The sequence below is a fragment of the Vibrio sp. SCP2 genome (genome assembly GCF_059295395.1).
The window spans coordinates 1-57,671 of record NZ_JCAFVV010000012.1 but is presented as its reverse complement, the minus strand read 5'-3'; the positions used below and the strand labels follow the sequence as shown (position 1 = coordinate 57,671).

56 protein-coding genes and 4 tRNA genes (1 of these 60 running past the window's edge) are annotated in these 57,671 nt (G+C 45.4%); 39 read left to right on the top strand and 21 right to left on the bottom strand.

Going from position 1 to position 57,671, the window contains the following annotated elements; all coding sequences use genetic code 11:
* The 4 genes in view from AC5O63_RS20620 to AC5O63_RS20605 are tightly spaced (at most 47 nt apart) and all read right to left on the bottom strand, a layout consistent with a single transcriptional unit that may run on beyond the window.
* A protein-coding gene (locus AC5O63_RS20620) for a YjbH domain-containing protein (protein WP_494506111.1) crosses the window boundary here: on the bottom strand, positions 1-1,519 show its 5' portion. Its footprint begins 671 nt before the window's first position; 1,519 of the gene's 2,190 nt are visible here — the first part of the coding sequence; the start codon lies at positions 1,517-1,519; the stop codon falls past the left edge of the window.
* A complete protein-coding gene (locus AC5O63_RS20615; protein ID WP_494506110.1) occupies positions 1,519-2,253 on the bottom strand; it encodes a capsule biosynthesis GfcC family protein in 735 nt (244 codons plus the stop codon). Before AC5O63_RS20615 ends, AC5O63_RS20620 begins: the two co-directional genes overlap by 1 nt.
* Positions 2,254-2,258: 5 nt before the next feature.
* Positions 2,259-2,954, bottom strand: coding sequence for a YjbF family lipoprotein (locus AC5O63_RS20610; protein WP_494506109.1), 696 nt, complete (start codon positions 2,952-2,954; stop codon positions 2,259-2,261).
* A 47-nt stretch (positions 2,955-3,001) separates the two neighbouring features.
* Positions 3,002-3,256 (bottom strand): hypothetical protein, encoded by a 255-nt coding sequence (locus AC5O63_RS20605; protein ID WP_494506108.1) that lies wholly within the window; start codon positions 3,254-3,256, stop codon positions 3,002-3,004.
* Positions 3,257-3,593: 337 nt separating this feature from the next.
* Between AC5O63_RS20605 and AC5O63_RS20600 the strand changes: the two genes are divergently transcribed.
* From AC5O63_RS20600 to AC5O63_RS20565, 8 genes are all read left to right on the top strand, one after another.
* Complete coding sequence (locus tag AC5O63_RS20600) at positions 3,594-4,757, top strand: capsule assembly Wzi family protein (protein ID WP_494506107.1); 1,164 nt, start codon at positions 3,594-3,596, stop codon at positions 4,755-4,757.
* Between the two features lie 39 nt (positions 4,758-4,796).
* Complete coding sequence (locus AC5O63_RS20595; RefSeq protein ID WP_494506106.1) at positions 4,797-7,448, top strand: SLBB domain-containing protein; 2,652 nt, start codon at positions 4,797-4,799, stop codon at positions 7,446-7,448.
* Between the two features lie 46 nt (positions 7,449-7,494).
* Complete coding sequence (locus AC5O63_RS20590) at positions 7,495-8,460, top strand: Wzz/FepE/Etk N-terminal domain-containing protein (protein WP_494506105.1); 966 nt, start codon at positions 7,495-7,497, stop codon at positions 8,458-8,460.
* 275 nt (positions 8,461-8,735) lie between these two features.
* Positions 8,736-9,170 (top strand): rhodanese-like domain-containing protein, encoded by a 435-nt coding sequence (locus tag AC5O63_RS20585; RefSeq protein ID WP_004743279.1) that lies wholly within the window; start codon positions 8,736-8,738, stop codon positions 9,168-9,170.
* Positions 9,171-9,328: 158 nt separating this feature from the next.
* Positions 9,329-9,796, top strand: a complete 468-nt coding sequence (secB, locus tag AC5O63_RS20580) for a protein-export chaperone SecB (protein WP_004743280.1) — start codon at positions 9,329-9,331, stop codon at positions 9,794-9,796.
* Positions 9,797-9,968: 172 nt separating this feature from the next.
* Positions 9,969-11,000: an NAD(P)H-dependent glycerol-3-phosphate dehydrogenase gene (gene gpsA / locus AC5O63_RS20575; protein WP_494506104.1), complete on the top strand. Its 1,032-nt coding sequence runs from the start codon at positions 9,969-9,971 to the stop codon at positions 10,998-11,000.
* Positions 11,001-11,061: 61 nt separating this feature from the next.
* Positions 11,062-11,883, top strand: a complete 822-nt coding sequence (cysE, locus tag AC5O63_RS20570) for a serine O-acetyltransferase (protein ID WP_004743282.1) — start codon at positions 11,062-11,064, stop codon at positions 11,881-11,883.
* 146 nt (positions 11,884-12,029) lie between these two features.
* A complete protein-coding gene (locus tag AC5O63_RS20565) occupies positions 12,030-12,173 on the top strand; it encodes a hypothetical protein (RefSeq protein WP_494506103.1) in 144 nt (47 codons plus the stop codon).
* Here AC5O63_RS20565 and AC5O63_RS20560 read toward each other — a convergent pair.
* The 3 genes from AC5O63_RS20560 to argE form a co-directional block, all read right to left on the bottom strand.
* Complete coding sequence (locus AC5O63_RS20560) at positions 12,170-12,709, bottom strand: PadR family transcriptional regulator (protein ID WP_004743283.1); 540 nt, start codon at positions 12,707-12,709, stop codon at positions 12,170-12,172. The two genes, AC5O63_RS20565 and AC5O63_RS20560, sit on opposite strands and share 4 nt — an antisense overlap.
* A gap of 423 nt (positions 12,710-13,132) precedes the next feature.
* On the bottom strand, positions 13,133-15,766 hold the full coding sequence (ppc, locus tag AC5O63_RS20555) for a phosphoenolpyruvate carboxylase (protein WP_494506102.1): 2,634 nt from the start codon (positions 15,764-15,766) through the stop codon (positions 13,133-13,135).
* Positions 15,767-16,242: 476 nt separating this feature from the next.
* Positions 16,243-17,379 carry an acetylornithine deacetylase gene (gene argE / locus AC5O63_RS20550; RefSeq protein ID WP_494506101.1) on the bottom strand — a complete coding sequence of 379 codons (1,137 nt, stop codon included), beginning with the start codon at positions 17,377-17,379 and terminating at the stop codon, positions 16,243-16,245.
* Between the two features lie 153 nt (positions 17,380-17,532).
* Here argE and argC point away from each other — a divergent pair, with 153 nt between their 5' ends.
* From argC to argH, 4 genes are all read left to right on the top strand, one after another.
* On the top strand, positions 17,533-18,537 hold the full coding sequence (argC, locus tag AC5O63_RS20545) for an N-acetyl-gamma-glutamyl-phosphate reductase (RefSeq protein ID WP_494506100.1): 1,005 nt from the start codon (positions 17,533-17,535) through the stop codon (positions 18,535-18,537).
* Between the two features lie 21 nt (positions 18,538-18,558).
* A complete protein-coding gene (argB, locus tag AC5O63_RS20540) occupies positions 18,559-19,350 on the top strand; it encodes an acetylglutamate kinase (RefSeq protein WP_069667319.1) in 792 nt (263 codons plus the stop codon).
* Positions 19,351-19,468: 118 nt separating this feature from the next.
* Positions 19,469-20,683: an argininosuccinate synthase gene (locus tag AC5O63_RS20535; RefSeq protein ID WP_171325614.1), complete on the top strand. Its 1,215-nt coding sequence runs from the start codon at positions 19,469-19,471 to the stop codon at positions 20,681-20,683.
* Positions 20,684-20,928: 245 nt separating this feature from the next.
* Entirely contained in the window at positions 20,929-22,803 is a 1,875-nt protein-coding gene (gene argH, locus AC5O63_RS20530; protein ID WP_004743289.1) for an argininosuccinate lyase, read from the top strand.
* Positions 22,804-23,092: 289 nt separating this feature from the next.
* Here argH and AC5O63_RS20525 read toward each other — a convergent pair whose 3' ends face one another.
* The gene (locus AC5O63_RS20525; protein ID WP_239827332.1) at positions 23,093-23,353 is read right to left on the bottom strand and encodes a DUF3624 domain-containing protein; all 261 of its coding nucleotides are present in this window, start codon (positions 23,351-23,353) and stop codon (positions 23,093-23,095) included.
* 65 nt (positions 23,354-23,418) lie between these two features.
* On the opposite strand from AC5O63_RS20525, the gene AC5O63_RS20520 reads away from it, so the two are divergent.
* On the top strand, positions 23,419-23,766 hold the full coding sequence (locus tag AC5O63_RS20520; protein ID WP_004743292.1) for a RidA family protein: 348 nt from the start codon (positions 23,419-23,421) through the stop codon (positions 23,764-23,766).
* Positions 23,767-23,833: 67 nt separating this feature from the next.
* Here the strand turns inward: AC5O63_RS20520 and AC5O63_RS20515 are convergent, their stop codons facing one another.
* Positions 23,834-24,565, bottom strand: a complete 732-nt coding sequence (locus tag AC5O63_RS20515; RefSeq protein ID WP_239827314.1) for a glutathione peroxidase — start codon at positions 24,563-24,565, stop codon at positions 23,834-23,836.
* A 172-nt stretch (positions 24,566-24,737) separates the two neighbouring features.
* On the opposite strand from AC5O63_RS20515, the gene oxyR reads away from it, so the two are divergent.
* Positions 24,738-25,628 (top strand): DNA-binding transcriptional regulator OxyR, encoded by an 891-nt coding sequence (gene oxyR / locus AC5O63_RS20510; RefSeq protein WP_494506099.1) that lies wholly within the window; start codon positions 24,738-24,740, stop codon positions 25,626-25,628.
* Between the two features lie 68 nt (positions 25,629-25,696).
* Here the strand turns inward: oxyR and AC5O63_RS20505 are convergent, their stop codons facing one another.
* Positions 25,697-28,216, bottom strand: coding sequence for a penicillin-binding protein 1A (locus AC5O63_RS20505; protein WP_494506098.1), 2,520 nt, complete (start codon positions 28,214-28,216; stop codon positions 25,697-25,699).
* Positions 28,217-28,356: 140 nt separating this feature from the next.
* Here AC5O63_RS20505 and pilM point away from each other — a divergent pair, with 140 nt between their 5' ends.
* The 12 genes from pilM (at position 28,357) to trpS (ending at position 39,640) form a co-directional block, all read left to right on the top strand.
* The gene (gene pilM / locus AC5O63_RS20500) at positions 28,357-29,352 is read left to right on the top strand and encodes a type IV pilus assembly protein PilM (RefSeq protein WP_494506097.1); all 996 of its coding nucleotides are present in this window, start codon (positions 28,357-28,359) and stop codon (positions 29,350-29,352) included.
* The gene (locus AC5O63_RS20495) at positions 29,342-29,911 is read left to right on the top strand and encodes a PilN domain-containing protein (protein WP_494506096.1); all 570 of its coding nucleotides are present in this window, start codon (positions 29,342-29,344) and stop codon (positions 29,909-29,911) included. Before pilM ends, AC5O63_RS20495 begins: the two co-directional genes overlap by 11 nt.
* Positions 29,892-30,479, top strand: coding sequence for a type IV pilus inner membrane component PilO (locus AC5O63_RS20490; RefSeq protein WP_494506095.1), 588 nt, complete (start codon positions 29,892-29,894; stop codon positions 30,477-30,479). Before AC5O63_RS20495 ends, AC5O63_RS20490 begins: the two co-directional genes overlap by 20 nt.
* Complete coding sequence (locus AC5O63_RS20485) at positions 30,469-30,972, top strand: pilus assembly protein PilP (RefSeq protein ID WP_494506094.1); 504 nt, start codon at positions 30,469-30,471, stop codon at positions 30,970-30,972. Before AC5O63_RS20490 ends, AC5O63_RS20485 begins: the two co-directional genes overlap by 11 nt.
* 13 nt (positions 30,973-30,985) lie before the next feature.
* A complete protein-coding gene (locus AC5O63_RS20480; protein WP_494506093.1) occupies positions 30,986-32,677 on the top strand; it encodes a type IV pilus secretin PilQ in 1,692 nt (563 codons plus the stop codon).
* Positions 32,678-32,853: 176 nt separating this feature from the next.
* Positions 32,854-33,372, top strand: coding sequence for a shikimate kinase AroK (gene aroK, locus AC5O63_RS20475; RefSeq protein WP_004743301.1), 519 nt, complete (start codon positions 32,854-32,856; stop codon positions 33,370-33,372).
* A gap of 28 nt (positions 33,373-33,400) precedes the next feature.
* A complete protein-coding gene (gene aroB, locus AC5O63_RS20470) occupies positions 33,401-34,489 on the top strand; it encodes a 3-dehydroquinate synthase (RefSeq protein WP_494506092.1) in 1,089 nt (362 codons plus the stop codon).
* A 92-nt stretch (positions 34,490-34,581) separates the two neighbouring features.
* Positions 34,582-36,102, top strand: a complete 1,521-nt coding sequence (locus AC5O63_RS20465) for an SPOR domain-containing protein (RefSeq protein ID WP_494506091.1) — start codon at positions 34,582-34,584, stop codon at positions 36,100-36,102.
* A 93-nt stretch (positions 36,103-36,195) separates the two neighbouring features.
* Positions 36,196-37,023 (top strand): Dam family site-specific DNA-(adenine-N6)-methyltransferase, encoded by an 828-nt coding sequence (locus AC5O63_RS20460; RefSeq protein WP_171325638.1) that lies wholly within the window; start codon positions 36,196-36,198, stop codon positions 37,021-37,023.
* A gap of 106 nt (positions 37,024-37,129) precedes the next feature.
* Complete coding sequence (gene rpe, locus AC5O63_RS20455; RefSeq protein WP_171325640.1) at positions 37,130-37,801, top strand: ribulose-phosphate 3-epimerase; 672 nt, start codon at positions 37,130-37,132, stop codon at positions 37,799-37,801.
* Positions 37,802-37,805: 4 nt separating this feature from the next.
* Positions 37,806-38,486 carry a phosphoglycolate phosphatase gene (locus AC5O63_RS20450; protein ID WP_494506090.1) on the top strand — a complete coding sequence of 227 codons (681 nt, stop codon included), beginning with the start codon at positions 37,806-37,808 and terminating at the stop codon, positions 38,484-38,486.
* Between the two features lie 116 nt (positions 38,487-38,602).
* Entirely contained in the window at positions 38,603-39,640 is a 1,038-nt protein-coding gene (gene trpS / locus AC5O63_RS20445) for a tryptophan--tRNA ligase (RefSeq protein WP_008077776.1), read from the top strand.
* 346 nt (positions 39,641-39,986) lie between these two features.
* On the opposite strand, the gene trmL is transcribed toward trpS, so the two are convergent.
* The 4 genes from trmL to AC5O63_RS20425 form a co-directional block, all read right to left on the bottom strand.
* On the bottom strand, positions 39,987-40,463 hold the full coding sequence (gene trmL, locus AC5O63_RS20440; protein WP_171383622.1) for a tRNA (uridine(34)/cytosine(34)/5-carboxymethylaminomethyluridine(34)-2'-O)-methyltransferase TrmL: 477 nt from the start codon (positions 40,461-40,463) through the stop codon (positions 39,987-39,989).
* Positions 40,464-40,554: 91 nt separating this feature from the next.
* Positions 40,555-41,163: a superoxide dismutase gene (locus tag AC5O63_RS20435; RefSeq protein ID WP_004743309.1), complete on the bottom strand. Its 609-nt coding sequence runs from the start codon at positions 41,161-41,163 to the stop codon at positions 40,555-40,557.
* 74 nt (positions 41,164-41,237) lie between these two features.
* Positions 41,238-42,623: an envelope stress sensor histidine kinase CpxA gene (gene cpxA, locus AC5O63_RS20430; protein ID WP_494506089.1), complete on the bottom strand. Its 1,386-nt coding sequence runs from the start codon at positions 42,621-42,623 to the stop codon at positions 41,238-41,240.
* Positions 42,623-43,318: a response regulator gene (locus AC5O63_RS20425; protein ID WP_171325648.1), complete on the bottom strand. Its 696-nt coding sequence runs from the start codon at positions 43,316-43,318 to the stop codon at positions 42,623-42,625. Before AC5O63_RS20425 ends, cpxA begins: the two co-directional genes overlap by 1 nt.
* Positions 43,319-43,502: 184 nt before the next feature.
* On the opposite strand from AC5O63_RS20425, the gene AC5O63_RS20420 reads away from it, so the two are divergent.
* From AC5O63_RS20420 to pfkA, 3 genes are all read left to right on the top strand, one after another.
* On the top strand, positions 43,503-44,006 hold the full coding sequence (locus AC5O63_RS20420) for a CpxP family protein (RefSeq protein ID WP_486787187.1): 504 nt from the start codon (positions 43,503-43,505) through the stop codon (positions 44,004-44,006).
* Between the two features lie 108 nt (positions 44,007-44,114).
* Complete coding sequence (gene fieF / locus AC5O63_RS20415; protein ID WP_272785837.1) at positions 44,115-45,023, top strand: CDF family cation-efflux transporter FieF; 909 nt, start codon at positions 44,115-44,117, stop codon at positions 45,021-45,023.
* A 258-nt stretch (positions 45,024-45,281) separates the two neighbouring features.
* On the top strand, positions 45,282-46,244 hold the full coding sequence (pfkA, locus tag AC5O63_RS20410; RefSeq protein ID WP_004743314.1) for a 6-phosphofructokinase: 963 nt from the start codon (positions 45,282-45,284) through the stop codon (positions 46,242-46,244).
* Positions 46,245-46,311: 67 nt separating this feature from the next.
* On the opposite strand, the gene AC5O63_RS20405 is transcribed toward pfkA, so the two are convergent.
* From AC5O63_RS20405 to epmB, 4 genes are all read right to left on the bottom strand, one after another.
* On the bottom strand, positions 46,312-47,637 hold the full coding sequence (locus AC5O63_RS20405; protein WP_494506088.1) for an anaerobic C4-dicarboxylate transporter: 1,326 nt from the start codon (positions 47,635-47,637) through the stop codon (positions 46,312-46,314).
* A 171-nt stretch (positions 47,638-47,808) separates the two neighbouring features.
* Positions 47,809-48,300, bottom strand: a complete 492-nt coding sequence (locus tag AC5O63_RS20400) for an MgtC/SapB family protein (protein ID WP_494506121.1) — start codon at positions 48,298-48,300, stop codon at positions 47,809-47,811.
* 89 nt (positions 48,301-48,389) lie between these two features.
* Positions 48,390-48,884, bottom strand: coding sequence for a type II secretion system protein (locus AC5O63_RS20395; protein ID WP_494506087.1), 495 nt, complete (start codon positions 48,882-48,884; stop codon positions 48,390-48,392).
* Positions 48,884-49,906, bottom strand: coding sequence for an EF-P beta-lysylation protein EpmB (gene epmB / locus AC5O63_RS20390; RefSeq protein WP_494506086.1), 1,023 nt, complete (start codon positions 49,904-49,906; stop codon positions 48,884-48,886). Before epmB ends, AC5O63_RS20395 begins: the two co-directional genes overlap by 1 nt.
* Before the next feature lie 32 nt (positions 49,907-49,938).
* Between epmB and efp the strand changes: the two genes are divergently transcribed.
* The 3 genes from efp (at position 49,939) to rraA (ending at position 52,141) form a co-directional block, all read left to right on the top strand.
* Positions 49,939-50,505 carry an elongation factor P gene (gene efp / locus AC5O63_RS20385; RefSeq protein WP_004743319.1) on the top strand — a complete coding sequence of 189 codons (567 nt, stop codon included), beginning with the start codon at positions 49,939-49,941 and terminating at the stop codon, positions 50,503-50,505.
* Between the two features lie 117 nt (positions 50,506-50,622).
* Positions 50,623-51,540 carry a 1,4-dihydroxy-2-naphthoate polyprenyltransferase gene (locus AC5O63_RS20380; protein ID WP_004743320.1) on the top strand — a complete coding sequence of 306 codons (918 nt, stop codon included), beginning with the start codon at positions 50,623-50,625 and terminating at the stop codon, positions 51,538-51,540.
* 76 nt (positions 51,541-51,616) lie between these two features.
* Positions 51,617-52,141, top strand: coding sequence for a ribonuclease E activity regulator RraA (gene rraA / locus AC5O63_RS20375; protein ID WP_004743321.1), 525 nt, complete (start codon positions 51,617-51,619; stop codon positions 52,139-52,141).
* A 51-nt stretch (positions 52,142-52,192) separates the two neighbouring features.
* Here the strand turns inward: rraA and AC5O63_RS20370 are convergent, their stop codons facing one another.
* Both AC5O63_RS20370 and tpiA read right to left on the bottom strand, forming a co-directional pair.
* Positions 52,193-53,536 (bottom strand): MATE family efflux transporter, encoded by a 1,344-nt coding sequence (locus AC5O63_RS20370; protein ID WP_494506085.1) that lies wholly within the window; start codon positions 53,534-53,536, stop codon positions 52,193-52,195.
* A gap of 114 nt (positions 53,537-53,650) precedes the next feature.
* Positions 53,651-54,421 carry a triose-phosphate isomerase gene (gene tpiA / locus AC5O63_RS20365; protein WP_494506084.1) on the bottom strand — a complete coding sequence of 257 codons (771 nt, stop codon included), beginning with the start codon at positions 54,419-54,421 and terminating at the stop codon, positions 53,651-53,653.
* 271 nt (positions 54,422-54,692) lie between these two features.
* Between tpiA and AC5O63_RS20360 the strand changes: the two genes are divergently transcribed.
* Together AC5O63_RS20360 and AC5O63_RS20355 are read left to right on the top strand one after the other, a co-directional pair.
* A complete protein-coding gene (locus AC5O63_RS20360) occupies positions 54,693-55,040 on the top strand; it encodes a 5-carboxymethyl-2-hydroxymuconate Delta-isomerase (protein WP_239827293.1) in 348 nt (115 codons plus the stop codon).
* Between the two features lie 49 nt (positions 55,041-55,089).
* Entirely contained in the window at positions 55,090-55,515 is a 426-nt protein-coding gene (locus AC5O63_RS20355; protein WP_239827292.1) for a DUF805 domain-containing protein, read from the top strand.
* Between the two features lie 260 nt (positions 55,516-55,775).
* Here the strand turns inward: AC5O63_RS20355 and coaA are convergent, their stop codons facing one another.
* A complete protein-coding gene (gene coaA / locus AC5O63_RS20350; protein ID WP_004743326.1) occupies positions 55,776-56,699 on the bottom strand; it encodes a type I pantothenate kinase in 924 nt (307 codons plus the stop codon).
* 206 nt (positions 56,700-56,905) lie between these two features.
* On the opposite strand from coaA, the gene AC5O63_RS20345 reads away from it, so the two are divergent.
* The 5 genes from AC5O63_RS20345 to AC5O63_RS20325 all read left to right on the top strand — a co-directional run.
* Positions 56,906-56,981, top strand: a tRNA-Thr gene (locus AC5O63_RS20345).
* A 50-nt stretch (positions 56,982-57,031) separates the two neighbouring features.
* Positions 57,032-57,116: transfer RNA gene (locus tag AC5O63_RS20340), tRNA-Tyr, on the top strand.
* A gap of 35 nt (positions 57,117-57,151) precedes the next feature.
* Positions 57,152-57,226, top strand: a tRNA-Gly gene (locus tag AC5O63_RS20335).
* 13 nt (positions 57,227-57,239) lie between these two features.
* A tRNA-Thr gene (locus AC5O63_RS20330) sits at positions 57,240-57,315 on the top strand.
* 134 nt (positions 57,316-57,449) lie between these two features.
* Positions 57,450-57,671: GTP-binding protein (locus AC5O63_RS20325; protein ID WP_232950780.1), on the top strand; the 222-nt coding region annotated here is incomplete at its 3' end.

The following is a 57,671-nucleotide window of genomic DNA, read 5'->3' as shown; positions in this document are numbered from 1 at the left end:
GAACTGGGTTATCGTGTACGTAGGCACGGAACATGGTACGAACACGAGGGGTCGAGTAGTTGCGTACGTGAGGAGAGTTTTCTACGTAGTTAAATTTGTCATAGTTATCAACTAAGTTGAAGAAAACTGAGCCACCAAGCTCAATATTATCTGTTAGCCAGTAATTAGACTTAGCGTTGAGTCCTAGGCTATATAGATAGAATGCTTCAGGAGCTCCAATACTCTGTTTAAGAACAGGATCTATACCATAGTCCCACTGCTTTTTATTGCTCGTTACCGCTGATTTGGAGGTTTCTCCTGGCTCGCTATGAGTATAGCTGTCAGTTATTTTAATATCGGTAGATTCAAAATTAGCAGCCGCTAAGTACTTCTCTTTGTCGATGGTAGTCTGAGTTAAATCCATCCCATCTTGTTGCTCAATGACTTTATATACTCGAATAGTATCGCTAGTGTTGTTTGACAGGATCGCCGCAGCTCGATCTAACGCTTCGTCCCTGTCGCGATATTTAGTTTGTTGACCTTTAACGATAACGGTGTCATCTTCCAACGAAATCTTGTTGTTATCGTAACCGGCATTATTAGCGAGCTGCTTGGAAACTTGTACCCAATCAGTATTTTCATGCTTGACTGGAGCAATTACTTGTTTAGGTTCATCACGCCAAGTCGCACTTAGGTCATTAAAATTGGTGTAGATATTGAGTCCGATGGTGAAGGTGTCACCGCGCTGATAACTAAATTTAGCGTCGCCCCAATCCCCTAATCGGTAGTTAATTCCAACATTCCATGGTGTATGCTGAGGCATTGGTTTGTTAGAATTTACAACGGGGTAATCTTGGCTATAGTCATTGCCATCGTACTCAAGCTTTAAGCGTAGTGGTTTATGAGGTGTTTGGTATTCTAGTCCGCCAAAGATGGCTGTAGGCCCTTTAAACCAACGTTCATAATCTATATCTCCCCCAGTACCTTTATAATCTACTTCTCGTGAACAATATTTTTCGCTGACTTTACATAGTGGGTTAGTTATATTTCCACTTTGCCCTAAGTACCCCCAACCTAAGCCAAGAGTGACATCTAGATTGCCAAAGCGCTTGGTTGCTGCAATAAACTCGCCATCAAACATTCCTGTACCGCCAAAATCACGCACCCCTACAGAGGTTTCTGGTAGCCAATAACCCTCTTGCCAAAGTCTGAGCTTGAAATCAATGCCTTTATCGGTATACAGGTTATCACCACTGTAACTAGGGTCATCACTAAACAGTAAATCAGGTACTCGGGTATAGCGTACCGTTGTTTCTAGCCAACTCATCAGCTGTATTGACGCGTTATATTGGTGATAATCTTCGTTAAAGCTTACCCCTATATTAAACTCTCCTTCGTCAGCCATTCGCCCACTAGGCATTTGCATTAAGCCGGTACCACCGAAATCGGTTTGAGAAACTTTAAATTCTTCGTTAGCAGAGATTGAACTTGAAATGAGACCTAGAGAAATAAAGAGTGAAGTAGTAGTGTTCAGTTTCATTATTTGTTTCTTCTCCAAGCAAGAAGGGAAACAATATTCTCTTCCAATTGTTTGAGTTGATCTGACGGGTTGTTAAAGCCAAGAAATAGAGTGCTGCCTGATGGGAGTGGGGTCTGCTCGTCGTTCCAATAGGCATAGCCCACTTGCTGATAATGGCCGTCCGGATAAATGATCCAAACATAGCTATCGCTTGCACTCGAAAGTCGTGGAATGTTTTTCAAGTAGCTTCGCACCGTTTTATTAGGAGTAAGTTTTGCCTCTCTTGGCGAGAAGAACAACCCTTGTATAACTATCGTGTTAGATTTATTCGAGTATGTGAAAACATACTGCCCTTCTAGCAGGGGGTTAGCAGAAGGTTCAAGTCTTACCACATCGAGATCTAAGATAAGGTTTTCACGATAGTTAACCTGCCATGTTTTTATTTGATCGTGTAGAATCTCTAAGCTTTGGCGTAATTGAGGCTCGCTACTTTTTAGGTTATGAATCTGGTTAAGAACTGCTTGTCTCTTATTATTGGCAATTCTCTGTTTATCTAAGTTATATAGCGCACTGCTTAAGCTGTAAGCGTTTGGTGATGATTTAACGCTGTGTTTATTCGCATCCGATAGCATCTGCTCTAGACGTACAGGCTTTGCATACTCAAGAGTGATATTTTCACTGTTGAGTTCTATAGAGGTATTGGCTGACAATGAAGAAAAGCTTAAAAGTGCTGTGAGAAAGATATATTTACTCATTCTGTTCATCCCTTATATGGCTTAAGCACTTCCTGCTCTACGAGTAATTTGTTTGGAATCAGCCATTGTGAAGACTTTAATATTTGTCCATTTTTATCGGTCCAGTAGAGACTCTGTAGATCAACGCTGTGTTCATTAAAAGCAAGCTCTTCTGTCCACTTAGTGAGTGTTTTGTTCCATAAAAGAGAAGAGAGTTGTTCTTCTCCTGCTCGCTTAGTCATGATTTTGACTTGGTAATTAAATTGATAATTTGGCTGCCAACTATATATTGCCGACCATTGATAGGAGTTTTGGCCAAACTGTCCCTGTGAATTATTTTGCTGAATTTCGACTAAGTTCACATTGGGAAGGTTGAGTGTTTTAACGACGCGACCATTTTCAGTCACAATCATCGCTTTATCGCTTGAAAGCCATTTTAGTTGGGTTTGCTTGTTAATTGGATTTTGTTCAACAAAAGCTAATACCATAAAAATTTGTGGCCCGCCGTTGATTCGGAAATAACTGCTAGCATAAGGGAGCTTTTCTACCTCGTCTTTTGATAAGTGCACATCATCAAAACCCAAAAAAGCTTCGACAAGGGTATCACTAACATCCGTAGTCTTTTGCGCGCACCCTGAAAGTAAAATTAAAGTGAGAGTCGAAATTACAATCCGTGTTATTGGCGTCATAATGTTAAGAGGATTCCCAAAAGTATATTGCAAAAAAAACACCCCTAGCCTAGCTAAGGGTGTTTGATATAGAGCAGAAGCTATTGACTAGTTCCGTCCGTACCAGTAGTACCGTCGTTATCTGACGCCGCTACCGCCACTGCTGCTACCGCTACTGCTGCACCAACAGCAATCGCTGTTGTTGTCGCCGCACCTGCTGCTGCTGTAGTTGCTGCTGCTGTTGAACCAGCTGCTGAACCACCAGAAGCAGTTGCTGCCGTAGTTTCTTCTCCAGCAGCAAAAGCGTTGGTAGAAGCACCAAGTGCAACTAACATAGCTAGAGCAATATTTTTCATGAATAGTTCCTTGTAAATTTACAATTAAACATCGATGTTAAGGTTTGAAAATACTAACCTCATTTAACATTGTATTGGAGATATAATTATCTGTAAAAGGTTATTCTTTGCTTGCCAAGACGAGATGGGGAAGGATATTGCTAAATTAACCCTAACCATTATAATCAGGTTTCTATCACTGCACTCCATTTCAAGTAACTTAAGGTTAATTTATAAAGTGTTCAATACAGGATGTAATAGAATAAAACCATTATGCTTGCCTTTTGTTGCTTTATATTCGTTATCTCATGCTAATATTGGCCAAGCTTCTCCTTGGTTAGAAGCTGATGACCCGTTTATGCGTTCAAGCGTCGTCGCTTTATCTGACGCAGGTATACTCTCTGGTCCAACCAATATATATCCGTTACGTTGGTCGTTGATCAACGATAGGACGGTAACTCCAGATTCACCTTTAGTGGTTGAACTTTCCCAGTTTCGTTATGGTCAACAAAATGCCCAGCTCAATCGCGGCAATAGACGATTTGCACTTTCAGGTGGCAACGAACAAACGAGCAATATCTGGTATTCAAATGTAGAACGAGACAAGTGGGCGGTCGAGGCAAGCTACGAACACTTGTCTAACAGCTACGCCTTTCGTCTCAATACTGTCTATTCAAATAGGGACGGGAATAATGAGTTCTCTTTCCGTGATAGCTATTTTGCTTTTAACGCTGGTGAATTGATGTTGGATGTGGGTTCTACACCCAGGTGGTGGGGGCAAGGCTGGAATCACAACTTAATTTTAGCGACGGATGGTCATGATTTAGACGCCAATGTCAGCTTGATAGGAGAAACCTCAAACTTCGGTGTTTGGAGTGCTAACCTTTTGTTTTCAAAGTTAGATAACAAAGACTATGATTACCGAGCTTCAGCAAGGTTAATCAATAAACTCAATTCATGGTTTGAAATAGGTCTTGCTCAGCACTATTGGTTTGAAGTAAAACAGCCCCGAACGGAAACGAATCCTAACCAACTGGGCTTAGACTTTAAGTTGTCTTTGCCTGATTTTGCAGATGTGTACCATTCAGTCTATGCCGAGTTTGCAACGAGTCAAAAGGCTGAGAGTGATTTCGTCGGTGCAAGTCTATTTGGGTGGAGTGGGCTTAAAGTCATTGGTCGAAATTCTGTACGGTTTTCAATAGAACACCAAGCGTTGTCCGATCAAGAAAAACGAGCGTTCCAAATGAGCTCGCAGCCACACAACTACTTACAAACAAGCTACCTTATGGACAGCAGTTGGTCTGTGAGCAGCTATATTCAGTTGTCAAATGACCACAAACTGTCACTAGTATATAGCTATCAAAACTTAATCGACAATGATTTAACAGAGCAGAGTAAGTTCCAATTTTCATATCAACTACCCGCTTTAAGTGGGTTGTTAAAATTTACCGCAGACGCAGTGTCTCCTGAAGAGCAAAAAACGGACTGGAGTATTTGGTCTAGTTATGAGTTCAGGTTTTAACCATGAGTTATAGCCTTCAATAAAAAAGCAAATAGACAGATGAGTAAATCAATAAAATCAATCGGTAAACTAACAGTGCTTGGGCTTATATCGCTCTCTAGTACACTAGTTTCTGCAGCGACACCAACGGCGGCGCAAATCGCTCAATTTCAGTCATTGCCTAAGGCTCAGCAAGAGCAGCTAGCGAGACAAATGGGAGTGGATGTTTCATCATTTACTTCGTCGCAAACAGCGGCCTCAGATGAAAAGCTAAATGAACCTAAGGCGCCCGAACGTGTAACCACAGAGCAGCAGCCTAAACCATTGCCAACTCAATCTACGAAACCAGAAGATTCACTGCCACATTTTGGTTACAACTTTTTTTCAGGTGAAGCGTTAGACTTTACTCCGGTCGATAATCTGCCAGTTCCTCTCAACTATAAAATTGCACCTGGTGATGTTATTCGGCTACAACTGTTTGGTAAATCGTATAATGATTACAAGCTAAAAGTGGACCGCGAAGGAAAAATTACGATTCCAGAATTTGGCCCTGAATATGTTGCAGGCCAATCATTTGAAGAGCTTAGGAATTATGTCAATTCGTTAACCAAGCGCAAAGCGATCGGGGTGGATGCAGTCGTTTCTCTAAGTGAAATGCGGGCGATTCAGGTATTTGTTACTGGTGATGTGAAACAACCAGGAGCATACAATGTTAATGGCCTAACAACCTTGTCTCAGGTGCTAGTTGCAGCTGGAGGGATAAACCTGTCAGGTAGCTTACGAGATATCCAAGTTAAACACCCTGGTAAGAAGACAATACACTTTGATGCCTATGATTTGATTGTTAGGGGAGACTCAAGCAATGACATACGTCTCCAGTCTGGGGATACAATTCTTATCCCGACTAAGAAATCAAGTGTTTCTATTAGTGGAGAAGTGTTACGCCCAGCTTATTATGAGCTTAAGTCTGACGAAACTTTGCAAGATTTAGTCGAAATTGCAGGTGGTGCACTTCCGACGGCTTACCTGTCAAAAGTGACGATTAAGCGACAAACTGAGACTGGTGTTCAACCTTTCACATTCGATCTTTCTCAGTCAAAAGGCAAAGCCATTAAAATTAAATCTGGCGATGACATTGTTCTATTACCAACCGGTAAGAATATAAAGAATGCAATTGCACTCCGTGGTGAATTGTTTCGCCAAGGGGCTTATCAATATCAACCTGGGTTAAAGATCAGTGATGTCATTAGCCGTGATGACCTAAAGGAAAATGCCGATCTCTCATACTCGCTACTCGTGAGAGAAGTCTCCAATTCAAGTAATATTGAAGTGTGGCAGTTCCAGTTGCAGAACTTAATTGATAACCCGACAGCGCCAGACAATTTTGAATTGCAAAAAGGTGATCAGATTTTTGTCTTCGACAACGGTATAGATGTTAATTATTGGTATCGGGAAGATAAGTCAAATAGCCGCAAAAGAGCTGAATCTCCAAATCGCTTTAAGGACTCTGAGAACTCATCAAAAAGAGTATCTAAGGTAGATGCTCAAACTGGTGCTCTGGTCGAAAAAGAGGTGGCGCAAGAGTTAGCTATTTCCGATATTGATGAGTTTGCGGTGGCTGATGAGTTCAAACTCTCTAGCCGAGAGTCGCTGCTTAAACCGATTATTGAGCGATTAAAGTCTCAAGCGAGCCTAAATGAACAAGCGAAAATTTTCGAAATTTCTGGTGCCGTTAAGTATCCAGGAGTATACCCTTTAGCAGAAAACTCCAGCTTTGATAGGATTATTGCTGCTACTGGAGGCTTTGCTGAGCAAGCATTTCTATACAGTGCAGAATTGAGTCGTTCTGAAAAGAAGAAAGATGACTATGTGGTCAGCCATATAGAATTTTCGCCACAAGAAGTGATCGATGGTCAACGTGAGTTAGAGGTTAAACCTCAAGACCGTATAATCGTGAAGACTCAGCCAAATTGGCAACGAGGTAATAGCATAGAGTTGCAAGGGGAAGTAGTCTTTCCAGGAACTTATACTTTCCAGAGAGGCGAGACGATCCAAGATGTGATTGAGCGTGCAGGCGGCTTGACTCAATATGCATACCTGCCAGGAGCTGTTTTTAGTCGAGAGAGTTTACGTCGCCAAGAAGAGGAGCGATTGAAATTGCTCAATCTGCAGCTAAAGCAAGAGATTGCCAACCTGTCTTTACGTCGTCAGAATTCGAGCGCTACTTATACAACCAGTCCGACTGAAGCTATGAAGATAGCTGATGAACTATCATCTGTAGAAGCAATTGGTCGGCTAGTGATTAACTTACCTGAAGCTTTAGCAGGAAACCTCAATGCTGATTTAATGCTTGAGAAAGGAGACAAACTCTATATTCCGGCTAAGCAGCCGATAGTCAGTGTGATGGGAGAGGTGCAATTTTCTTCCAATCATACATTTACTCCAAATATGACAATTGAAGATTACATTTCCTCTGCTGGTGGAACTAAGAAGCAAGCAGATACTGATCGGATCTATGTTGTTCGTGCTGATGGTTCGGTTATGCTGCCAAATAACTCATTCTGGTTTAGCCGTAAATCTCAACCCTTGGAGCCAGGAGATACCATTATAGTCCCTCTGGATACCGATTATCTTGACGGCTTAAGTACATTAACTTCGGCTACGCAAATACTGTATCAAATCGGTGTAGCTTGGAGCGCAGTTAAAAACTAATGGAGGTGCTCTCTGATACTGGAGAGCACAGACTGACGAAATATTTATGAACAAACCGATTCTACACGATGGTCATTTTGCTCAGGTGCAAGACTACCCTGTCGCTTCAGATGAAATAGACCTTAGAGAAATACTTAGTGCGCTTTGGCAAGGAAAATGGACAGTTATTACCACTACTGTGTTGTTTTCTATCGCAGGTGTATTGTTTGCCTTGTCGAAGCCCAATACTTATCAGGCAACAGCGACACTAGTTGCGGCTAACGATGAAAAATCAGGTGGTTTGGCCGCAATGGCGAGCCAATTTGGTGGCCTAGCGTCTTTAGCTGGAATCAATGTAGGTGGTGGTAATACAGATGAAAAGTCGCTCTCTTTAGCGACACTTGAATCACGAAAATTTATCAACTCTTTTATCGAAAAGTATGCGATTTTGCCGATTCTTATGGCATCAGAGTCATGGGACAAGGCCACTAACAAACTTGTTTTGGACTCTGAGTTATATGACGGAGTTAATTGGTTAAATGATCCTGATAAACCAGAAAACTCACTAAAGCCTTCAGATTGGGAAGCGTATAAAGCGTTTAAGCAAATACTAACGGTATCTGAAGCAAAAGATACAGGTATTGTAACGGTTGGTATGACTCATTTATCTCCATATGTCGCCCAGCAATGGACACAGTGGTTAGTACAAGAGCTCAACTTGTGGATGAAGCAGGAGTCTTTGTCAGAAACTAATCGTAATATTGAGTATTTGGAACAGCAGCTTGAACGTACTAAAATCGTAGATATGCAGGCGATTTTTTATCAGCTAATCGAGGAGCAAACAAAAACCTTGATGCTGGCTGAAGTAAAAGAAGAGTTTGCGTTTAAAACCATTGACCCTGCGGTTGTTCCAGAGGAAAAGGTTGGGCCAAAGCGCGCTCTGATATGTGTACTGGCGGCGCTGGTAGGTGGAATGCTTGGAGTTGCGATAGTTCTAGTTCGATTCACTTTCCGCAACAGAGAAAGCGAATAATATGTACAATTATCGTAAGGCGTATCTCGCCTTACGATAGTATCCTCGCTATACTTCCAATCTGAATTTTTAGTCTAGAGCTGCTATTCCCTTCATTTTTGAAGTCGCAGCGTTGTTGACAGCGTCAATTCACCGGGTCGCCGGCCGCCCTAATTACATAGGACTACTATGCTCATAGGGCTGAACTGGCTTGTCGCCTAGCTGCAACTCCAACTATATTGGGAATACATCCTTCATTGTTGAAGTGGCAGCTCTATCATCAAAGAGCACAGGACATGCAAGAGTACATCGCATTTTTTCAAGAGAACATGATTCTTTCTCTGGTATGGGTTGGTTTACTAGTCGCCCTTATCATGAATATCTTTAAATCAACGACAGCTGCATATAAAGAAATTACTGCAGCACAAACCACCCAGCTAATGAACCGTGAAAGTGGTGTTGTTGTTGATATCCGTAGTAAAGATGAGTTCCGTAAAGGTCACATTACCGATGCACTTCACATTTTGCCGTCTGATATCAAAGCAGGTAACTTCGGAAGCCTTGAAAACCACAAATCAGACCCAATCATTGTAGTGTGTAAGACAGGTCAAACCGCTCAAGAGAGCGCTAACCTTCTTGCTAAAGCGGGCTTTGAAAATGTAAGTCTGCTTAAAAATGGTTTGATTGCTTGGAGTGAAGCAAACATGCCTTTAGTGAAAGGTAAGAAGTAATTCAAACACCGAATGCCTTAAACGCTGATTGAAAAATCGGCGTTTGTTTTAGAGAGATGTGAAGAGTTCCACGAAATTCATTGGAACCCTAGTCATAGCAAGCTCTCTCAGTTAGTCTCCAATCAGACTATTTATCGCAGGATTAAAGGATTTTTAAAATGGCTGAAGCAGCACCACAACAAGAAGCACAAAACTTCGCAATTCAACGTATCTTCCTTAAAGACGTATCTTTCGAAGCGCCAAACTCACCAGATATGTTCCAAAAAGAGTGGAATCCAGATGTTAAGCTAGATCTAGACACTCAAAGCCGTGAACTAGGTGAAGGCGTATACGAAGTTGTTCTACGTCTGACAGTAACGGTTAAGAACGCTGAAGAGACTGCGTTCCTATGTGAAGTGCAACAAGGTGGTATCTTTACCGCAGATAAGATGGAAGCTGGTCAACTAGCTCATTGTCTAGGTGCATTCTGCCCGAACATCCTATTCCCTTACGCTCGCGAAACTATCTCAAGCCTAGTGGTTAAAGGTACGTTCCCACAACTAAACCTTGCACCTGTTAACTTTGATGCTCTGTTTATGAACTACCTACAGCAGCAAGCTCAGCAAGAAGGTGAAGCTGAAGCGTAATGACTGATTCCTCTGTGTAACAGAGGTGCGGTATAAAATGCACAGAGCGTCTCTATTTGATGCGATGTGCATTTTTTGTTTATAGGATTGGATTCTTGCCACTGATACTTAGTAGCAATACTAATAGTTAGCGGCAAGATTCTAGTCACCTTAATGACAATCAGGCGGAATAATGAAAGATAAGACCAACAATGCCTACGGGAAAGAAATTGCAATAACTGTACTTGGTGCCGGTTCCTACGGTACTTCGCTTGCCATCTCTTTAGCACGCAATGGTGCCAACGTAGTAATTTGGGGCCATGAACCTGAGCATATGGCTCGTCTGGAAGCAGATCGTGCCAACCACGAGTTTCTACCTGGAATTGAGTTTCCTCAATCATTGATTGTGGAGTCTGATCTTGAGAAGGCAGTGCAAGCAAGTCGTGATCTGCTTGTAGTCGTGCCAAGTCATGTGTTTGGCATTGTGCTAAACAATGTTAAACCGCACTTGAGAGACGATTCTCGCATTTGTTGGGCGACTAAAGGGCTAGAGCCTGAAACAGGCCGCCTACTGAAAGAAGTCGCCAATGAAGCGCTAGGTGAAGGTTACTCTCTGGCGGTTTTATCTGGACCTACGTTTGCGAAAGAGCTTGCAATGGGAATGCCGACAGCGATTTCTGTCGCGTCATCAGACAATGACTTTGTGGCGGATTTACAAGAAAAAATCCATTGCAGCAAAACCTTCCGTGTTTATGCAAACAGTGACTTCATCGGTATGCAGTTAGGCGGTGCGGTGAAGAACGTGATTGCGATTGGTGCAGGTATGTCCGATGGTATTGGTTTTGGTGCCAATGCGCGTACGGCTTTGATCACTCGTGGTTTAGCTGAAATGACCCGCTTGGGTGCTGCGCTAGGTGCTCAGCCAGAAACCTTTATGGGTATGGCAGGATTGGGTGATTTGGTATTAACCTGTACCGACAACCAATCTCGTAACCGTCGCTTTGGCTTAGCACTAGGTCAAGGTAAAGATGTCGATACTGCGCAAGATGAAATTGGTCAAGTTGTTGAAGGTTATCGCAACACCAAAGAGGTTTACCTATTAGCCGAGCGTATGGGTGTTGAGATGCCAATTGTTGACCAAATATATCAAGTATTGTATCAAGGGAAGGATGCAAACTTAGCGGCGAAAGATTTACTCGCTCGTGATAAGAAAGCGGAAGCATAAAGAACAACAGTAAAACTGGACTTTGTATCTAGATACTAGGGATTCAGTACTAGGAAAATTCATGAAACATTGTGAGAAACAGAAGGTTTGGCAAACCATTGTTAAGGAAGCAAGAGAGCTTTCTGAGCAAGAGCCAATGTTAGCAAGCTTCTATCATGCCACGATTATTAAGCATGATAGTTTGAGCGCGGCGCTAAGCTATATTTTAGCGAATAAGCTCAATACTGCATCAATGCCAGCGATGGCGGTTAGGGAAGTGGTTGAAGAAGCCCTAAACTCTGACCCTAGCATCAGCGCTGCTGCCGCTTGTGACATATGTGCCACGGTAAACCGAGATCCTGCTGTTGCAATGTATTCAATGCCACTATTGTACTTGAAAGGTTATCACGCCTTACAAGGCTATCGAGTAGCAAACTGGCTGTGGAAGCAGGGGCGTATTGCGCTCGCTACTTACCTACAAAACCAAATCTCAGTCGCGTGTCAGGTGGATATTCACCCGGCGGCTAAGATTGGTCGCGGTATCATGTTAGACCATGCGACAGGTATTGTGATTGGTGAAACGGCCATTGTAGAGAATGATGTATCTATTCTGCAGGACGTGACATTAGGCGGTACCGGTAAAGAGTGCGGCGATCGTCATCCGAAAATCCGCGAAGGTGTGATGATAGGTGCTGGGGCGAAAATTCTCGGTAATATTGAAGTCGGAGAAGGGGCTAAGATTGGCTCCTGCTCGGTGGTGCTTCAGGCTGTTCCCGCTCATACCACAGTGGCTGGAGTTCCAGCCAAGATTGTTGGTAGACCTAAGACTGATAAGCCATCTTTGGATATGGACCAACAATTTAATGGTCGTTCACAAAGCTTTATTGGCGGGGATGGGATTTAAGAGCTAGAACGGACTTCGTCCTTAAGGAACGCTGCGCTCCGAGATCGGGCTTCGCCCTGCGAGAGGTCCATATGGTCAGTAACTTGAAAGTTGCATGTAGTGATACTTCTCTCAAGAGTTAGTTATCTTGATATAAAAGGAAAGGGTTGACACATAGTGCCAACCCTTTAATTTTTCTCGCTTCTCGCTTCTCGCTTCTCGCTTCTCGCTTCTCGCTTCTCGCTTCTCGCTTCTCGCTTCTCGCTTCTCGCTTCTCGCTTCTCGCTTCTCGCTTCTCGCTTCTCGCTTAACCTAGTGCATCAAGCTCAGTTAGAACTTCTTCAGCCCATTCAATCCACGCTTGGCGGATAAGCAGGTTTCTACGTAGCGTTAGGCGCTCTAAACGTTGCTGCTTATCTAGCGTCGCAGTTGTTGAGTAGTAGGCGTTTTCGATTTCTTGGTAGTGAGCAACCAGTTTTCGAGACTCTTCAACTAGCTCGGCCAATTGAGCGCGGTACGGCGCAGATGGCTGTACGGCACAAGCCATAAGCTTGGCTGAAAACTCGTCACGGACGGTTGGGTGAGAGGTTGGTTGGTCAAACCATTCACCTAGTGCAGTGCGACCAGAATCAGTAATAGAGTAAACTTTACGATCTGGTTTACCTTCTTGAGGCTCTAGTACACAGGTTACTAGGTTGTTTTGAGCCATCTTGTTTAACTCGCGATAAACTTGCTGGTGGCTCGCTTTCCAGAAATAGCCGATAGTGGCTGAAAATTCTTTAGTGATATCGTATCCAGTCGCATCGCGTGTGCTTAGTACGGTTAAGATAACGTGTGGTAATGACATGTCTTCAATCCAAATGGTCAATAAACTACTAAATACAACCACTTAATTTCTGTCGTGCTTCTTAATGGCACTGATCATCAGTAGAAAAAGTGGCACCAACAATGTTGGTCATGTCACCTAAAAAAGCCGTTTATCACCTAGGATCGATAGTTAAGGTATCGACGAGCTGTAGCATGTAGATTTTATATAAGTCGCCACAGCGGTGAAGTAGTATATCTAAATAATAAGCATAAAGTAGAATAGAAGGACAAAATATCCCAAAAAACTGACAAAAATCTCAATAGTGCGTCTCATTTAGATAATTATTTTGCAGATCGAGTATAAATGTCTCACCTCTGGTTCTACTTTCTATAAGAAATGCCCCGAAAGATATAAAAAAAGGTTGGTGAGTTCACACCAACCTTCTTTACATTCAGCGGAGAATTAGCCCGTATTACGCATACCTGCCGCAATGCCCGCAATAGTAACCATTAAGGCTTCTTCCAATTCTGGCGCTGCCTGTTCATCTTGGCGAGTACGATAGAGCAGTTCAGCTTGAAGCATGTTCAATGGCTCAACATAGATGTTACGCAGACGAATAGACTCTTGGCCCCATGGGTCGCTTTGCATCAAGTTTTCGTTGTTTTCTACGTTAAGTACTGACTTGATATCTTTTTGCAACTGATCGCGCAGGCGGTCACCAAGAGGCAGTAAGTTGCTGTCGACCAAGCGCTCATCGTAGTAACGAGAAATCTCTAGATTACACTTGGTGTAAACCATTTCTAGCATACCTAGGCGAGTTGAGAAGAATGGCCACTCACGACACATCTCTTCTAACAGCGCTTGATGTCCTCTATCAACCGAATACTGAATGGCTTCACCGGCACCAAGCCAAGCTGGAAGTACCAATCGGTTTTGGCTCCATGAGAAGATCCAAGGGATTGCACGTAAGCTTTCTACGCCGCCTTTCGGGTTACGTTTTGCAGGTCTTGAACCCAGCGGTAGTTTGCCAAGTTCTAGCTCTGGTGTCGTTTGACGGAAATAAGGAACAAAGTCTGCTTCACCACGGACCACATTGCGATAAGCTTCACAACTGACTTCAGACAGCACGTTCATCAAGTCACGCCACTCTTGCTTTGGCTCTGGTGGTGGTAGCAGGTTCGCTTCGAGGATCGCACTTGCGTATAAGCTAAAGCTGTTGACCGCTACTTCAGGAAGGCCAAGTTTAAAGCGGATCATCTCACCTTGTTCAGTAACACGTAGACCACCTTTCAAGCTTTTCGGTGGCTGAGATAGCAGTGCCGCGTGTGCAGGAGCACCACCACGACCGATAGTACCGCCACGGCCGTGGAACAGAGTCAGTTCAACGCCTTCTTCTTCGGCCACTTTAACTAGTGATTCCATTGCGTGGTACTGAGCCCAACCTGCCGACATAACGCCCGCATCTTTGGCTGAATCAGAGTAGCCGATCATGACCATTTGATGGTTTTGGATAAAGCCACGGTATAGGTCGATGCCCATCAGCTGCTTGATAACCGACTCAGCATTGTTCAAGTCATCGAGTGTTTCGAACAGCGGACACACGTCCATGCGGTAAGGGCAACCTGATTCTTGCAATAGCAGGTGAACAGCAAGGACATCAGAAGCTGTACGGGCCATTGAGATAACATAAGCACCAAACGCTTCACGTGGCTGAGCAGCAACGATTTTACAAGTATCGAGCACTTCTTTAACCGCTTCTGACGGTTGCCAGTCTCTAGGTAGTAGCGGGCGCTTCGAAGCCAGTTCATTAGTTAAGAAAGCAACTTTATCTTGCTCACTCCACTGATCGTAATCGCCAATGCCTAGGTAGCGAGTTAGCTCAGATAGGACATCTGAATGGCGAGTACTTTCTTGGCGAACATCGAGACGAACTAGGTGGACACCGAACGCTTTAATACGGCGCAATGTATCCAGAAGTGAGCCATCAGCAATGATCCCCATGCCACACTCGTGCAGTGATTGGTAACATGCGTATAGCGGTTCCCAAAGTTGCTCGACGCGTTGCAGTGGCGCTTTTACTGCTAGTTTTTGACCGTGGATCTTCGCATCAAGGATCTCTTTGGTTTCATTGAGCAGAGCGCGAAGTTCTTTCAGGACAGCGCGGTAAGGTTCATGTTCATCTTCACCTGCCAGAGCACGCACAGCAGCATTACACTGAGTCATCGACAGTTCGCTAACCAGCTCATTGATGTCATTTAGGTAAAGGTCAGCCGCCTTCCAGCGTGAAAGAAGCAGAACTTCTCGAGTAATGGTATGCGTTACGAAAGGGTTGCCATCGCGGTCGCCGCCCATCCAAGATGAGAAGTGCACTGGTCGCGCATCAATTGGCAGACCTTCGCCAAGGTAACCTTCAAGGCGCTGATCAAGTTCGCGCAAAAAGTCAGGTACCGCTTCCCAAAGTGAGTTCTCGACGACAGCAAAGCCCCATTTCGCTTCATCAAGCGGCGTTGGTCGTTGCTTACGAATGGTGTCTGAGTGCCAGCTTTGGGCAATCAATTGCTCTAGGCGGCGTTCTGTTTTCTGACGCTCTTTCGCTGAAAGGTCACCAAGCTCTAACTTAGATAAGCACTTATTGATCTTCACGAGCTTGTGGATCATGGTTCGACGAGTAATTTCGGTCGGGTGCGCTGTCAGTACTAGTTCAATATTAAGATCGCGCACTGCTTGCGCTGTATCTAACTTGCTAATGTCATTTTGAGCAAGTTTAGAGAATAGGGAGTTAATTGCGTCTGGTTCACAAACATGAGCATCACAGTGGCGAGAGATGGTATGGTACTGCTCTGCCATGTTAGTCAGGTTGAGAAATTGGTTGAATGCGTGAGCAACAGGGGTTAATTGCTCATTTGGCAGGCTTTTAATCTCATCAATCAAGCTATCTCTGTCTTGTTGATTGCCTGCGAGGGCGGACTTTGAAAGTTTACGAATGGTTTCTACTTTCTCTAGAAGTACGTCACCATGTGCATCCTTAATGGTGTTACCGAGCAAGTGTCCTAGCATGCTCACATTGCTTCTGAGCGCAGAGTATTTCTCGTTCATTGTCATCCTGCCTTGTAAAAAAATTACATCCAATGTTCCTTGTTAGGTAGACAATCTAGCGAAAAATATCGCTTCGAGTCAAATACTGTAGGCTAAGTTTGCAAATATTATGCAAATGAATGTAACGCTTTGCGAGCTATCCGATTGACTAATTATGTTGAAACTTTCTTACAGAATGAGAGAGGCTTCGCCTATAGGAACGGACTTCGTCCTGTGGAAAACGAGAACGGGCTGCGCCCTATAGAACGCTGCGCTACTGGATAACTGGAGCGGGCTTCGCCCTTGTGGAAAGCTAGACTTGACTCTTAACCATAGTGGAGCAACTTTAGCTCTCCAGCTCTCCAGCTCTCCAGCTCTCCAGCTCTCCAGCTCTCCAGCTCTCCAGCTCTCCAGCTCTCCAGCTCTCCAGCTCTCCAGTTCTCCATAGGGCGTAGCCCGTTCCCTTGATCCCGCAGCAAAGCGTTCGCGCTCTGTATTTAAAAACAATACTTATGCATCGCTTTCGACAATACATCTATGGTTGGATCGATAAATTCAAACGCGAGGAACTCGTCTGGCTGGTGGGCTTGGTCAATGGAGCCAGGGCCTAGAACCAGTGTTGGGCATAGCTGCTGCAAGAATGGGGCTTCAGTACAGTAGTTTACTGTTTCAGAGCTGGTGCCACAGATCTCTTCAACGCCACCGATAAATGGATGGTCATGCTGACATTCGTAGCCGGGGATAGGCTCGTGAAGCGGCGTGATCGAGATTCTACCCGGCCACTTGGCTTCGATTTCTTTGAGTGCGCCGCGCAGCATGTTATCTAGTCCATCTAGGCTGATGCCCGGCAAAGGACGAACATCGTAATGCAGTTCACAGCAGCCGCAGATACGGTTAGCACTGTCACCACCATGAATGTGGCCTAGATTTAACGTCGGGCTAGGAATGGCAAATCCTGGATGGTGATACTCTTTAATCAGCTTGTCACGTAGCTGCATTAAGGCAAATAAAACCTCATGCATGATTTCGATAGCATTAACCCCTAAAGCAGGATCAGATGAGTGGCCCGATTTACCGGTCACTCGCACCGCATTGGCAACATGACCTTTATGACCTCGAATAGGTACTAGGCTAGTTGGTTCGCCGATGATGCAGTAATCCGGTTTAAATGGGGCGGTTTTAGTGAAGTGGCGTGCGCCGAGCATAGTTGTCTCTTCATCACATGTTGCGAGCACATAGAGAGGTTTGGTCTGTTTGCTCCAATCAACTTTTTTAACCGCTTCTATAATAAAGGCAAAAAAGCCTTTCATATCCGCTGTACCCAAGCCATAAAATCGGTTGTTCGCTTCCGTCAACGCGTGTGGCTCGAAATTCCAACGCCCTTCATCGAACGGCACGGTATCACTGTGCCCTGCCAAAAGCAGTCCGCCTTCACCAGAGCCTTTTTTGGCGATTAGGTTAAATTTGCCCGCTTCTACTTCAGTTAAGTTGACTTCAAAGCCTACGTCTTTCAGCCAAGTCGCTAACTTTTCAATCACTTTTGCGTTGCCTTCATCCCAACTGGAGTCCGTTGAGCTAATAGAAGAGGTAGAAATCAGGCCGCTGTAGACCTCAATAAAACTTGGTAATTGCATATTTAGTTTACATTCCCTGTTGACAGAGTTCGGCTAAGAAGGTAAAACACATATTAAATCACTTTTATTGAATAAAAAACCAATAAAAGCTTAATAATTTAAATTTATAGTCATTATCGAAATGGCGTTTTTTACTCAAAATGGATGTCTGAGATGCTCAAAACCACAATCATAGGCGCAAGCGGTTATACCGGAGCAGAGCTTGCTTTGATGGTACATAAACACCCTGAACTTACGCTATCAGGTTTATATGTTTCCGCCAATAGCCTTGATGCAGGTAAAGACATCGCACAGCTTCACGGCAAGCTGGCTGGAATTATTAGTCAACCTGTACTTCCTCTCAAAGATGTTGAAGCTGTGGCTAATCAAACGGATGTGGTTTTTCTTGCCACTGCACATGAAGTGAGCCATGACCTAGCGCCGCTGTTTTTGGCGCAAGGTTGCCAGGTCTTTGATTTGTCTGGCGCCTTCCGCGTTAAGAAAGAAGGCTTCTACAGCGAGTTTTATGGTTTTGAACACCAGCATGATGCTTGGTTAGACAACTCAGCCTACGGATTGGCTGAATGGAATGCACAAGCGATTAAACAGAGTCAGCTTATAGCGGTGCCAGGCTGCTACCCAACAGCTTCACAGTTAGCGGTTAAGCCTTTACTCGAAGCGGGTTTGGTGGATACGGCTCAATGGCCTGTGATCAATGCCACTAGCGGTGTTTCCGGTGCAGGCAGAAAAGCATCGATGACCAATAGCTTTTGTGAGGTCAGCTTACAGCCATACGGTGTCTTTAATCATCGTCATCAGCCCGAAATCGCCAGCCACTTAGGCACAGATGTGATTTTTACCCCGCATCTTGGCAATTTTAAGCGTGGCATTCTCGCCACTATTACGCTCAAGCTGGTGGCTGGCACATCTGAACAACAGGTTAACGCTGCGTTTAGCGCGGCTTATGAAAACAAATCGGCAGTGCGTCTTATCGAGTCAGCGTTGCCGAACATTCAAAATGTAGAAAATACACCTTTCTGCGATTTAGGTTGGAAGGTTCAAGGCGAGCACGTCATCGTTGTTTCAGCGATAGACAACTTGCTCAAAGGTGCATCAAGTCAAGCGATGCAATGTTTAAACATCCACTACGGATTTCCAGAGCTGACTGCTCTTGTTTAATTGAGCAGGGAAGGAAAAGTAATGACAGATAACAAACTTACTCCATTAGTGATCAAATTAGGCGGTGCTGCACTGTCGTGTACTGAGACATTAAGCCAGGTATTTGGTGCGATAGCCCAATACCAAAAGCAAGCTCAGCGACGAATTGTGATCGTTCACGGTGGAGGTTATCTGGTGGACGATCTAATGGCGAAACTGCAACTTGAGACAATCAAGAAAGAAGGTCTGCGCGTAACCCCTTATGAGCAAATCCCTGTGATTGCAGGCGCGCTAGCCGGAACAGCCAACAAGATGCTGCAAGGCCAAGCAATTAAAGATGGACTTAATGCAGTCGGTTTGAGTTTAGCGGATGGTGGCTTATGTCATGTCAAAGAGCTAGACCCAGAATTAGGCGCAGTAGGTAAGGCGACACCGGGAGACTCAACCGTGCTGCAAGCGATTTTGCAAACGGGCGCGCTACCTATCATCAGTTCTATTGGCCTAACAGAGCAAGGCCAGATGATGAATGTCAATGCAGACCAAGCGGCGGTAGCTGTGGCTGGAGCCTTAGATGCTGAACTGGTTCTACTGTCGGATGTCAGCGGTGTGCTAGATGGCAAAGGTCATCTAATCAAAAGCCTTGATGAGAAAGAAGCGCAGAACCTCATTAATGGTCATGTGATTACTGACGGCATGATTGTCAAAGTGAACGCAGCACTTGAAGCGGCTAATGACTTAGGTCGACCAATTGAAGTTGCAACATGGCGTTATCCAGAAAAGCTCGCCGAGCTATTTGCCGGACAGAGCATTGGAACCCAGTTTTTACCACAATAGTTGGTAATAAAGAATTAGAGCTAAATGCATAGCGCGTTGAGTGATAAAAACAGATTAAACAGGAAGTAACCCGCAGCACTGACCGCCACGCGCAGCGCCGGGATTTGGAGAAAGAAAAATGAGCAAAGTTCAAGTAAATAAAGTAGTTGTCGCATATTCTGGCGGTCTGGATACATCAGTGATCATTCCATGGCTAAAAGAGAATTACGATTGTGAAGTAGTTGCTTTCGTCGCTGATGTCGGTCAAGGCGCAGAAGAGCTAGAAGGCATTGAAGAAAAAGCCAAAGCGTCTGGTGCATCGGAGTGCTACATTGCTGACCTTAAAGAAGAGATGGTGGCAGACTACATCTACCCAACTCTAAAAACAGGTGCTTACTACGAAGGTAAGTACTTACTAGGTACTTCAATGGCTCGTCCAATCATTGCTAAAGCGCAAGTGGAAGTGGCACGTAAAGTTGGTGCTGATGCGCTTTGTCATGGCTGTACCGGTAAAGGTAATGACCAAGTTCGTTTTGAAGGTGCATTTGCGGCACTTGCACCGGACCTACATGTGATTGCCCCTTGGCGTGAGTGGGATCTTGTCAGTCGTGAAGAGTGTCTTGATTACCTAGCTGAGCGTAATATCCCTTGTACTGCCTCGCTAACGAAAATTTATTCACGTGATGCGAACGCTTGGCATATCTCGACAGAGGGTGGTGTGTTAGAAGACACTTGGAATGCACCAAACGACGATTGCTGGGCTTGGACAGTCGATCCAGAGCAAGCACCTAATGAAGCGGAATACGTAACGCTAAAAGTTGAAAAAGGTGAAGTGGTAGGTGTTGATGGTGAAAACATGACACCGTACAACGCACTTGTGTACCTAAATGACAAAGGTGTTAAGCATGGTGTTGGACGTATCGATATCGTTGAAAACCGCCTAGTAGGAATGAAGTCTCGTGGTTGTTACGAAACTCCTGGAGGCACTATCATGATGGAAGCGCTTCGCGCAGTAGAGCAACTTGTGCTAGATAAAACTGCATTTGAGTTCCGTGAAGAGCTTGGTGTAAAAGCCTCTCACCTAGTTTATGACGGTCGTTGGTTTACTCCGCTATGTAAGTCAATTCTGGCGGCATCAGAAGAGCTTGCTCAAGACGTGAATGGTGAAGTCGTGGTTAAGCTATACAAAGGTCAGGCGACAGTGACACAGAAGCGTTCAGACAACAGCCTTTACTGTGAAGAGTTTGCGACCTTTGGTGAAGATGAAGTTTATGACCAAAGCCACGCTGAAGGCTTTATCCGCCTTTACTCGCTATCAAGCCGTATCCGTGCTCTGAATAGTCAGAAGAAATAACCACTGACGGTTAGAAATCTAGAGCCCACTTGGTTAGCCAAGTGGGCTTTTTGCTTTTTGAGTGGTGTTAGGCTAACAAATAATGATTTGAATAAATATGTTAAAAAAGTGAATTAATACTTTATTTTTGTTCTCATTTGCCGTAACTTTGAACCATCAAACAATACTGAATCTAATTCAGAGTTAACGAAAGCAATTTTACTAACCAGCACGACTAGTGAGCACAGGTAATCAGGAGAAACGCGATGGCATTATGGGGCGGAAGATTTACCCAAGCAGCAGATACGAGATTCAAAGATTTTAACGACTCATTGCGCTTCGATTACCGATTAGCTGAACAAGATATCGTGGGTTCAATCGCTTGGTCAAAGGCTTTACTCTCTGTTGATGTTTTAACGGAACAAGAACAGCAGAAACTAGAGCTTGCTCTAAATGAGCTTAAGCTTGAAGTGATGGAAGACCCGCACCAAATCCTGCGTTCAGATGCAGAAGATATCCATTCTTGGGTCGAGCAGCAGTTAATTGGCAAAGTGGGCGATCTTGGTAAAAAGCTTCACACTGGGCGTTCACGTAATGATCAGGTGGCAACCGACCTAAAACTCTGGTGTCGTCAACAAGGTCAGCAGTTATTGATGGCGCTTGATCGTCTTCAAGCACAAATGGTCTCTGTAGCGAAAGTGCATCAAGACACGGTTTTACCGGGCTATACCCACTTGCAGCGTGCTCAGCCGGTTACATTTGCCCATTGGTGTCTCGCCTATGTAGAAATGTTTGAGCGTGACTACTCACGTTTAGAAGATGCCATTACTCGTCTTGATACGTGTCCTTTAGGTTCTGGAGCCTTGGCGGGTACTGCGTATCCAATCGACCGTGAAAAAGTAGCCCATAACCTTGGCTTCCGTCGTGCGACTCGTAACTCGCTGGATTCAGTGTCAGATCGTGATCATGTGATGGAGCTGATGTCAGTGGCGTCAATCTCGATGTTGCATTTATCTCGTCTTGCTGAAGATATGATCTTCTACAATTCGGGTGAATCCAACTTTATTGAGCTAGCCGATACAGTAACATCGGGCTCTTCACTGATGCCACAGAAGAAAAACCCAGATGCTCTTGAGCTTATCCGTGGTAAAACAGGACGCGTTTATGGCTCACTCGCTGGCATGATGATGACAGTGAAGGCTTTGCCGCTTGCATACAACAAGGATATGCAAGAAGACAAAGAAGGCCTGTTTGATGCCCTAGATACTTGGAACGACTGTATGGAAATGGCAGCGTTATGTTTCGATGGTATCAAGGTCAACGGCGAGCGTACTCTAGAAGCGGCTAAGCAAGGCTATGCTAATGCTACTGAACTTGCAGATTACCTAGTCGCGAAAAAGATTCCGTTCCGCGAAGCGCACCATATTGTAGGTGTAGCGGTTGTTGGTGCGATAGCTAAAGGTTGTGCACTAGAAGAACTTTCAATTGCTGAGCTAAAAGAGTTCTCGCCAGTGATTGAAGAGGATGTCTACGACATATTAACCATTGAGTCTTGCCTAGAGAAACGTAGTGCGCTTGGTGGCGTATCGCCAAAACAGGTTGCTTACGCAGTAGAACAGGCCGAAGGCCGACTGATTAAGCGCGACGCTTCAGCAGTGAATGTACGTCCGGCTCGTTTAACCGATATCGAATCATTAGAAGGTATGGTCGCTTATTGGGCGAACATGGGTGAAAACCTACCACGTTCACGTAGTGAGTTGGTGCGTGATATCGGATCTTTTGCCGTGGCAGAACACAACGGAGAAATTACTGGTTGCGCCTCTTTGTATGTCTATGATTCAGGGTTAGCAGAAGTTCGCTCGCTAGGTGTTGAAGCAGGCTGGCAAGGGCAAGGACAGGGTAGCGCAATTGTTCAGTATCTGGTTGAGAAAGCGCGTCAGATGGCGATTAAGAAAGTATTTGTTCTGACTCGTACTCCTGAGTTCTTTATGAAGCAATCCTTCTTGCCAACATCGAAGTCTTTGCTACCTGAGAAAGTGCTTAAAGATTGCGACCAGTGCCCAAGACAGCACGCATGTGATGAGGTGGCATTAGAAGTGAACCTCGCTGAGCAAGCAATAGCACGGGTTAACGTTGCCTAAGTAACTGATTCAGAAAGATCCAAATAAAAGATCAAAAAAGATCGAAGTTTTTGGGAACTATTAAGAAAAAGCCCGGTCTATTAAAGTACCACTGCTTTTTCTTAGAAGAATCTAAGAAGGCCCCAAACCAGATATTGGTTTTGGGGCTTTTTTCTTTCTTGCTCTTCATAATCGATGCCATAGCTTCGTTGTCAAAAAAACTCACCTAATCGAATAGGCAAGCTATGCTCATAGGATTCGTTTTTTTATCCTCCTTGCCCTGACACCGATTATTTTGAGCAAGTCCGTTTTAACTATTGTTTCTTTTTTTGCGCTTTCGCCATGGCAAGATGACAAATCGCATCCAGAGATGAAGGAACAGCAAACCGTTGAAAGCAAAGCCTGCCATAATGAGCGCGATAGATTCGATGCTCTGAGGGTTGTCACGAAAAGCGAACCACCAGACGATCCAACATAACACGGATAACACAGTGAGCTGATCCATGCAGCGTTGGCATCGGCCTATTTTCTTCCAGAACCAGTCACTATTTTTGCAGTATTTACATGTCATGATTGCGGTTAATTCGGTAACATACGAGGTCTTAGCATATCTCAAATAACCTCAAAGTGATAAACATGATCGAACGTCAACAAACCAAACAACGAATGAGCCGTATTGTAAAGCACAATGGAACTATCTACCTTTGTGGTCAAGTTTGCGCAGATGCAACGAAAGGCATTACTGAACAGACTCAAACAATGCTAGATAAGGTAGAAGAGCTACTGCTAGAAGCGGGCAGTGATAAAGAGCATATGCTTTCAGCGACTATCTACATCAAGGATATGAAAGATTTCCAAGAAATGAATGCTGTTTGGGATGCTTGGGTTCCGGAAGGTCATGCACCTGCTCGCGCATGTGTAACCGCAGATATGGCACGTGAAGCTCTATTGGTTGAAATCTCAGTGATTGCTGCAGAAAAGTAACCCAAGAACGACGAAAAAAAACGAGCTACTCAGCTCGTTTTTTTCTTGAATATTTATCGTTCAGTTACTACTGAGCCAAGTAAGCATCTAGCTCTTCACTGCCACCAATGTGCTTACCACCGATAAATACTTGCGGCACTGTTGTGCGGCCAGAAATAGCGCGCAAACTTACTGTTGTCGCGTCTTTACCTAGAATGATCTCTTCATATTGAAGGTCGTTGTCAATCAGTGCTTGTTTAGCTTTGACGCAGAACGGACAGCCCGGCTTACTAAATACGGTAATCGATTCTTGAGTTTTGAATTCTGGTGCTACGTGTTTAAGCATTGTATCCGCATCAGACACTTTGAACGGGTCGCCCGGCTCGTTTGGTTCAATGAACATCTTCTCTACCACACCATTTTTAACTAGCATGCTGTAACGCCATGATCGTTTGCCAAAGCCTAGGTCATTCTTGTCAACCAACATACCCATGCCGTCAGTGAACTCGCCATTACCATCCGGAATAAAAGTGATGTTTTCTGCTTCTTGGTCTGACTTCCAAGCATTCATTACGAAAGTATCGTTAACAGACATACAGATGATTTCATCAACGCCGTGGTCTTTAAAAACTGAGAACAACTCGTTGTAACGTGGCAGATGGCTAGATGAACAAGTCGGAGTGAAAGCGCCCGGTAAGCTAAACACAATCACGGTTTTATCTTTAAATAGCTCGTCACTGGTGACGTTAACCCATGCGTCACCTTGACGAATAGGGAATGTAACTTGTGGTACGTTTTGACCTTCTTTAGATGCAAACATATTGGTTTCCTTAATAGCGGATTATTGTAATTTTATTATGGAGTCTTATCAGTGTAGTGACTGTGCTCTGTCTCGATGGGTGTATTATTGAAGAAATTCTTTGATAGCTCTAATCGTTTAATGTTATGGTTTTGATAGATGATTTCTATCTTAATGGTGGGGAGTAGAGGTAATGAACATTCGTGATTTTGAGTATTTGGTCGCGCTTGCTGAGCACAAACATTTTCGTAAAGCAGCAGAAGCCTGCTTTGTCAGCCAGCCAACACTAAGTGGTCAAATTCGTAAATTGGAAGATGAACTAGGCACGGCACTTTTAGAGCGTAGTAGTCGCCGAGTACTGTTCACCGATGCGGGTTTACAGCTGGTTGATCAAGCTAAACGTATTCTGTCAGAAGTGAAAACCTTCAAGGATATGGCAAGCGGTCAAGCAGGTGAAATGGTTGGTCCTATGCAGATCGGCTTTATTCCGACCGTCGGCCCTTATCTACTGCCGAAAATCATTCCTATGCTTAAAGAAGCTTTCCCTGATCTAGAGCTGTTTTTGCATGAAGCGCAAACTCATCAACTGGTGCGCCAGTTAGAAGATGGTAAGTTAGATTGTTTGGTGTTGGCGTCGGTTGCGGAAACCGCGCAGTTCAAAGAGGTTGAAGTTTACAACGAGCCACTGAGTATTGCAGTGCCTTGTGACCATGAATGGGCTAAGCTAGACCAAGTTGATATGCTCGAGCTCAATGGTAAAACAGTACTAGCGCTTGGCGATGGGCACTGTTTACGCGATCAAGCATTAGGCTTCTGTTTTGCTGCTGGCGCGCAAGACGATGAACGCTTTAAAGCGACTAGCTTAGAAACCCTGCGTAATATGGTGGCCGCAGGCGCGGGTATTACTTTGTTGCCAGAGTTGTCGTTACCGAAAGAAAAAGAGAAAGATGGGGTATGTTATGTCCCAGCTACCAATCCGGTCCCTTCACGCAGTATCGTCTTGGCATATCGACCAGGCTCTCCGCTAAGATCTCGCTTTGAACAGTTAGCTCAAGCTATTAAAACTCAGCTTGAAGACAACTGATAAGTTACAGGTAAAAAAAGAGGTTGATGTGAAAGCATCAACCTCTTTTCTTTTCGTGCTGTAATACGTTAGAACAGCTCTTCGCCGCCATCAGAAGTGTAGATACTGTCAGTAATCTCACTGGTGACGTACTCGGTAGGTTCAGTACCTTCTAAGAAGTATTCAAACATAGAGCTAGAGTCGAACTTATTGGTCAAGAGACCTGAGTCTCGATCAATTCGAACTCGTACGATATTTTGTGGAATCGTTTTGCTTTGCTGAGGAACACCCGCAAGTGCTGTACGCATAAAGTCGACCCAGGCTGGCTGGGCTGTTTTTGCCCCTGCTTCAGCGCCAGTAATCTGATCTTTGCCTAGATTACTGTTCGTTTTGGTTCGACCTAGCTTACGCGTGTGATCATCGAAACCGACCCAAGCGATAGCGACCATTCCTGGGCCATAACCGTTATACCAAGCATCTTTAGAGTCGTTAGTAGTACCGGTTTTACCACCAATGTCGCGACGTTGTAGCTTCTGAGCGCGCCAACCGGTACCGTTCCAACCTGTACCGTCACGCCAGTTACCGCCACCCCAGACATTGCTGTACATCATTTCGCGCATCAAGAATGCAGTTTGCTCTGAGATCACTTGTGGAGCATATTGAGGCTCTTCAGTGACTTCAGTTGTCACATCTTGCTCGGCAAATTCATTGTCACTCGTGATAGCTTGAGTACAGTCTTGATGACAGACGACTTTTGGTGATGCTTCGAATTCTAGGTCACCAAATGGGCCCTCTACTCGGCTGATATAGAAGGGTTCTACATAGTAGCCACCATTCGCGAACACTGAGTAGCCTTGAGCCATTTTCATTGGTGTTAAGCTACCCGCACCAAGAGCAATGGTTTCTGAACGCGGCACTTGGTCTATATCGAAACCAAAGCGTGTTAAGTATTGGCGCGTTTCATCAAGGCCGACTTCACGTAACACGCGCACAGCCATCACGTTCTTCGATTGTGCTAAACCAATACGTAAGCGAGTAGGGCCAATGTAAGTTGGTGGCGAGTTCTTTGGTCGCCAAGCTGTACCTTGACTCTTATCCCATTGGTTAATCGGAGCGTCATTGATCAGGGTCGCAAGTGTTAGCCCCTTATCGATTGCAGCGGCATAAATAAAGGGTTTAATACTTGAACCAACTTGGCGTACCGACTGAGTGGCACGGTTAAACTTGTTATGAACAAAGTTAAAACCACCAACCAACGAGAGTACTGCGCCGTTTTCGGGGTTCATAGCAACAAATGCGGTGTTCGCATTCGGTACTTGGCTTAGGTGCCAAGCGATGCTTGGCTCTTGGCCTTCAACTGTGCTTTCAACTTCACGCACCCAAATTTGCTCACCTTCAGCTAAGACATCTTTGGCACTGCTTGGTGGTGGGCCTTGGCGATCATCAGTCAGGAATTTACGTGCCCACTTGATGCCATCCCACTCTAACGTGTTGATCCCTTGGTCCTTAACCCAAATGGTTGCTTGCTTGTTATCAACCGCAGTGACAACAGCAGGAACGAGCTGACCATAGGTTGGAACGTTATCGAGCGTCTTATCTATCTGCTGTTCATCAAGCGCAGGTTTACCTGGCTGCCAAAGAACCTTTTCTGCACCGCGATAGCCGTGACGCTCATCGTAAGCCAGCAAGTTGTTGATTGCTGATTTGTTTGCGGCTGCTTGAAGCTTTGAATCTACCGTGGTGTAGATGTTCATGCCAGAAGTGTACGCTTCTTCCTGACCATAGCGAGCAACCATCCAAGCTCGCGCTAGCTCTGCAACGTATGGAGCACTTAACTCAATTTCTGCACCATGATAGCGAGCAACGATCTCTTCACCACGAGCCTCATCATACTCCGCCTGAGTTATGTATTTCTCGTCAAGCATACGCAGTAGCACGACATTACGACGGTTCGTCGCACGTTCGAGTGAGTAAATAGGGTTCATGGTTGAAGGCGCTTTTGGCATGCCGGCAAGCGTCGCGATTTCACTGAGTGTGAGGTTTTGAAGCTCTTTACCAAAATAGGTTTGCGCTGCGGCACCAAAGCCATAAGAGCGATAGCCTAAGAAGATCTTATTGACGTATAACTCCATGATCTCTTCTTTACTAAGAAGTTGTTCTATATGGATAGCAATAAAGATCTCTTTGATTTTTCGCATGATCTTCTTTTCATTGGAAAGGAAGAAGTTACGAGCTAGCTGCTGAGTAATGGTACTTGCACCTTGCTTGGCCGAGCCTGAAAGAGCAACCACTACGGCCGCACGAGTGATACCGATCGGGTCGATACCTGGGTGATCGTAAAAGCGGCTATCTTCTGTTGCAATTAGCGCCTCGATCAGATGCTGTGGAATATCGTCATAAGCAACGGGGATACGACGTTTCTCACCAAACTGGGAGATCAGTTTACCGTCTTGGCTAAACACCTGCATTGGAGTTTGCAGTTTTACGTCTTTCAATGTTGCTACGTCTGGTAGCTCTGGCTTCACATACAAGTAGAAGCCGAATATCGTACCGACCCCAAGAATTATGCAAATCAATGTGAATATAAGTAGTCGCTTTATGAACTTCACCGGAGATTCCCTGATTGATTGGGTTCACTAAATGTAAACCCTTGTACTTTAAGCTAAAAATCTAGCTCATTTTGTCTATGTGCTTATTTAACCATCAATTTAAGCAAATGAGCTAAGCAAAAAGTACGGAGCTAAGCTGCATGGGTAAATCATTAGTTACAGGCATTGAAATTGGACACCACAGTATTAAAGCGGTGGTTCTCAAGCCAAACAAGGGCACATTTGCTCTTGTCGACTATCGAGAATTGCCAATCGAAGCGGGCATTTTCTCTGATAACCATATGTCAAATTATCAGAAAATTGTAAAGAAACTCAAAGAACTAAGGAAGAGTTTGCCGCGATTTAGTACGAAAGTTGCATTGGCGATACCAGATAACGCGGTAATAAGTAAGGTATTACAGATAGATAGCGGGCTTAGCGACAATGAAATTGAGTATGCTATTTCTGACGCATTTTCCCATCAAACTCCGTTTTCAATTGATGAACTCTACTTAGATTATGTCCCGCTGACCGCGGATAGACAGTCATCGCAAACTCACTACCAAGTATACGCGACGAAAAAAGAGCTGGTTGACCCTAGAGTTGAAGTGTTCAAAAGCGCTGCCTTTCAACCCGTAGTGGTTGATTTACGTGCCCATGCTTTAGTGCATATTTGGCAGCTTGCTGCACGACAACAGGTTAAAGCCGACTGGCTTATGATTGATGTTGGTTTTGACCACGCTTCGTTGTGTATGGACCTTGCTGATAAAACGCCTTTTTGCAAAGACATCGTTTTGGCAACCCATGAAAAAGAGGTGGATTCAAACCTTTGCTTAAGTCTGGCGCAAAGCCGTGAAGAGTTCACCGCTGAGTTACTAGATAAAATCCAACGCAATTTACAGCTTATTGCTTCAATGCACGGCAAGAGTGTTAAAGGGATTTGGCTGTCAGGTGTAGGGGCTACCATGCCTGCTCTTGCGAATGAAATCAGCACGCGCTTTGCCATTGAGTGTGAGCTTCTCAATCCGCTGACTCTTTTTGCAACAACGAGCCAACATCCAGCCGCGAATCTGTTGGCTAACGGGCATAGGTTCACATCGGCGGCTGGGATTGCTCTGCGCGCGCTCACTTGGTTGGAGAGTCGTCATGCTTCATAGCATCAATTTGTTGCCGTGGCGTGAAGAGCTGCGAGATCATCGCCACAAGCGCTTTGTACTGCTGATGATGCTTACGCTAATCATTGCTGTAGTTATCCAGTGGGGTATCGGCATTTACATAGAGCAGCAACAAGATCGGCAATCTGAGCGGAATGACTATCTTGTGCGTTATGGCACACAATTGGACCAACAGCTTAACCAGCTGAAAATCGTCGAACGAGAACATCAAGCTCTACTAACCCGCTTGTCGGTTATTGAGGGTTTGCAGAAAGAGCGCAATAAAACCACAGACTTTATGAATTTGTTGCCCGAGCTGATCCCCGCTGGTGTTTACATCGACAAGCTAAAGATGAATGGTCTACAGGTTGAGCTTGCTGGGATCAGCGATTCAACTTCTCATCTTGCCACCATGCTAGATAACCTAGAAAAATCACCCGCTGTAACTAACGTTGAGATGCATTCCATTGTTCATGGTACTGCTCGATTTGCCAGTAAGTACCAATCATATCGCGTCTCTTTTTCTCTTTTAGGAGGTCAGAGTGAATCGCTTAAACCTTGATATTGAAGAGATAGGCGAGTGGCCACTTACTTATCAACTAGTCGTGATAGCGGTGTTGATGGCGATGTTACAGGCAGGCGGTTATTGGCTTTTGGTTCAGCCTGAGCTTGAACAACTCGATGTTCTTAAACAGCACGAGCAGCAGCACAAAACCTCAATAGCATTGAAAACGAAAAAAGTGTTGTTGTTACCTAGAATGAAGGCTCAGCTTGATGAACTGTCACAGCGCTATGACTATCTATCGCGCCAATTACCCGCGCAAAAAGAGCTCGCTTCTATGTTGGCGTCAGTTAATCAGGTCGGCTTACAAAACTCCCTGACCTTTACTCGAATTGATTGGGGACAAAAGCACGATAAAACGTTTCTGTACAAGCTTCCACTCAACATTGAATTGACCGGTGACTATCACGATATCGGTGACTTTTCTGCGGCGATTGCCTCGCTAGCGCGAATTATAAATTTTGATGATGTCTATTGGCATCGTGTCAGTTTAGAAAGCAGCACGCTGCATTTTCGCGCTCGAGCCTACACCTATCAGCTTAAAAGTGAGGTCAAAGATGAAAATTAATCGGCTATTGCCTTTGATTGCTTTGGTTTCTGGCTGCAAGGCAAATCAAGCTCCGCTTGAGGAATACCTAGCACAACTTAAGCGTGATGCTGAAGTGGGGGTGTATGAACTTGCCCCGCTCATTGATGTTCAAAGCCCCAAATATACTGCCCACCAAGTTAGGCAGCCATTCGAACTACCTCAAGCGGCCTTGTCTATAAATCAGCAGGCGTTAACAAAAGATTGTTGGCAACCAAAACGCAACACGAGTCAGTTGGCGACCTTTCCGTTAAGCCAATTACAACTAAAAGGTGTGATGAGCCGAGGTGGAAGAAAATCAGCGCTTATTGAGGCTCCAACTGGCCGCCTAGTACAGGTTAACTCGGGCAGTAATCTGGGGCTGAATCATGGCAAAGTCACCAAGGTCGCGGATGACTATTTATTTGTGCAAGAAGCCATAGCAGACGGCCTCGGATGCTGGCAGTTACGTGAAACCAAATTAGCGCTTAAGTAGAGAACGGATAGAGATGAATAGGATAAAAGGTATGCTGGCTTTTGCTAGAGGCTGTTTGCAATGGTGCAGCTTGTTTGTGGTCCTCTTCCATAGTGTTGTTTATGCCCAAGAGCAAAATGACAATCTGCTGCAAGGCTTGGATTTCAAACTCGATGAGCAGCGCAACGCGCAAATTGTCCTAACCTTGTCCGACTCACGTGCTGTGGTTGATATACAAAAAGTGGCGCAGGGGTTAAGCATTACCCTGCCTCAAACTCAAGTGACGGAAGCGTTAATCAAGGTATTTGACGTGATCGAGTTTGGTACTGTAGTGCGTGACATTGAAGTTTTTCGCCATCCTGACAAGGTCGAGCTGATAGCGGCAATTGATGGGGACTTTCGTTATCACGATCAACTTGAAGGGACGCGATTGCAAGTCACCGTGGCGAGTAGTAGCGATGGTCAGCAGGTAGACAAGACGAACCTTCTCGATAAACCAAGTAAGAAATTATCACTTAACTTTCAAGACATTCCGGTTAGAAATGTGTTGCAACTGATCGCCGATTACAATGATTTCAACTTGGTTGTTTCCGATTCAGTGACGGGCAATCTGACCTTACGCCTTGAAGAGGTATCATGGCAGAAGGTGCTTGACATCATCTTGCAGATCAAAGGGTTAGATAAACGTGTTGAAGGAAGCATTGTTTTGGTCGCGCCAAAAGCGGAACTGGATGCTCGTGAGCAGCAGATGCTGGAGAAAGCGCGTTTACAGGAACAGTTAGGGAAACTGTCGTCGGATATTATCCAAGTTAAGTTTGCCAAGGCGGCCGATATTGCTGACTTAATCGATGGTGGTGAGTTTAGTATGCTCTCCCCTCGGGGTTCTTTGAGTGTGGACGAGCGCACCAACGCCCTATTGATTCGAGATTTAGAGCAAAATGTCGATGTTATTCGTTCTATTGTCGAATCACTCGATATCCCCGTTAAGCAGGTGCAAATCGAGGCGAGGATTGTCACGGTTCATGAAGGCAACTTGGATGAGCTTGGGGTACGTTGGGGATTTAGTAACACCAATGGCAGTACTTCTATTGGCGCCAGTATTGAAGATAACGTATTCGATGTGGTGCCAATCGATGACATGCTTAATGTGAATTTAGGCGCAACTTCTGCCAATGCTTCGACCATCGCATTTCAAGTCGCCAAGCTTGGCTCCGACATGTTGCTTGACCTTGAATTATCGGCATTACAAAGAGAGTCGAAAGCAGAAGTCATCTCAAGCCCGCGTTTGATCACCACCAATAAAAAGCCAGCCTATATTGAGCAGGGCAGCGAGATCCCTTATCTAGAGTCATCTTCAAGCGGGGCAACCAGCGTCTCGTTTAAGAAGGCAGTGCTCAGTTTAAAAGTCACGCCGCAGATCACCCCAGATAATCGGCTAATTCTGGATTTGAGTGTGACCCAAGATAGGCCAGGTGATGTGGTGAAAACCGGTACTGGGGAAGCAGTGGCGATCAACACCCAAAGAATCGGGACTCAAGTGCTGGTGGAGAATGGAGAAACCGTGGTGCTCGGGGGCATCTTTCAACACAGCGTGACAGATGCTGTCGACAAGGTGCCTTTCTTTGGTGATTTGCCTCTGCTAGGGACGCTATTTCGTCGTTCTTACCAACAAATGGGCAAAAGCGAACTGTTAATTTTCGTCACCCCAAGGGTAGTGATTGAGTAAGATTTTGGTTAGGGACGAAAATAAATTTGCATTAATGGCACCTTATCTAGATAATTTCGGGTCTTATCACGAATTATCTGTGAGGAATCGGTGCCACAAGCATCTCCATCGCTAGTATCACACTGGCTTTTCTTGTGGCGATGTCATTGAATTAACGTTGTAAATTACTGCTAAACATGGCTGAGAAACGCAATATTTTCCTTGTTGGCCCTATGGGTGCCGGCAAAAGCACAATTGGTAGACACCTAGCTCAACAGCTTCATATGGAGTTTGTTGATTCTGATACCGTTATTGAAGAACGTACTGGCGCAGATATCGCTTGGGTATTTGACGTAGAAGGTGAAGAAGGCTTCCGCGATCGCGAGGAAAAAGTGATTAACGACCTAACGGAAGAGCAAGGTATCGTACTTGCGACCGGTGGTGGTTCAATCAAGAGCAAAGAAAACCGCAATCGTCTTTCTGCACGCGGTATTGTTGTTTACCTTGAAACAACGATTGAAAAGCAGCTTGCGCGCACTAACCGCGACAAGAAGCGACCATTATTACAGACTGATAATCCACGTGACGTGCTTGAATCGCTAGCTGGCGAGCGCAACCCACTTTACGAAGAAATTGCGGATTACACAGTACGTACAGACGATCAAAGTGCAAAAGTGGTAGCCAACCAGATCGTAAAAATGCTAGAAGAACGTTAAGACTTTTTTTAGCAACTGGAGAATACCCATGGAACGGATTACGGTCAGCTTAGATGAGCGTAGCTATCCAATCTCAATTGGTGCCGGATTATTTAATGATCCGGCCCACCTTTCTTTCTTATCGGCAAAACAAAAAGTGGTGGTGATTTCTAATGTCACTGTAGCACCACTGTATGCGGATAAAATCCTCTCTCTTATCGAGCAACAAGGCTGTGAAGCGACAGTTCTTGAGCTGCCTGATGGCGAAAAGTACAAATCATTAGACACCTTTAATACCATCATGAGCTTCCTACTCGAAGGTAGTTACGCCCGTGATGTAGTGGTGGTTGCGCTCGGTGGTGGTGTGATTGGTGATTTAGTGGGTTTTGCTGCTGCTTGTTACCAGCGCGGTGTCGACTTTATCCAGATCCCGACGACGCTATTGTCTCAAGTCGACTCATCTGTGGGTGGTAAAACGGCGGTTAACCACAAACTCGGCAAGAACATGATTGGTGCCTTCTACCAACCTAAAGCAGTGGTTATCGATACTGATTGTCTAAAAACCTTACCGCAAAGAGAGTTTGCTGCCGGTATTTCTGAAGTCATCAAGTACGGCATCATCTACGATCAAGACTTCTTTGTCTGGTTAGAAGAAAACCTCGATAAGCTGTATCAACTTGATGAGCAAGCTCTCACTTACGCTATTGCTCGCTGCTGTGAGATTAAAGCTGAAGTGGTTGCTCAGGACGAAAAAGAGTCAGGAATTCGCGCGTTGCTGAACCTAGGTCATACATTTGGTCATGCGATCGAAGCTGAGTTAGGTTATGGTAATTGGCTACATGGTGAAGCTGTTTCGGCAGGCACAGTGATGGCTGCAAAAACCGCTCAACTTCAAGGCCTTATCAATGAGCAGCAAGTTGAGCGAATTATCTCTATACTGAAAAGAGCCCAGCTACCAGTACATACTCCAGAAACGATGTCATTTGCTGATTTCATGAAGCATATGATGCGTGATAAGAAAGTACTCTCTGGTGAGCTTCGCCTTGTACTCCCTACCAGTATAGGGACTGCTGAAGTAGTTAAAGGTGTACCAGAATCGATCATTGAACAAGCTATCGACTTCGCGCGCACTGTTTAAATCTTTTTGTTTTGTAGTACCAATCTGACCTTTGCCCTCACGAGGTTAAAGCGTTGGCTTGGTATTACTCGTATTTTCATTGGGATAACGTAATGAGCTTGGCGCATGATCCACGTGTGTTGGAGTTAGATTCACAAACAGAACTGCTAGAACGCTTGCAACTGTTGACTAATTTTGGCTCGAATTTGGTCACACTTGGTGGTGCATCAGGTGCGGGTAAGACTTGGCTGGCACAATATTATCTAGAAGCTTGGGCGCAAGATAAAAACCAGTCGTTATTGATGTGTTACCCTAACCAAGATGAATCTCAACGTCGCTCAACTATCCTCACTCAACTTATTTCCGAACCTCTTTTTAATCCAGCTGATTCTCTCGTCGAATCTTTCACACGCATCATGCAGGGCGAGACCTGTGATGTCGTGATTGCGATCGATGATGCGCACTTACTGACTGAATCCTTTGTTTCTGAACTGTGGATGTTGGTACTTGAAGCTCAGGTTAACCCAGGTTGGACGGTGAATGTGTTGTTGTTCGCTCAATCGAACAGTCTAGATGCATTGCTGACTCGTTTGGGTTATGGTCAAGAACACAAGCCAATTGATCTTGAAATTGAACCACTTAGTCAAGAAGAAGCGGATCGATTCTTTGAACAATTGGTGATTCGGTTTGTCGAAGATGACATGGAAAAGCGCGTTCGAAACGCGTATCGAACAGTTGCTCGTCGTCCTGGCGAAATCATGGCTTTAGGGGATCAAAAAGTGGAAAAAAGGATCATTATCCGCTCAATTGTGGGTTCACCAATCAATATTGCACTGTTGGTTATCACGCTACTGGTGTTAATCGGAGGCGGTTACTGGTGGATGATGTCGCAGCCGTCGCCAGATGACAAAGCTCAGCAAATCACTGAATCTATCGAACAGACGGCAATACCAACACTATCGGAAGAGAGCGCTGGCGAAGAAAGTACCGCAGCGACAATTGAACCTGAACCCGTGGTTGATCCAACCATGGCGAATGCTGAAGATGACTCGCTCTCGCTACCACCAGATGTGACTGAGCAAATATCGAGTGTTGGCAATACCGATGAGGATCATCAGCGCGTAGTGATTACCTCTGATGTGGTTGATGCTCTGATGGAAGGCAAACCTGAGCAGGCGGACACCAGCAAAATCGAACAAATTGTCGAGCAATCGAAAACTGAGCCGGTTACCGAGCCTCAAGCGGCAGTGTCGTCAGATTCCGAAGCCGTAGCAGAAAGCCCAGCTGAAGAGGAAGCTGCGCCAAGTCCTACCGTGATCAAATTCTCTTTCACCAAAGATGAGCTGAAAAGCTTCTCTCCACGTAGTTACACTCTCCAGTTAGCGGCAGTGAACTCACTTGAGGAAGTGCAGAATTTTATTGATCGTCACCAGCTCGCAAATCAGATATTTATCTATCCAACTCAGCGCAATGGGGTGGATTGGTACATAGTGACGTACCAAAACTATCCAACCATTCAAGTGGCGCGTGATGCGGTACAAGGGTTGTCTACTGAGCTGCAAAACGTAGAGCCTTGGGCCAAGTCTCTCAGCCAAGTGCAACGAGAGATTGACCGTGGCAATCAAGATAATTAGAAACTGGGTGTAATCCTGAAAATTGTCTGAGATTAATTGCAAAATATGTTACATTTCGCAGCCTTAATTTGTGGTTGATAGATAGAGCGGTTGATGAAGAAGCAGCGGGCCTTCCTGAAATGGGCAGGTGGAAAATACGGACTTGTCGAAGATATTCAGCGTCACTTGCCAGAAGCTCGTAAGCTGGTAGAACCGTTCGTAGGTGCTGGGTCTGTATTTCTAAACACTGACTATGATCAGTACTTGCTCGCAGACATCAACCCAGATCTGATAAACCTGTACAACCTCCTCAAAGAAAACCCGCAAGAGTACATTACTGAGGCGAAGCGTTGGTTCTGCCCTGAGAATAATCGCAAAGAGGCTTACCTCGATATTCGCAGCCAGTTCAATGCCACAGATGATGTGATGTATCGTTCTTTGGCGTTCCTGTATATGAACCGCTTTGGTTTTAATGGCTTGTGCCGTTACAACAAAAAAGGCGGCTTTAACGTCCCGTTTGGTTCATATAAAAAGCCTTACTTCCCGGAAGCTGAGTTAGAGTTCTTTGCCGAAAAAGCGAAGAAAGCGACGTTTGTCTGTGAAGGCTACCACGAGACATTTAAGCGTGCGCGCAAAGGCAGTGTTGTCTACTGTGATCCGCCGTATGCGCCGCTGTCAACGACAGCTAATTTCACCTCGTATGCAGGTAATGGTTTCACTCTCGATGATCAAGCGGCTTTGGCCGACGTGGCTGAGAGAGCAGCGGTTGAGCGTGGAATTCCAGTGCTGATTTCTAACCACGATACCACTTTGACCCGTCGCCTTTATCATGGCGCTGAGCTCAATGTCGTCAAGGTGAAACGCACGATTAGCCGTAATGGTGCAGGGCGTAACAAAGTTGATGAACTTCTTGCGCTATTCAAACCTGTTGAAAGCAAATAATCACATTTCATCACACTTCTCTATCATCTCACCTCTAGCTTAGGTAGAATTGCGCGCAAAGTTTCTTCAGTGTGCAATGATGCCCAATCAATACTAGAGGTCAGGTATGAAAGATTTCCTTATCGCTCCATCAATTCTGTCTGCGGATATGGCTCGCTTAGGCGAAGACGTAGAAAAAGTACTCGCAGCAGGAGCAGATGTGGTTCATTTTGATGTGATGGATAATCACTACGTACCTAACCTAACCTTTGGTGCGCCTATCTGTCAGGCACTGCGTGACTACGGTATTACTGCACCTATCGATGTACACCTAATGGTGAAGCCAGTGGATCGCATTATTCCTGATTTCGCTAAAGCAGGTGCATCTATGATCACTTTCCATATTGAAGCCTCTGAGCACGTTGATCGCACACTTCAGCTTATCAAAGAGCATGGCTGTAAAGCGGGTGTGGTACTCAACCCAGCAACGCCGCTGTCTCACCTTGAGTACATCATCGACAAAGTAGACATGATTCTTCTGATGTCAGTGAACCCTGGCTTCGGTGGTCAATCCTTCATTCCAAAAACACTCGATAAGCTACGCGCAGTACGCAAAATGATTGATGAATCTGGTCGCGATATTCGCTTAGAAATTGATGGCGGTGTGAAGGTTGAAAACATCAAAGAGATCGCAGAAGCGGGCGCGGATATGTTCGTAGCAGGTTCGGCTATCTTCAACCAGCCAGATTACAAACAAGTGATCGATGAAATGCGCGCTGAACTGGCTAAGGTTAACTAATTAAATGAGCAACATTAAGTTAATCGCATTCGATTTAGACGGTACGCTACTTGATAGCGTGCCTGATTTGGCGGTTGCTGCTGACCAAGCAGTACAAGCATTAGGCTACCCAGCAGTGACAGAAGAGCAAGTGCGTGACTACGTAGGTAACGGCGCTGATGTTCTTATTGGTCGTTCTCTGAGCCGCAGCCTAACAGTCTCACCAGATTTAGATCCAGAACTGCATGCCAAAGCGCGTATTCTGTTTGATGACTACTACGAGCAAAGCGGACACAAGCTCAGCCACCTCTACCCAGCGGTAAAGGAAACCTTGGCAGAGCTGCACGAAGCGGGCTTTACAATGGCGCTAGTGACCAACAAGCCATCGAAGTTTGTCCCTGAGGTTCTGGCGAAGCACGACATTGATAAGTACTTTGTTGATGTGATCGGTGGTGATACGTTCCCAGAGAAAAAACCTAACCCAATGGCACTAAATTGGCTGCTTGAGAAACATGGCTGTCAGCCACAAGAAATGTTGATGGTAGGTGATTCAAGTAACGATATCAAAGCGGCGAAAAATGCAGGCTGTCATTCGTTTGGTTTGACCTATGGCTACAACCACGGTGAGCCTATTTCTGCCTCTCAACCGGATTATGTCGCAGATACCATCGCAGATTTAGCAGAACTCTTAACGGTTTCAGCTTAATAGCGACAAAAGATCTTTTAAAATACTCGTTAATGAGTACACTGAGTAAACCGTGTGGATAGAAACCACGCGGTTTTTTTCATTATTTAGCATAAGAAGTCAAAGGAATTATTCCCATGAGCAAACCCATCGTATTGAGTGGTGTTCAACCATCAGGTGAACTAAGTATCGGTAACTACTTGGGTGCTCTACGTCAATGGCAGCAGATGCAAGATGATTACGATTGCCAATACTGTGTTGTCGACCTTCACGCAATTACGGTTCGCCAAGATCCGAAAGCGTTGCACGAAGCGACTCTAGACGCACTAGCAATCTGTCTTGCAGTTGGTGTTGATCCGCAAAAGAGCACGCTATTTGTTCAGTCACATGTACCAGAGCATGCTCAACTTGGTTGGCTTCTTAACTGTTACACCCAGATGGGTGAACTGGGCCGAATGACCCAGTTTAAAGACAAGTCTGCACGTTACTCGAAAGACTCATCTAGCCAATTTGGCGATGTGAACGTGGGCTTGTTCGACTACCCAGTCTTGATGGCAGCAGATATCCTTCTCTACGGTGCGCACCAAGTGCCTGTCGGTAGTGATCAGAAGCAGCACCTTGAACTAGCGCGTGATATCGCTAACCGTTTCAACAACATCTACTCGCCAGAGCAGCCAATCTTCCAAGTGCCAGAGCCGTACATCCCAACAGTGAATGCGCGTGTGATGAGCCTGCAAGATGCAACCAAGAAGATGTCTAAGTCGGATGATAACCGTAAGAACGTGATAACTCTGCTTGAAGAGCCTAAGTCAATCATCAAGAAGATTAACAAAGCTCAGACAGATGCAGAAACGCCACCGCGTATTGCTCATGACTGGGACAACAAAGCCGGTATTTCAAACCTAATGGGTCTTTACTCGGCAGCCACAGGTATGAGCTTTGAAGAGATCGAAGCTAAGTACCAAGGCGTAGAGATGTACGGCCCATTCAAGAAAGATGTCGGTGAAGCACTCGTTGCTATGCTTGAGCCTATTCAAGCCGAATACCACCGTATCCGCGCTGACCGTGCTTACATGGATCAGGTGATGAAGCAAGGTGCAGAGAAAGCATCAGCTCGCGCGGCTGAGACATTGAAGAAAGCATACGAAGCAGTAGGTTTCGTTGCACGCCCGTAGGGGCAGGGCAGAACGGACTTCGTCCTAAGGAACGCTACGCTACTAGAAAACTAGATAGCGAGAGTTGTAAAAGCCGGTGCAAGAGCATCGGCTTTTTAGATCGATTTGAAATGCTTTATTTTGGGATAACGGAACGGGCTACGCCCTATAGAACGCTTTGCTTCGGAAAAGCGAGATTGAGCGATATAAAAACATACCGTTGATTCCTTAGGTTTGTCGAAAAAGCTAAGTTAGTTATCCAGTTATCCAGTTATCCAGTTATCCAGTTATCCAGTTATCCAGTTATCCAGCTCTCCGTAGGACGAAGTCCGTTCCCATATCCCGTTTCCCGAAGCGTTCGCTTTAGCTACTGCGCTCCTTCAAAGCCCATTTGGCGCCAAGCTTCAAAAGCGATAATGGCGACAGCATTAGAAAGGTTGAGGCTGCGTGCGTCTGGCATCATTGGAATACGAATACGCTGCTCCATTGGCATGCTTTCGATGAGTTCAGCAGGCAAGCCGCGGGTTTCTGGACCGAATAGCAGTACGTCACCTTTCTGGAAGTTGGCATCGACATGATGGCCTGTTGTTTTGGTTGTACAGGCAAAAATTCGGTACTCACCACGCTCTTTTTCTAGGTACTCAACAAAAGCTTGGTAGTTTTTATGGCGAGTGACGCGAGCTAGGTCGTGGTAATCCAATCCCGCTCGACGAACTTTTTTCTCTTCCAGATCAAAACCAAGCGGCTCGATAAGGTGAAGGTTGGCACCACAGTTGGCACATAAACGAATAATGTTACCAGTATTCGGGGCAATTTCTGGTTCGTAGAGGGCGATATCAAACATGACTAACTCTTAACGCTGATTGTTCAAAGGCTAGAAAGTATAAGGCGACTCGTGAAAGCCGCCAAGTCTGACGTTGTTAGTTTCGTATTGTCTAGGCCAAAGCTGCTGCGTAGTTATCGCTCACGGCATCCCAGTTTACGACATTCCACCAAGCCTCAATGTAGTCAGGGCGGCGGTTTTGGTAGCTGATGTAGTAGGCGTGCTCCCAAACATCGAGCGCCAAAATAGGCTCACCTTGAGCTCCTGCCACGTCCATTAGTGGGTTGTCTTGATTGCTGGTTGACGTAATGACAAGTTGTCCGTCTTTGACGATCAGCCAAGCAAAACCAGAGCCGAAAGTATTAATCGCAGCATCTGTGAACTGCTGTTGGAATGCTTCAAAGCTACCAAAGGTAGACACAATATCCTCGCCGAGTTTTCCTTGAGGAACACCGCCACCATTTGGTTTCATGCAATTCCAATAGAGGATGTGATTGTAGTAACCACCGCCATTATTGCGCACCGCTGGTGGCTGCTGAGAAATATTGGCAAAGATATCTTTGAGTGTGGTGGACTCTAACTCGGTACCGGAAACTGCGGCGATAAACTTATCAAAATAGGTGCGATGGTGCTTGCTGTAATGCACTTCCATTGTCTTTGCGTCGATGTATGGCTCAAGTGAGTCGTAAGCGTAAGGAAGTTCAGGGAAAGTGTGAGACATAGTAAATCCTCCATAATTGAAGAATTTACTTTAAATGATAATGAGATCTATTATCAACTATCTCTTTTGTAGGGTTATTGCTCCGCACCGAGTGGAAGAGTGATTTCGACTCTTAACCCGCCTAGTTTGCTCCGTTTCGCTTCAATGGTTCCGCTATGCTGGCGTATCGCACTTTCGGTGATGGTCAGGCCTAAACCTGTTCCGCCACTGTGCCTATCACGCGCGGTTGAAACACGATAAAACGGTCTGAATATCGCATCGAGTTCCTGCTCCGGTACACCTTCGCCGTTGTCATCAACCGCAATCATGATTTGCTGGCTAGACTCAGTGAAAGTAACTTCGATGCGGTCTGTACCGTAATAGATAGCATTGCGAACAATATTGTCCAAGGCGCTCATTAAGAGTTTTGGATTACCTGAAATGATACGTTCAGGAATCTCATTGAAGGTGAGGGTTTTATCCATCTGTTCTGCTTCAAACTGAGCATCACTAAGGATGGCTTCCCACAAACTCCCCATCGGCTGAGGTTCTCGGGTTAGATGGCTGTCGACCTGCATACGAGACAACTCAAGTAGCTCGCCAATCATCTGCTCCAAGCGCTGAGCTTCGGTATCAATACGGACTAGTTCAGGGCTCTCTCCCTGTTTGCGAGTCGCGAGGGCATTTGCCATCCGCAGTCGAGTCAGTGGAGAGCGCAGCTCATGGGAAATGTCCGACAATAAGCGCTGCTGACCCGATATCATTTGGTTAACTGCTTCTACCATTTGGTTAAAGCTCGTCCCCGCTTGGCGGAATTCACTGGTGCCTTTTTCAAGTTCAGGGTCAACCACGAACTCCCCTTTGGCGACACGTTTGGCTGCACGTTCCAGTTTACGTGCCGGTTGGCTGAGTGCCCATGCAAGCCACAGTAGCAAAGGCGTGCTGACTAGCATTACTGCAAACAATAACTGGAATGGTCTATCAAACATGCGCAGTAAGAATGGCGGTGGTTGATTCCATTTCACACCGATGTAGAGCAGCAAGTCTTGCTTGGCTAACGTCACAGGCAGTGGACCAGCAAGCATGTAGTGACCATAAAGTTTTTGCTTGGGTTCGCTATCGACTTCGACGCTAGTAATGAAGTTCTGTAGCGCGCGATACTTAAAGTCTTTGTGGTTTTGGGTTGTGAGCAAGTTGCCTTCTAGGTCGGTAATAAAGAAGCGCGGACGAGGATCTCTTGAAGAGCGTTTTCCACCTTCGAGCTTAAATAGAATGCGGGCAAGGTTGGTATCTTTGGCATAGCGTTTTTCGATATTTTGCTTCAGTTCGATCATGCGATCGTAATGCTCAACCGGAATATCTCGCGCTTTGCGTGGATCGAGATGTGGCAGTGACAGTACCGCCATCAGCACCAAAAACATGGTAAACCAGAATATGGCGAAGATACGTCCATACAAGCTAGTGATCTTAGGTAGGCGCATTAGTCCTCCTCAACCAGTAAGTAGCCGCGTCCACGTAAGGTTTTGATGCGTGATTTGCCATCTTCACGTTCTGGCAGTTTCTTACGCAGGTTGGAGACGTGCATATCGATAGCACGATCGAAAGCGGCGAGACGCTTACCTAAAACATCCAAACTCAGCGCTTCTTTGGTTAGGGTTTGCCCAGGGTTTTGGATAAAGTGGCTTAACAGAGCGAATTCTGTGGTAGTGAGCTCCATTTGTTCTCCCTGACAGTAAGCTTCCTGTTTACCGGGATAGACTTGGATGTCTTGATATTCAATGCAGTCAGAGTTTTTCGAGCTTTTGCTTGCAGCAGTGCTTTGCGTACGACGTAGGATTGCGCGAATGCGAGCCAGCAGTTCTCTGTCGCTAAAAGGTTTTGGCAGATAATCATCCGCGCCCAGCTCTAAGCCAATCACTCGGTCTATCTCTTCGCCTTTAGCCGTCAGCATTAACACTGGCGTCTCCCAATTTTCTCGCAGTCTTTTGAGGGTTTCCATTCCGTTGAGTTTAGGCATCATGACATCGAGTAAGATAAGGTCAATCTTGTCATTGAGCAGTGCCAGTCCTTCTTCGCCATTATTTGCCTCAGACACATCAAAGCCTTCAAAGGATAGGACTTCTTTAAGTAAGCTGGTTAGCTCGGTATCGTCGTCAATCAATAAGATATTTGGCATAACAAGGTCTCTACATAAGTTGGATATCTATATATTACTGTTAAATGACCAATTGATTTAGGGTCATTATCGCTCTTTACGATTCTTTACTCTCTCAATACGTTGCTTTACGCAGTAAGTCGTATTCTACACTCAAGCGCTGTGAGAACAGCTCAATCCAATAGACAAAGTGAAAGGTACGATTATGAAAATGGCAAAGAAACTAGTAGTAGCGGCAGTTGTTCTTCCTCTAACTCTTGGCACAGCGAGTGCGTTCGCTTTCGGTGGCAAAGATGGTAAGAAAGGTGGTCATGGCGAGTGTGGCGGTGGCTTTGACCGCGGAATCATGCGTCAACTTGACTTAACCGATGCGCAAAAAGACCAGATGAAAGAGATGCGTCAGGCAAGCAAACAAGAAATGAAAGCGGCCTTTAAAGAGAACTTTGAAGCTCGCCATGCAGAGATGCAAGCTCAAAAAGAGAAGGTTCAGGCATTGGTTCTAGCGGATAACTTTGACCAAGCGGCGGCAAACGAGCTAGCTAAGACTATGGTTGAAAAGCAAACGGAACGTAAGGTGAAAATGCTAGAGAAACAGCATCAGATGCTGAGCATCTTAACTCCTGAGCAGAAAACAAAATTTGTTGAACTGCAACAAGAGCGTTCGGCAAAATGCCAAGAGAAAATGCAACAGCGTTTGAACAAGGCTTAGAATCAATGACTATTCATAGGCGGCTTTTTAGCCGCCTTTTTTATGCCATTTTTATTCAACAATTGTAAGGTTATACTTAGAAGATGTTTGTTTAATAATCAAAGCACTATGAAACAAGAATATGCTCGCTTAGTCACCATGGCTGCATGGACGGCCACGATTGTTGCGACGCTGCTATTGGTGGTCAAAGTTGGGGCTTGGTGGGTAACGGGTTCCGTCAGCTTACTCGCCTCTTTGATCGATTCAATGCTCGATATCGCGGCATCTCTGGTTAACCTCGTTGTGGTACGTTACTCCCTTCAACCTGCTGACCGAGAGCATACTTTTGGTCACGGCAAAGCCGAATCTCTGGCGGCTTTGGCACAGGCGATGTTTATTTCTGGCTCTGCGGTATTTCTGATCTTAAATGGTATCGAACGCTTCTTTAGACCACACGAGTTGCAGTCCCCTGAATACGGTGTTTACGTCAGTTTGTTTGCCATCTTAGTCACCTTTGCATTAGTTCGTTTCCAAAAGCATGTCGTGAAGAAAACCGGTAGCCAAGCGATAGCCGCAGATTCACTGCACTATCAATCTGACCTTTATATGAATGCAGCGATTATGCTCGCGCTAGGTTTGAGCTGGTTTGGGATTACTCAAGCAGACTCAGTTTTTGCCGTCGCAATTGGTGTCTACATCCTCTATAGCGCGTTCAAAATGGTGCAAGAGGCGATTCAAACTTTACTCGACCGCAAGCTGCCCGACGAAGAATTGAAAGCAATTCGAGAATGCTGTGTAAAAGTGGAAGGGGTGCTCGGAGTTCATCAACTAAGAACCAGAATGTCAGGGCCAACTCGATTTATCCAACTGCACTTAGAGATGGAAGACAATATCCGATTAATTGAAGCGCATCGAATCTCTGACGAAGTGGAAGATAAACTGCTTGAGCTCTATCCACATTCAGATGTACTGATCCATCAGGATCCTTATTCTGTGGTGTTAGGGGCAGAAAAAGGGCAGAAGTCGCAAGATTGGTAACGCAAAAGTGCCACTTATTGGCTATCTTTTCAGCGATGCTAGTTTTAACTGTGATCCTGATATGTATCAATGATGTCAATGAGCAAAGCTGTAATACTCTTACATAAGTAGAAAAGTTACATAATTTGACGCAAATAAATGTAGTAATCCTAATTAGGAAAGGTAACATATTGCGCAGTTAAAGGAATTAAGTTGGTGGCTTATTGAAAGCGGCTAACGTAAAAATTGAAATAAGATTCCCAAAAATCGAGGGTGAGCATGATTAAGAAGATCGGTGTCTTGACGAGTGGCGGTGACGCACCAGGTATGAACGCGGCAGTTCGCGGCGTGGTTCGCACGGCGTTATCTGAAGGACTAGAAGTTTACGGTGTATTCGATGGTTACTTAGGTCTTTACGAAGATCGTATCGAAAAGCTAGATCGTTCAAGCGTTTCTGATGTAATCAACAAAGGCGGCACGTTCCTAGGCTCTGCGCGTTTCCCTGAATTCAAAGAAGTGGAAGTGCGTCAGAAAGCGATCGAAAACCTGCAAAAGCATGGTATCGAAGCTTTAGTTGTTGTTGGTGGTGACGGCTCTTACATGGGTGCGAAAAAGCTAACAGAAATGGGTTACCCATGTATCGGTCTACCGGGCACTATCGATAACGATATCGCAGGTACGGATTACACAATTGGCTACCTAACGGCACTGAACACTGTTATCGACGCAATTGACCGTCTACGTGATACTTCATCTTCTCACCAGCGTATCTCGATCGTTGAGATCATGGGTCGTCACTGTGGTGATCTAACGCTAATGTCTGCAATCGCAGGTGGTTGTGAGTACATCATCACTCCTGAAACGGGTCTGGATAAAGAAAAGCTGATTGGCAATATCCAAGATGGTATCGCTAAAGGTAAGAAGCACGCGATCATTGCTCTGACTGAGCTAATGATGGATGCTAACGAACTAGCGAAAGAGATTGAAGCGGCGACGGGTCGTGAAACTCGCGCTACCGTTCTTGGTCACATCCAACGTGGTGGTCGTCCTACTGCATTTGACCGCGTTCTTGCATCTCGCATGGGTAACTACGCAGTACACCTATTGATGGAAGGTCAAGGTGGTCGTTGTGTAGGTATTCAAAAAGAGCAACTTGTTCACCACGATATCATCGACGCTATCGAGAACATGAAGCGTCCAGTACGTGAAGACCTATTCAAGGTTGCTGAAGAGCTATTCTAAGCCAGCTTCATATTGAACTAAAAAGCCAGTTGGGAGACCAACTGGCTTTTTGTTTATTGGAATAAGGCTAGTTGACTAGCATAGTCGATAGCACGTAACCCACTGTCGTTGCGGTAATCACGCCAATAAAGCCTGGCAGCAAGAAGCTGTGGTTAAGTACGTACTTACCAATCTCAGTCGTACCTGAGCGGTCAAAGGTAATCGCCGCAAGATCACTTGGATAGAATGGGAAGAAGAAATACGCATAACAAGCTGGAAGCACACCGATTAGTACAGGTGCAGGGATGCCCATCGCAAAACCGAGTGGTAGCATAATGGTCAGTACCGCTGCCTGGCTCTTCAAGAATACCGACACCACGAACATGGCAATGGCAAACGTCCAAGGGTGCGCAGCCACAATGTCGCTCACTAAGCTGATCAAGTAAGGTTTGTGGAAACCGATAATGGTGTCACTCATCCACGCGATACCGAAGATAATGATCACCGCGGTCATACCGGCGATAAACACATTACTATGGACGATCTTTTTCGGCTCTACCTTAGTCGTTAACAGAATCAAAGCACCGACAGACAACATCAAGAACTGAATCGCGACGGACATTTTAACGCCGTCTGGTAGCAAGCCGAGATCTTTACCAAACATTGCGACAAAGATAACCGTTGCGATACCGGCTAAGAAGATGCCTAAACCGCGTTTTGCCACTTGCTGACTGGCTGGCTCGCTTTCATCTTGCTGGACTTCATCAATCAGCTGAGCTTTAAACTCGGGATCTTGGCAACGCTTGATAAAGGCTGGATCTTGATCCAATTCTTTACCGCGTTTCAGGCTCCACAAGCAGCCAACCAGTACACCAATTAACGTTGCAGGTATGGTCACCAGTAGCACGTTAACCAGACTGATGTCCAAGTGGTTATCGGCTGCGGTTGCCATTACTACCGCAGCGGCAGCGGCGATCGGGCTAGCCGTAATCCCCATTTGTGATGCAACGGTTGCCATCGCCATAGGGCGCTCAGGGCGAATGCCTTTCTTGTAGGCCACATCATAGATAACAGGAAGAAGAGGGTAAACAGAGTGACCCGTGCCGACTAATACCGTCAATGAATAGGTACAAAGTGGGCCAAGAAACACGATTTGGCTTGGATGCTTACGCAATAATCGCTCAGCAAACTTCACTAATAGCTTGAGGCCACCCGTTGCTTCTAGCGTCGCAGAGGCCGCGACCACGGCGAGAATGATCAGCATAACACTGATTGGTGGCGAACCCGGCGCGACACCAAATACAAACGCGAGAACCGAAACACCCAAGCCCCCGAGCAAACCGAAAGCTATGCCTCCATGGCGGATACCGATAAATATAACCGTCAGAAGCAGGAGCATATGCACGTAAAACATAATCAAACCCTACATTGGTATAAACATAGAGCCATGCTACCCAAAAGTGGTAGATGGAAACGTGAGCCTATTTGCTTCTCTTGTCAGAGCGATTAACTATCGAGCTATTCCTTGTTTCGAATCAAAAATTGCACTTTAAACAAAGGCTTTGTATTGGTTTGCTCGTAGAGATCACGAGTTTTGTTTGTTTCTTCGTTTTTGAAATTTTTGGTGAACGCCACGGCGTAGGGCTTTGATCCGGTTCTCGGCTTTATCGACGCCAAGTAGTACTGTGAGTGCCAGTACGGTGAGGATCACGGATTGCTGCATATAACCGAGACCAATCATCATGCCGATGGCCGCCAATACCCATATGACGGCAGCGGAGGTGACACCATGGATTTTGCCATCTAGGGTCATCATTACCCCTGCGCCAAGAAATCCTACGCCAGTAATGATCTGACCGAGCACTCGCGCTTGATCTAATGTATTGGGTGAGAGTGAAACCGCCATTGACATAAACAAGTAGGTCCCCGAAATCACCAAAATCGAGGTGCGAATACCAACAGGTTTGCCGCGTGTTTGTCGTTCAACGCCAATAAGAATACCGTTAACGGCACAACAGAGTAGAGCCCACCAACTGAATGGGCCTAGGTCGAGAAATTGTTCGATAGTGGGTTGCATGTCTGGTTGCATCGTGACCTCCAAAACGTCGGAGTATGCATAGTTCAGACCTGTCTATCGAACAAAAGATTTTTATCTTAAGGACAAAATTAACAACCAGTGGTGGTCAAGTTAATACTGGGTGAGGCGTTTGAGGTTGCTTCGTTATATTGCAGGTAACAATTGAGAGAAGACTGACGACGACTCCTTGGCATATACAAGATAATTCCATCATTGGCGTTAGTATTGCTGAAATACCAATCGGCACCATCAGCCCCGAAAGTAGCATCTGCAATGTTGGCATCAATGATTTTTTCCCAAGCATTGGCATTGTCTGCTTTAGCATAACCGTAAACGATGCTGACGCTCTCACCCTCTACGGTGACTGACGAACTCGCAGCGGTGTCGAGACCTTCAACAGCAGATATACCGATGAGTTGGTCGTTGGCACCTTGCATTGCTCCTTTTAAACCTTGTAAGGCAGAAGTTCGGGCGTCGCTTTGTAGGTCGAGTAAACGAGGCAGGGCAGTAACAGCAAGAATGCCGAGTACGACGATGACAATGACCAATTCTATTAGCGTAAAGCCGCGTGTGTTTTTCATCATTATTCTAAATGTAGGTCGAGTGGGGTTTTACTGGTACGCCCACCAATCTCGCGCGTTAACTTTGGTACTAGATATCCAGAGACTCGCTCCATCAGCCCTGCCATGATGGCTTTCGCCTCTTGGTCAGAGATGTAAAAGTGTGCAGCGCCCTGTACTTTATCTAGCACGTGAATGTAATAAGGTAAAATGCCAGCATCAAATAAAGCGTTGCTGAGGTCAACCTGAGACTCAACGCTGTCATTGACTCCTTTTAGCATAACACCTTGGTTTAAAAGAGTAACACCTGCTTGCTTAAGGTGGCTTAATCGATCTCTCAGTTCTTGATTTATCTCTTTAGCGTGGTTGATATGCGTGACTAACACCACTTGCAGGCGGGTTTCGCTCAGCATCTGAATCAGCGCTTGAGTGATACGATCCGGAATGACGACAGGTAAGCGGGAATGAATGCGCAGGCGTTTGATGTGCTTGATATCGGCAATATGATCAATAAGCCACAACAGTTCCTCATCCTTTGCCATTAGCGGGTCCCCACCAGAAAGGATGATCTCATTAATCTCTGGGTGCTGGGTTACATACTCTAGGCTTTGCTGCCAAACTGATTTGGATCCCCTGTTTTCGTCATAGGGAAAGTGACGACGAAAACAGTAGCGACAGTTAACTGCGCAGCCACCTTTGACGATCATTAACGCGCGGTTGCGGTACTTGTGCAATAAACCTGGAATAGCATTGTTTTGCTCTTCGAGTGGATCATTGGAGTAACCAGGGTGGACTTCAAACTCTTCGCTGAGCGGTAAAACTTGACGTAAAAGCGGGTCGTAAGGATTGCCTTTTTCCATTCTATCAACAAAACTTTGCGGAACACGCTGCGCAAAAAGCTTGCGAGCAGCAAATCCGTCTTGCCATGGCTTAGGATCTATTTCGAGCTGCTCAAGCAGTTTTGCAGGATCAGAGATCCCATTCGCTAGCTGTTTGAGCCAGTTTTGCTCAACAGAAACAACTTTTCGGGTTATGATGTGCGGCATTGAATTTAGCTCTAAGAATGTAAGAGGAAAAAATGGCTACTGTTAGCACCAATGAATTTAAAGGCGGCTTGAAACTAATGCTTGATAACGAGCCTTGCGTTATCTTGGAAAACGAATACGTTAAGCCAGGTAAAGGTCAAGCGTTCAACCGTGTAAAAATTCGTAAGCTTCTTTCTGGTAAAGTGCTAGAGAAAACCTTTAAGTCTGGTGAAACTTGTGAAGTTGCAGACGTAATGGATATCGACCTAGATTATCTATATAACGACGGCGAATTCTACCACTTTATGAACAACGAAACATTTGAGCAGATCGCTGCGGATGTAAAAGCGGTTGGCGAAAACGCTAAGTGGTTGGTAGAAAACAACACTTGTATGCTAACACTATGGAACGGTAACCCAATCGTAGTAACGCCACCAAACTTCGTTGAGCTTGAAGTAACAGACACAGATCCAGGTCTGAAAGGTGATACTCAAGGTACAGGTGGTAAGCCAGCAACACTATCAACAGGTGCTGTTGTTCGCGTTCCTCTATTTATCGCGATTGGCGAAGTGATCAAAGTTGATACTCGCTCTGGTGAGTACGTAGGTCGCGTAAAATAAGCCTAACTTAGGTCAAGTTTTGGAAAAAGGTCACTTCGGTGACCTTTTTTTGTTTTTCACCGATAGGATTGATGTGCCACAATTCTAGTTCAAGTAACTGTGGCTAAACTGGTATCCATGAAACAGTCTCTAACAATATGGCTTGACGCCGCTCGCCCTAAAACCTTGCCTTTGGCTTTGGTCTCTATCTTAACGGGTAGTGTATTGGCGTACTCCACGCATCAGTTTTCACCTGTGGTTGCTTTGCTGGCTTTTCTGACTGCAACGCTGCTACAAATCCTTTCTAACTTAGCCAACGATTATGGCGATGCTGTTAAAGGTACCGATAACGAAAATCGTCTCGGGCCTATGCGTGCGATTCAGTCTGGAGCTGTGACTCAAAAGGACATGAAGCAGGCAATGATCATTAATGTGGTTTTGACGGTGATTGCGGGTCTCACCTTAGTGATGTATGCGCTAGAGAGTCTACAGAGCATCTTAGCTTTCATCGGGTTAGGAGTCTTAGCGATTGTTGCAGCGATCGCATATACCGTAGGTAACAAGCCTTATGGTTACGTCGGCTTAGGCGATATTTCCGTGTTTATCTTCTTTGGTTTATTGGGCGTGGCGGGTACCTATTTCCTTCATACCGGTATTGTCGCGCCTCTACTTATCTTGCCCGCGGTTGGTTGTGGGCTCTTGGCTGTCGCTGTACTTAATATCAACAATATGCGTGATATTGAAAATGATGAGGTGTGTGGCAAAAGAACGGTTGCTGTCCGTCTAGGGCAAAAGCGCGCTAAGCAATATCACTTTGCTCTGCTCAGCGGCGCTGTGGTGGCTTTTGCCGCTTACTTAATCCATCAACCGAGCCCAATTTGGATTAGCTTGCCATTTCTACTTAGCCTGCTTGTTACCTTTAAACACGGTAAAGCAGTATGGCAGGCAGAAAAACCGGCGCAGATCGCCCCAATGATGCCGGTGATAGTCAAGTGCTCTATGGTGACTAACTTATTGTTTGCTGGAGTGGTTATAGCTCAAACTCTGGTCAGTTAAATGATACATGTCATTGCAATGACTTAATGACCTTATATACTCGATGGAGATAACGAACGGTATGGGAAGGAATACTATGGAATACAATACCTCTGCCTTGTGCGACATTTATTTAGAGCAAGTAGATGTTGTAGAGCCTATGTTCAGTAACTTTGGTGGTTGTGCATCGTTCGCGGGGCAAATCACGACAGTAAAGTGTTTTGAAGATAATGGCTTGATTCGTGAAATCCTAGAGCAAGACGGTTTAGGCCGTGTGCTGCTTATTGATGGTGGCGGTTCATTGCGTCGCGCACTGATAGATGCTGAGCTCGCATCGCTTGCGGAAGAGAACGAATGGGAAGGTATTGTGGTTTACGGCTGTGTTCGTGAAGTCGATGAGCTGGAAGACATGAGTATCGGTATCCAAGCGATCGCTTCTATTCCTGTCGGCGCTATCTCACAAGGCATTGGTGAAGTGGATGTGCCAGTCAACTTTGGTGGCGTGACCTTCCTTCCTGAAGATTACCTCTACGCTGACAATACCGGTGTGATTCTTTCTCAAGAGCCATTAGATGTAGATTTAGAAGTGGAAGAGGAAGAAGAGATAGCCATAGTCGATTAATCTCTACCTTTCCAGATAGACTGCACCGACTCCAAGAGTCGGTGTTTTGTTTTATGCCGCCGGGGAAAGGTGTTGAGATCTGAGTTTTAGCGCATATAAGTAACCACTTGTGCCACCAATAATGTTGCCTACCGCAATACCAATGAATAGCCCTTCAATATCATACAGCTGACCACCTAACCAAGCGCAAGGTAGGGTAAAGAGAAACAGACGCATAAAGCTCCATTGGAATGCCTTAAGCGGTTCATGCAGGGCGTTTAAGCCAGAGACCAACATCATCATCACGCCTTGGAAACCATAGCTAAAAGGCACGACTAACAAATAGTGCCAAAGCAGATCTTTTACCGCTTGTTCCTGTGAAAACAAAGCTGCGAGTGGAATGCTCAGTGGCACCATCATGATAAAAATGCCGGCCTGAAACACCATCGAGAAACGCATGCTTAAAAACAACCCGGCAAAGCTACGTGCAGGGTTATTGGCGCCCATGTTTTGGGCAATAAATGGTGTTAGGGCTGAAGTTAAAGACATCAAAACTAAGATAAGAATCGATTCGACTCGCTGCGCCGCACCATAAGCGGCGACGGCTGCGGTGCCATGAGTCGAGAGCATCATCATCAAAATAGCCCCCGACAAGGGCGTAAGAGCATTAGACAAAGCTGCCGGTGTGCCGATTTTTAGGATTTGTTGCCAGTCGAGCCAGAGTGTTTTAAAGCAAGGAAGGGCAAGTAGTTTCTCTCGTTTAATCAGCACGTAAAGCGAGCCAATTAAGGCGCCGAACCAACTCATTGCACTGGCAATGGCAGCTCCTTGAATGCCCAATTCTGGGAAAGGTCCGTAACCAAAAATCAGTAGCGGATCGAGTACCCCGTTGATAAGACCAGCGAGCATCATAATTTTGGCGGGTGTTTTGGTATCCCCAGTTGCGCGAATGGCACTGTTGCCAGCCATAGGAACGACCAATAGCGGAATCGTTAGGTACCAAATATCCATGTATTGATGAATAAGTGGCAGTAGTGATTGCTCTGCACCAAGAAATAGAAACAGTGGCTCGATGGTAAACAGGCCAAGTGTAGAGGCGAGTGCGACCAGCAATACGGCTAACAGTAAGCCATGAGAAGAAAAGCGCGCAGCGACGATCGATTGACCTTGTCCGAGCAAGCGACCGATATTGGTCGAGAGCCCCATACCTATACCCATTGTGATGCAGTTGACTGCAAAGGTGACGGGGAAGGTATAGCTAATCGCAGCGAGAGCTTCGGTACCTAGCAGCGAGATAAAAAACGTATCCACCAAGTTAAACATCAAGATCGCCACCATGCCAAAGGTCATGGGAACGGTCATCTGCCTAAGTACTAGGGGAATCGAGCCTGTTAGAAGGCCATGCTTATCCTGCATTCGGTACAACTATCGTTAGTGTGGAAAAGCGTAGGATACTTGATTGATGTGCCAGACACAAAAAAGGCCAGCTTGCGCTGACCTCAGTGAGAATTTTTCAAATAAGAAGAAAAATTATGCTTTAGCTGCTGCCGCTGCTTTAGCAATTGCTGCGAAGCTCTTAGCATCTAGAGATGCGCCACCAACTAGAGCACCGTCGATGTCTGGTTGTGAGAAGTAAGCTTCTGCGTTTTCAGGCTTAACAGAACCACCGTATTGGATGATTACTTGCTCAGCAACTGCTGCGTCTTTCTCTGCGATTAGCGCACGGATAGAAGCGTGGATGCGTTGTGCATCTTCAGCTGTTGCTGCTTTACCAGTACCGATAGCCCAGATTGGTTCGTATGCGATGATTGCACCGTTTAGCGCTTCAACACCGTAAGCGTCGATTACTGCGTTGATTTGACGTGCACATACTGCTTCAGTTTCACCCGCTTCGTTTTGAGTTTCAGACTCACCGATACAGAAAACAGGTTTTAGACCGTTCTCTTTTAGGAAGTTGAATTTCTTAGCGATGAACTCGTCAGATTCGTTGTGGTATTCACGACGCTCAGAGTGACCGATGATGATGTGAGTAGCGCCGAAATCTTTTAGCATCTCTGGAGACATATCACCAGTGAATGCACCGCTGTTGTTTAGGTCAGTGTTTTGAGCACCTAGGATGATCTTGTTACCGCCTTTTGCGATTAGCTGTTCAGCTAGATCTAGGTAAAGAGCTGGTGGAGCGACAGCTACGTCAACACCTTCAACGCCTTCAAGTTCAGCGTTAAGACCAGTTAGCAGCTCTTTCACCATTGCTTTGCTGCCGTTAAGCTTCCAGTTACCCATCACTACAGGACGACGCATAGGAATATCTCCGTATTTAATCAATTAATGTAAAAAATCTTCGTAAGAATATAACAGATAAAATAGGGGAGATCATGATTACCGTCATGTCTTATTTGGATATCACCCATTGGTTGGAGCTGTGATCGCTCATATCTCACCTTAATCTGCTTTCTATCAGTGATCCATTGAACAGATTGGTGGAAACCCGCTCGGAATTCAGCATAGAAATTGGTAATAGTGTTGTGCACTTTTTGTTTATTGTGAAACTCTCTTACATTTGAGGAATACTATGCCGAACCTAGTAATGGAATACTCCAACTCTGTTGACGAACGCGTTAATGTTCAAGGCTTACTTGAAGACTTACATCATGTCGCGTTAACTTGCGGGTTGTTCGATGTGGATTCGGTAAAATCCCGCTCTTTGCGTTGCCATAACTGGCTGGTAGGCGAAGCGGGAGATAGTGTTGATTTTATTCATATCAGCTTTGAATTGCTTGATGGCAGAACCGAAGAGCAGAAAAGAGAGTTATCTCGCCAGTTGATGACTGTGTTGCAAGAGCAGGCGAGTCATGTTCATAGCTTAACGGTTAACATTCGAGATATGGATAAAGCGTGTTTTCAGAAAGTAATTAACTAGTATTTTTGGAGCGAACAGGCTCTAACTTTTTATTTTTTAGGTATAAATGATGTCGATGAAAGAATTACTGTTTTCGTTTCAAGGTCGAATAGGGCGTAAAACCTATTGGATTTGGAACGTGGTTTACTATTTGATGATTGTTGGCTTTGCGATGGGGATGAATGTTCTCGCTCCCTCGATCGCACATCTGATTCTACCTGTGTTTCTGATCGTCATTCTGGTTCCTGATCTAGCGATTACCGCTAAACGCTGGCATGACCGCGGTAAATCAAGCTGGTGGCTGCTGCTTAACATCCCACTCGTTATCGGACGCATGACAGTACCAGTCGGCGATCCTTCACTAGCCGGTCAGCCGTCTATGTTGCAGGCTGCGACGTCATTTGCTGCTCTAGTCTGTGGTCTATGGATTTTAGTTGAATGTGGTTTCTTAAAAGGCACGGATGGCGAAAATCAATATGGGCCGGAAGGGAGATAGAACGCTTCGCGTTATGAACGGATTTCGTCCTCGGGAATGCTACGCTAGGGAATCGAGAACGGGCTTCGCCCTATGGACCGCTTCGCTGCTGGAAAACTAGTCTGACAAGCCTGCTTATCCAGTTATTTGTATCCCGCATCCCATTTCCGTAGCAAGGCGTTCCAAACAAAAAGGGTTGACGTTTATCCGCCAACCCTAACCACTCTCCAGTTCTCCGTAGGGCGAAGCCCGTTCCCGAATCTTATTTCCCAAGCGCAGCGCTACTTCCTCAGAAAAACTTCTTCCACTTGATGATCCTGACCTTTCTTCAAGATTAAGTGGGCGCGGCCTTTGGTTGGCAGGATATTGGCGTCTAGGTTAACCCCATTGATCGACTGCCAAATACTGTGTGCTTTCTCGATCGCTTTTGGTTCGGTCAACTGCGTATAGTGACTGAAGTAAGAGCCTGGCTTGGTAAAGGCGCCTTGGCGGAACTTTAAGAAGCGTTCGACATACCACTGCTCTATCACTTCACTTTCTGCGTCGACATAAAGCGAAAAATCCAAGAAATCTGAAACAAAGACGCGATGTGGATCGTGTGGATAATCCATCCCGCTTTGCAAGACGTTTAATCCTTCGATGATCAGCACATCAGGTCGGTCGACGGTTTTCAGCTCTTCGGTAATGTCATAGGTGATGTGCGAGTAAACAGGTACTTCGAGGTGTGGTTTTCCGGCCTTAACGTCAGAAACGAACTCGACTAAACGCTTAATATCATAAGATTCAGGGAAGCCTTTGCGATGAAGAATACCGCGTTCATCTAGCACCTTTTTCGGATAAAGAAACCCATCAGTAGTTACGAGCTCAACTTTAGGATGGTTATCCCAGCGTGACAGTAAGGCTTTAAGCAAACGAGCTGTGGTGCTTTTACCTACCGCGACACTACCGGCAATACCAATGATAAAAGGTGGCGCAGTGCCTTGATTACCGAGGAAGTTATTGAGCACTGAATTACGGCTCTGTCTGGCAGCAACATATAAGTTAAGCAGACGGGCTAAAGGCAAGTAGATCTCTTCCACTTCTTCCATCGTGAGGCTTTCATTCACACCCTGAAGTTCAACCAGATCGGTCTCGGATAATGTCATTGGCACTGAATTGCGTAATTCAGCCCATTGTTGACGATTAAATGAGAGATATGGAGTCATAGTCATCCTAACTTGGTTTCACGATAGAGCAGCGAAAATACAACAACCGAACAAGATTGCAAACGACATCGTCGACATTCGCGTATTTTTTGCCGATAAATTGGGCGAAATTTCAACAAATAAGCCCAATCAGTAGAAAAAGAAGTTTTTTTTTAAATTTACTATTGCAAGGCAGAAAATCATTCAATAGAATGCGCACCACTTATGCCGACTTAGCTCAGTAGGTAGAGCAACTGACTTGTAATCAGTAGGTCACCAGTTCGATTCCGGTAGTCGGCACCATTTTTCCGCTTATCTCTTTTTAGAGCACGAGAAAAATGGATTAAAAATTTGGAGGGGTTCCCGAGTGGCCAAAGGGATCAGACTGTAAATCTGCTGGCACTGCCTTCGATGGTTCGAATCCGTCCCCCTCCACCATATTCTTAAGGAAATAGCTCACAGAGTTACGTGTTGCGGGCATCGTATAATGGCTATTACCTCAGCCTTCCAAGCTGATGATGCGGGTTCGATTCCCGCTGCCCGCTCCACTCTAATTTGAGTGCTGATATAGCTCAGGTGGTAGAGCGCATCCTTGGTAAGGATGAGGTCGGCAGTTCGAGTCTGCCTATCAGCACCAGCTCTAAGCAATGTTTCCTTTTGATACTTTCTCTTTACTAAACTACGTTTAGTGATTGAGAGAAGTTTATCACCAAGACTTTTTGGTTGCGTGGTCATTCAAGCCACCTAAATCCGTACCTAGAGGGACAACTCATGTCTAAAGAAAAATTTGAACGTACGAAACCGCACGTAAACGTTGGTACTATCGGCCACGTTGACCACGGTAAAACAACTCTAACTGCAGCGATCTGTACAACACTTGCAAAAGTGTACGGCGGTGAAGCGAAAGACTTCGCATCTATCGATAACGCTCCAGAAGAGCGTGAGCGCGGTATCACAATCGCAACTTCTCACGTTGAGTACGACACTCCAACT

Bases quoted from the DNA above. Each gene is read 5' to 3' on its own strand.
- AC5O63_RS20615 (WP_494506110.1), bottom strand. From the start codon at position 2,253: ATGAGTAAATATATCTTTCTCACAGCACTTTTAAGCTTTTCTTCATTG.
- AC5O63_RS20605 (WP_494506108.1), bottom strand. From the start codon at position 3,256: ATGAAAAATATTGCTCTAGCTATGTTAGTTGCACTTGGTGCTTCTACC.
- AC5O63_RS20600 (WP_494506107.1), top strand. From the start codon at position 3,594: ATGCGTTCAAGCGTCGTCGCTTTATCTGACGCAGGTATACTCTCTGGT.
- AC5O63_RS20595 (WP_494506106.1), top strand. From the start codon at position 4,797: ATGAGTAAATCAATAAAATCAATCGGTAAACTAACAGTGCTTGGGCTT.
- AC5O63_RS20590 (WP_494506105.1), top strand. From the start codon at position 7,495: ATGAACAAACCGATTCTACACGATGGTCATTTTGCTCAGGTGCAAGAC.
- AC5O63_RS20585 (WP_004743279.1), top strand. From the start codon at position 8,736: ATGCAAGAGTACATCGCATTTTTTCAAGAGAACATGATTCTTTCTCTG.
- secB (WP_004743280.1), top strand. From the start codon at position 9,329: ATGGCTGAAGCAGCACCACAACAAGAAGCACAAAACTTCGCAATTCAA.
- gpsA (WP_494506104.1), top strand. From the start codon at position 9,969: ATGAAAGATAAGACCAACAATGCCTACGGGAAAGAAATTGCAATAACT.
- cysE (WP_004743282.1), top strand. From the start codon at position 11,062: ATGAAACATTGTGAGAAACAGAAGGTTTGGCAAACCATTGTTAAGGAA.
- AC5O63_RS20560 (WP_004743283.1), bottom strand. From the start codon at position 12,709: ATGTCATTACCACACGTTATCTTAACCGTACTAAGCACACGCGATGCG.
- ppc (WP_494506102.1), bottom strand. From the start codon at position 15,766: ATGAACGAGAAATACTCTGCGCTCAGAAGCAATGTGAGCATGCTAGGA.
- argE (WP_494506101.1), bottom strand. From the start codon at position 17,379: ATGCAATTACCAAGTTTTATTGAGGTCTACAGCGGCCTGATTTCTACC.
- argC (WP_494506100.1), top strand. From the start codon at position 17,533: ATGCTCAAAACCACAATCATAGGCGCAAGCGGTTATACCGGAGCAGAG.
- argB (WP_069667319.1), top strand. From the start codon at position 18,559: ATGACAGATAACAAACTTACTCCATTAGTGATCAAATTAGGCGGTGCT.
- AC5O63_RS20535 (WP_171325614.1), top strand. From the start codon at position 19,469: ATGAGCAAAGTTCAAGTAAATAAAGTAGTTGTCGCATATTCTGGCGGT.
- argH (WP_004743289.1), top strand. From the start codon at position 20,929: ATGGCATTATGGGGCGGAAGATTTACCCAAGCAGCAGATACGAGATTC.
- AC5O63_RS20525 (WP_239827332.1), bottom strand. From the start codon at position 23,353: ATGACATGTAAATACTGCAAAAATAGTGACTGGTTCTGGAAGAAAATA.
- AC5O63_RS20520 (WP_004743292.1), top strand. From the start codon at position 23,419: ATGATCGAACGTCAACAAACCAAACAACGAATGAGCCGTATTGTAAAG.
- AC5O63_RS20515 (WP_239827314.1), bottom strand. From the start codon at position 24,565: ATGTTTGCATCTAAAGAAGGTCAAAACGTACCACAAGTTACATTCCCT.
- oxyR (WP_494506099.1), top strand. From the start codon at position 24,738: ATGAACATTCGTGATTTTGAGTATTTGGTCGCGCTTGCTGAGCACAAA.
- pilM (WP_494506097.1), top strand. From the start codon at position 28,357: ATGGGTAAATCATTAGTTACAGGCATTGAAATTGGACACCACAGTATT.
- AC5O63_RS20495 (WP_494506096.1), top strand. From the start codon at position 29,342: ATGCTTCATAGCATCAATTTGTTGCCGTGGCGTGAAGAGCTGCGAGAT.
- AC5O63_RS20485 (WP_494506094.1), top strand. From the start codon at position 30,469: ATGAAAATTAATCGGCTATTGCCTTTGATTGCTTTGGTTTCTGGCTGC.
- AC5O63_RS20480 (WP_494506093.1), top strand. From the start codon at position 30,986: ATGAATAGGATAAAAGGTATGCTGGCTTTTGCTAGAGGCTGTTTGCAA.
- aroK (WP_004743301.1), top strand. From the start codon at position 32,854: ATGGCTGAGAAACGCAATATTTTCCTTGTTGGCCCTATGGGTGCCGGC.
- aroB (WP_494506092.1), top strand. From the start codon at position 33,401: ATGGAACGGATTACGGTCAGCTTAGATGAGCGTAGCTATCCAATCTCA.
- AC5O63_RS20465 (WP_494506091.1), top strand. From the start codon at position 34,582: ATGAGCTTGGCGCATGATCCACGTGTGTTGGAGTTAGATTCACAAACA.
- AC5O63_RS20460 (WP_171325638.1), top strand. From the start codon at position 36,196: ATGAAGAAGCAGCGGGCCTTCCTGAAATGGGCAGGTGGAAAATACGGA.
- rpe (WP_171325640.1), top strand. From the start codon at position 37,130: ATGAAAGATTTCCTTATCGCTCCATCAATTCTGTCTGCGGATATGGCT.
- AC5O63_RS20450 (WP_494506090.1), top strand. From the start codon at position 37,806: ATGAGCAACATTAAGTTAATCGCATTCGATTTAGACGGTACGCTACTT.
- trpS (WP_008077776.1), top strand. From the start codon at position 38,603: ATGAGCAAACCCATCGTATTGAGTGGTGTTCAACCATCAGGTGAACTA.
- trmL (WP_171383622.1), bottom strand. From the start codon at position 40,463: ATGTTTGATATCGCCCTCTACGAACCAGAAATTGCCCCGAATACTGGT.
- AC5O63_RS20435 (WP_004743309.1), bottom strand. From the start codon at position 41,163: ATGTCTCACACTTTCCCTGAACTTCCTTACGCTTACGACTCACTTGAG.
- cpxA (WP_494506089.1), bottom strand. From the start codon at position 42,623: ATGCGCCTACCTAAGATCACTAGCTTGTATGGACGTATCTTCGCCATA.
- AC5O63_RS20425 (WP_171325648.1), bottom strand. From the start codon at position 43,318: ATGCCAAATATCTTATTGATTGACGACGATACCGAGCTAACCAGCTTA.
- AC5O63_RS20420 (WP_486787187.1), top strand. From the start codon at position 43,503: ATGAAAATGGCAAAGAAACTAGTAGTAGCGGCAGTTGTTCTTCCTCTA.
- fieF (WP_272785837.1), top strand. From the start codon at position 44,115: ATGAAACAAGAATATGCTCGCTTAGTCACCATGGCTGCATGGACGGCC.
- pfkA (WP_004743314.1), top strand. From the start codon at position 45,282: ATGATTAAGAAGATCGGTGTCTTGACGAGTGGCGGTGACGCACCAGGT.
- AC5O63_RS20405 (WP_494506088.1), bottom strand. From the start codon at position 47,637: ATGTTTTACGTGCATATGCTCCTGCTTCTGACGGTTATATTTATCGGT.
- AC5O63_RS20400 (WP_494506121.1), bottom strand. From the start codon at position 48,300: ATGCAACCCACTATCGAACAATTTCTCGACCTAGGCCCATTCAGTTGG.
- AC5O63_RS20395 (WP_494506087.1), bottom strand. From the start codon at position 48,884: ATGATGAAAAACACACGCGGCTTTACGCTAATAGAATTGGTCATTGTC.
- epmB (WP_494506086.1), bottom strand. From the start codon at position 49,906: ATGCCGCACATCATAACCCGAAAAGTTGTTTCTGTTGAGCAAAACTGG.
- efp (WP_004743319.1), top strand. From the start codon at position 49,939: ATGGCTACTGTTAGCACCAATGAATTTAAAGGCGGCTTGAAACTAATG.
- AC5O63_RS20380 (WP_004743320.1), top strand. From the start codon at position 50,623: ATGAAACAGTCTCTAACAATATGGCTTGACGCCGCTCGCCCTAAAACC.
- rraA (WP_004743321.1), top strand. From the start codon at position 51,617: ATGGAATACAATACCTCTGCCTTGTGCGACATTTATTTAGAGCAAGTA.
- AC5O63_RS20370 (WP_494506085.1), bottom strand. From the start codon at position 53,536: ATGCAGGATAAGCATGGCCTTCTAACAGGCTCGATTCCCCTAGTACTT.
- tpiA (WP_494506084.1), bottom strand. From the start codon at position 54,421: ATGCGTCGTCCTGTAGTGATGGGTAACTGGAAGCTTAACGGCAGCAAA.
- AC5O63_RS20360 (WP_239827293.1), top strand. From the start codon at position 54,693: ATGCCGAACCTAGTAATGGAATACTCCAACTCTGTTGACGAACGCGTT.
- AC5O63_RS20355 (WP_239827292.1), top strand. From the start codon at position 55,090: ATGTCGATGAAAGAATTACTGTTTTCGTTTCAAGGTCGAATAGGGCGT.
- coaA (WP_004743326.1), bottom strand. From the start codon at position 56,699: ATGACTCCATATCTCTCATTTAATCGTCAACAATGGGCTGAATTACGC.